This window comes from Sphingopyxis sp. 2PD, from assembly GCF_005503695.1.
Lineage (GTDB): Bacteria > Pseudomonadota > Alphaproteobacteria > Sphingomonadales > Sphingomonadaceae > Sphingopyxis.
Genome location: NZ_SCMU01000024.1, coordinates 1 through 47163 on the forward strand (window position 1 = coordinate 1; position 47163 = coordinate 47163).

The 47163-nt window shown below is 62.4% G+C and carries 45 protein-coding genes, 1 tRNA gene and 1 pseudogene; 17 read left to right on the forward strand and 30 right to left on the reverse strand.

What is annotated here, in order from left to right:
- Positions 1–235 (forward strand): ABC transporter C-terminal domain-containing protein (locus FFS18_RS13670; protein ID WP_249340407.1); only part of this gene is annotated, 235 nt, incomplete at its 5' end.
- Between the two features lie 62 nt (positions 236–297).
- Positions 298–795 (forward strand): DUF2569 family protein, encoded by a 498-nt coding sequence (locus tag FFS18_RS13675; protein WP_137871256.1) that lies wholly within the window; start codon positions 298–300, stop codon positions 793–795.
- Positions 796–798: 3 nt separating this feature from the next.
- On the opposite strand, the gene FFS18_RS13680 is transcribed toward FFS18_RS13675, so the two are convergent.
- Positions 799–1281 (reverse strand): DUF6456 domain-containing protein, encoded by a 483-nt coding sequence (locus tag FFS18_RS13680; RefSeq protein WP_502704177.1) that lies wholly within the window; start codon positions 1279–1281, stop codon positions 799–801.
- Between the two features lie 89 nt (positions 1282–1370).
- Here FFS18_RS13680 and FFS18_RS13685 point away from each other — a divergent pair, with 89 nt between their 5' ends.
- Together FFS18_RS13685 and FFS18_RS13690 are read left to right on the forward strand one after the other, a co-directional pair.
- Positions 1371–1931 (forward strand): helix-turn-helix domain-containing protein, encoded by a 561-nt coding sequence (locus tag FFS18_RS13685; RefSeq protein ID WP_137871257.1) that lies wholly within the window; start codon positions 1371–1373, stop codon positions 1929–1931.
- Positions 1932–2039: 108 nt separating this feature from the next.
- On the forward strand, positions 2040–3227 hold the full coding sequence (locus FFS18_RS13690; RefSeq protein WP_137871258.1) for a glycosyltransferase: 1188 nt from the start codon (positions 2040–2042) through the stop codon (positions 3225–3227).
- Between the two features lie 84 nt (positions 3228–3311).
- On the opposite strand, the gene secF is transcribed toward FFS18_RS13690, so the two are convergent.
- Genes secF through yajC form a run of 3 tightly spaced genes read right to left on the reverse strand, consistent with a single transcriptional unit; the run spans position 3312 to position 6302 of the window.
- Entirely contained in the window at positions 3312–4292 is a 981-nt protein-coding gene (gene secF, locus FFS18_RS13695) for a protein translocase subunit SecF (RefSeq protein WP_120215807.1), read from the reverse strand.
- A gap of 13 nt (positions 4293–4305) precedes the next feature.
- The gene (gene secD / locus FFS18_RS13700; protein WP_137871294.1) at positions 4306–5919 is read right to left on the reverse strand and encodes a protein translocase subunit SecD; all 1614 of its coding nucleotides are present in this window, start codon (positions 5917–5919) and stop codon (positions 4306–4308) included.
- Positions 5920–5972: 53 nt separating this feature from the next.
- Complete coding sequence (gene yajC / locus FFS18_RS13705; RefSeq protein WP_120215806.1) at positions 5973–6302, reverse strand: preprotein translocase subunit YajC; 330 nt, start codon at positions 6300–6302, stop codon at positions 5973–5975.
- A 275-nt stretch (positions 6303–6577) separates the two neighbouring features.
- Between yajC and FFS18_RS13710 the strand changes: the two genes are divergently transcribed.
- The 5 genes from FFS18_RS13710 (at position 6578) to FFS18_RS13730 (ending at position 11009) form a co-directional block, all read left to right on the forward strand.
- A tRNA-Pro gene (locus FFS18_RS13710) sits at positions 6578–6654 on the forward strand.
- Between the two features lie 337 nt (positions 6655–6991).
- Complete coding sequence (locus tag FFS18_RS13715; protein ID WP_137871259.1) at positions 6992–8020, forward strand: hypothetical protein; 1029 nt, start codon at positions 6992–6994, stop codon at positions 8018–8020.
- A gap of 95 nt (positions 8021–8115) precedes the next feature.
- Positions 8116–8679: a hypothetical protein gene (locus tag FFS18_RS13720; RefSeq protein ID WP_137871260.1), complete on the forward strand. Its 564-nt coding sequence runs from the start codon at positions 8116–8118 to the stop codon at positions 8677–8679.
- Between the two features lie 378 nt (positions 8680–9057).
- Positions 9058–10008: a hypothetical protein gene (locus tag FFS18_RS13725; protein WP_137871261.1), complete on the forward strand. Its 951-nt coding sequence runs from the start codon at positions 9058–9060 to the stop codon at positions 10006–10008.
- Positions 10005–11009, forward strand: a complete 1005-nt coding sequence (locus tag FFS18_RS13730; RefSeq protein ID WP_249340408.1) for a site-specific integrase — start codon at positions 10005–10007, stop codon at positions 11007–11009. Before FFS18_RS13725 ends, FFS18_RS13730 begins: the two co-directional genes overlap by 4 nt.
- Before the next feature lie 271 nt (positions 11010–11280).
- Here FFS18_RS13730 and FFS18_RS13735 read toward each other — a convergent pair whose 3' ends face one another.
- The 3 genes from FFS18_RS13735 to FFS18_RS13745 all read right to left on the reverse strand — a co-directional run bounded on the left by FFS18_RS13735 (position 11281) and on the right by FFS18_RS13745 (position 13487).
- Entirely contained in the window at positions 11281–12360 is a 1080-nt protein-coding gene (locus FFS18_RS13735; protein ID WP_137871262.1) for a Nal1-like putative serine protease, read from the reverse strand.
- A 113-nt stretch (positions 12361–12473) separates the two neighbouring features.
- The gene (locus FFS18_RS13740) at positions 12474–13076 is read right to left on the reverse strand and encodes a hypothetical protein (protein WP_137871263.1); all 603 of its coding nucleotides are present in this window, start codon (positions 13074–13076) and stop codon (positions 12474–12476) included.
- A gap of 75 nt (positions 13077–13151) precedes the next feature.
- A complete protein-coding gene (locus tag FFS18_RS13745) occupies positions 13152–13487 on the reverse strand; it encodes a helix-turn-helix domain-containing protein (protein ID WP_137871264.1) in 336 nt (111 codons plus the stop codon).
- Between the two features lie 157 nt (positions 13488–13644).
- Here FFS18_RS13745 and FFS18_RS13750 point away from each other — a divergent pair, with 157 nt between their 5' ends.
- Positions 13645–14064 (forward strand): hypothetical protein, encoded by a 420-nt coding sequence (locus tag FFS18_RS13750; protein ID WP_137871265.1) that lies wholly within the window; start codon positions 13645–13647, stop codon positions 14062–14064.
- A gap of 76 nt (positions 14065–14140) precedes the next feature.
- On the forward strand, positions 14141–14866 hold the full coding sequence (locus FFS18_RS13755; protein ID WP_137871266.1) for a hypothetical protein: 726 nt from the start codon (positions 14141–14143) through the stop codon (positions 14864–14866).
- Positions 14867–14979: 113 nt separating this feature from the next.
- Here FFS18_RS13755 and FFS18_RS13760 read toward each other — a convergent pair whose 3' ends face one another.
- From FFS18_RS13760 to FFS18_RS13775, 4 genes are all read right to left on the reverse strand, one after another.
- Positions 14980–17526 (reverse strand): DEAD/DEAH box helicase family protein, encoded by a 2547-nt coding sequence (locus FFS18_RS13760; protein ID WP_137871267.1) that lies wholly within the window; start codon positions 17524–17526, stop codon positions 14980–14982.
- Positions 17519–19126: an Eco57I restriction-modification methylase domain-containing protein gene (locus FFS18_RS13765; RefSeq protein WP_137871268.1), complete on the reverse strand. Its 1608-nt coding sequence runs from the start codon at positions 19124–19126 to the stop codon at positions 17519–17521. Before FFS18_RS13765 ends, FFS18_RS13760 begins: the two co-directional genes overlap by 8 nt.
- Positions 19123–19776 carry an N-6 DNA methylase gene (locus FFS18_RS13770; RefSeq protein WP_137871269.1) on the reverse strand — a complete coding sequence of 218 codons (654 nt, stop codon included), beginning with the start codon at positions 19774–19776 and terminating at the stop codon, positions 19123–19125. The genes FFS18_RS13765 and FFS18_RS13770 overlap by 4 nt, the downstream gene beginning before the upstream one ends.
- Before the next feature lie 85 nt (positions 19777–19861).
- A complete protein-coding gene (locus FFS18_RS13775) occupies positions 19862–20146 on the reverse strand; it encodes an Arc family DNA-binding protein (protein WP_137871270.1) in 285 nt (94 codons plus the stop codon).
- 94 nt (positions 20147–20240) lie between these two features.
- Here FFS18_RS13775 and FFS18_RS13780 point away from each other — a divergent pair, with 94 nt between their 5' ends.
- The 3 genes and pseudogenes from FFS18_RS13780 (at position 20241) to FFS18_RS13790 (ending at position 21729) form a co-directional block, all read left to right on the forward strand.
- Complete coding sequence (locus tag FFS18_RS13780; protein WP_137871271.1) at positions 20241–20387, forward strand: Arc family DNA-binding protein; 147 nt, start codon at positions 20241–20243, stop codon at positions 20385–20387.
- A 26-nt stretch (positions 20388–20413) separates the two neighbouring features.
- Positions 20414–20560: pseudogene (locus FFS18_RS17910) on the forward strand (helix-turn-helix domain-containing protein); the annotation flags it as partial.
- A 32-nt stretch (positions 20561–20592) separates the two neighbouring features.
- A complete protein-coding gene (locus tag FFS18_RS13790; protein WP_137871273.1) occupies positions 20593–21729 on the forward strand; it encodes a tyrosine-type recombinase/integrase in 1137 nt (378 codons plus the stop codon).
- A gap of 151 nt (positions 21730–21880) precedes the next feature.
- On the opposite strand, the gene FFS18_RS13795 is transcribed toward FFS18_RS13790, so the two are convergent.
- Together FFS18_RS13795 and FFS18_RS13800 are read right to left on the reverse strand one after the other, a co-directional pair.
- Positions 21881–22210 carry an EF-hand domain-containing protein gene (locus tag FFS18_RS13795; protein ID WP_137871274.1) on the reverse strand — a complete coding sequence of 110 codons (330 nt, stop codon included), beginning with the start codon at positions 22208–22210 and terminating at the stop codon, positions 21881–21883.
- A gap of 98 nt (positions 22211–22308) precedes the next feature.
- A complete protein-coding gene (locus FFS18_RS13800) occupies positions 22309–23286 on the reverse strand; it encodes an NADPH:quinone oxidoreductase family protein (RefSeq protein WP_137871275.1) in 978 nt (325 codons plus the stop codon).
- Positions 23287–23358: 72 nt separating this feature from the next.
- On the opposite strand from FFS18_RS13800, the gene FFS18_RS13805 reads away from it, so the two are divergent.
- Positions 23359–23928, forward strand: coding sequence for a glycoside hydrolase family 108 protein (locus tag FFS18_RS13805; RefSeq protein ID WP_137871276.1), 570 nt, complete (start codon positions 23359–23361; stop codon positions 23926–23928).
- 62 nt (positions 23929–23990) lie between these two features.
- The gene (locus FFS18_RS13810; RefSeq protein WP_137871277.1) at positions 23991–24404 is read left to right on the forward strand and encodes a holin family protein; all 414 of its coding nucleotides are present in this window, start codon (positions 23991–23993) and stop codon (positions 24402–24404) included.
- Between the two features lie 334 nt (positions 24405–24738).
- On the opposite strand, the gene FFS18_RS13815 is transcribed toward FFS18_RS13810, so the two are convergent.
- From FFS18_RS13815 to pepN, 7 genes are all read right to left on the reverse strand, one after another.
- Positions 24739–25215, reverse strand: a complete 477-nt coding sequence (locus tag FFS18_RS13815) for an SRPBCC family protein (protein WP_137871278.1) — start codon at positions 25213–25215, stop codon at positions 24739–24741.
- Complete coding sequence (gene alaS / locus FFS18_RS13820) at positions 25212–27857, reverse strand: alanine--tRNA ligase (RefSeq protein ID WP_137871279.1); 2646 nt, start codon at positions 27855–27857, stop codon at positions 25212–25214. Before alaS ends, FFS18_RS13815 begins: the two co-directional genes overlap by 4 nt.
- Before the next feature lie 75 nt (positions 27858–27932).
- Positions 27933–28673, reverse strand: coding sequence for a hypothetical protein (locus FFS18_RS13825; protein ID WP_137871280.1), 741 nt, complete (start codon positions 28671–28673; stop codon positions 27933–27935).
- A 124-nt stretch (positions 28674–28797) separates the two neighbouring features.
- Positions 28798–29385: a hypothetical protein gene (locus FFS18_RS13830; RefSeq protein WP_137871281.1), complete on the reverse strand. Its 588-nt coding sequence runs from the start codon at positions 29383–29385 to the stop codon at positions 28798–28800.
- Positions 29375–30001 carry a glutathione S-transferase family protein gene (locus FFS18_RS13835; RefSeq protein WP_137871282.1) on the reverse strand — a complete coding sequence of 209 codons (627 nt, stop codon included), beginning with the start codon at positions 29999–30001 and terminating at the stop codon, positions 29375–29377. The genes FFS18_RS13830 and FFS18_RS13835 overlap by 11 nt, the downstream gene beginning before the upstream one ends.
- A gap of 18 nt (positions 30002–30019) precedes the next feature.
- Positions 30020–30835 (reverse strand): agmatinase, encoded by an 816-nt coding sequence (speB, locus tag FFS18_RS13840; protein WP_137871283.1) that lies wholly within the window; start codon positions 30833–30835, stop codon positions 30020–30022.
- A gap of 561 nt (positions 30836–31396) precedes the next feature.
- The gene (gene pepN, locus FFS18_RS13845) at positions 31397–33994 is read right to left on the reverse strand and encodes an aminopeptidase N (protein ID WP_137871284.1); all 2598 of its coding nucleotides are present in this window, start codon (positions 33992–33994) and stop codon (positions 31397–31399) included.
- Between the two features lie 46 nt (positions 33995–34040).
- On the opposite strand from pepN, the gene FFS18_RS13850 reads away from it, so the two are divergent.
- Positions 34041–34832: a Rossmann-fold NAD(P)-binding domain-containing protein gene (locus FFS18_RS13850; RefSeq protein ID WP_137871285.1), complete on the forward strand. Its 792-nt coding sequence runs from the start codon at positions 34041–34043 to the stop codon at positions 34830–34832.
- A 93-nt stretch (positions 34833–34925) separates the two neighbouring features.
- Here FFS18_RS13850 and FFS18_RS13855 read toward each other — a convergent pair whose 3' ends face one another.
- From FFS18_RS13855 to FFS18_RS13900, 10 genes are all read right to left on the reverse strand, one after another.
- A complete protein-coding gene (locus FFS18_RS13855; RefSeq protein WP_249340409.1) occupies positions 34926–36125 on the reverse strand; it encodes a DUF445 domain-containing protein in 1200 nt (399 codons plus the stop codon).
- 156 nt (positions 36126–36281) lie between these two features.
- Positions 36282–39698 carry an efflux RND transporter permease subunit gene (locus FFS18_RS13860; RefSeq protein ID WP_137871286.1) on the reverse strand — a complete coding sequence of 1139 codons (3417 nt, stop codon included), beginning with the start codon at positions 39696–39698 and terminating at the stop codon, positions 36282–36284.
- Positions 39699–39742: 44 nt separating this feature from the next.
- The gene (locus FFS18_RS13865; RefSeq protein ID WP_137871297.1) at positions 39743–40927 is read right to left on the reverse strand and encodes an efflux RND transporter periplasmic adaptor subunit; all 1185 of its coding nucleotides are present in this window, start codon (positions 40925–40927) and stop codon (positions 39743–39745) included.
- 319 nt (positions 40928–41246) lie between these two features.
- A complete protein-coding gene (locus FFS18_RS13870; protein ID WP_120215572.1) occupies positions 41247–41516 on the reverse strand; it encodes a GlsB/YeaQ/YmgE family stress response membrane protein in 270 nt (89 codons plus the stop codon).
- A 121-nt stretch (positions 41517–41637) separates the two neighbouring features.
- Entirely contained in the window at positions 41638–41901 is a 264-nt protein-coding gene (locus FFS18_RS13875) for a GlsB/YeaQ/YmgE family stress response membrane protein (RefSeq protein ID WP_137871287.1), read from the reverse strand.
- Positions 41902–42848: 947 nt separating this feature from the next.
- Entirely contained in the window at positions 42849–43838 is a 990-nt protein-coding gene (gene nadA, locus FFS18_RS13880) for a quinolinate synthase NadA (protein WP_137871288.1), read from the reverse strand.
- A 70-nt stretch (positions 43839–43908) separates the two neighbouring features.
- Positions 43909–44622, reverse strand: a complete 714-nt coding sequence (locus tag FFS18_RS13885) for an adenylate cyclase (RefSeq protein ID WP_137871289.1) — start codon at positions 44620–44622, stop codon at positions 43909–43911.
- A 67-nt stretch (positions 44623–44689) separates the two neighbouring features.
- On the reverse strand, positions 44690–45337 hold the full coding sequence (locus tag FFS18_RS13890) for a DUF4230 domain-containing protein (protein ID WP_137871290.1): 648 nt from the start codon (positions 45335–45337) through the stop codon (positions 44690–44692).
- Positions 45334–46158: a hypothetical protein gene (locus FFS18_RS13895; protein ID WP_137871291.1), complete on the reverse strand. Its 825-nt coding sequence runs from the start codon at positions 46156–46158 to the stop codon at positions 45334–45336. Before FFS18_RS13895 ends, FFS18_RS13890 begins: the two co-directional genes overlap by 4 nt.
- Complete coding sequence (locus tag FFS18_RS13900; RefSeq protein ID WP_137871292.1) at positions 46136–47053, reverse strand: MBL fold metallo-hydrolase; 918 nt, start codon at positions 47051–47053, stop codon at positions 46136–46138. The genes FFS18_RS13895 and FFS18_RS13900 overlap by 23 nt, the downstream gene beginning before the upstream one ends.
- Positions 47054–47163 lie beyond the last annotated feature (110 nt).

The window sequence follows — 47163 nt, forward strand, 5'->3', positions numbered from 1 at the left end:
CAAGAAGCTGAGCTACAAGGATCAGCGCGACTATGACCTGCTGCCGGGCCGGATCGAGGCGATCGAGGCGGAGATGGCCGCAGCGGAAACCGAGCTGTCGGACGGCACACTGTTCACACGCGACTATGCAAAATTCACTGCGCTAACCGGGAAGCTGGAAAAGCTGCGCGAGGAAAAGGCGGCGGCCGAAGATCGCTGGCTTTCGCTGGCCGAAGAAATTGAGTCGCTCGGCTAAGCCTTGGATTGCCCTTGGCAGACATAGACAATTCGGACATGTCGTGACCAAGGGGGAACGACATGAGCGACGATAAGGGCCAATCCAAATTGCAGGGCGTCGGGGGATGGCTCGGCTTTCTGGTGTTCATCCTCGCCATTCTTTCTCCGGCACGAATGTTATTCCAGACGACCGCGAACATACGCGAAACCGCTATCATGGGTCAGGTGCTTGGACCCAACACGTCCACCTATATTCCATTCACTTGGGCGTTGGTCGCCGCATCCGTCATCGGGTCGATCTTCCTCGCCTATCGGCTGCTGGCGATTCATCGCTGGTCCTCGGTCCGGATCGTTGTCATTGGCCTCTGGTGCCTTGCCTCTATCCCGACGCTGATTGATGCTGTGGTTGGATCGATCCTTTTCCCCGAGTTTGGTGGGCCGATAGTTTCTGAAGCTCTATGGGCTGCCGCAAAATCGAGCATTTCGGCGACGATCTGGACAGCCTATCTTCTGAAATCCAAGCGCGTGGCGAATACCTATATCAAGGATCAAGACGAAACGCAGCGCATCTTTGGCTAACAATCATCCCACCCCATAAAAGCGCGCCAACCGATCCAGCGCCAGCCGCAGCACCAGCTTCCCCGATCGCGCCGGCCACCCCAGCTCCTTCTCCGCCCCGGCAATCCCTTCCCCCGCGCAAATCACCCGCCAGCAAATGTCGGCCAGCCCCGGTCCCGCCGCATCGAGCGCCGCATGAAAGCGCCGGTGCGCATCGATCCGCGCCAGCGACGCATCCGCCGCGCGCGCGCCGCCACGGCGCTTCGCGGGCGGCGCCGCGTCCCAGCGCATCGTCACCCGCGCCGCCAGCCCCGCGCGCTCGTAATCGGCGCGCAGCCGTTCGCCCGCATCGAGTTGCGCCGACGTCAGATGCCCGCGCGCCGCCAACCAGGCGATCGGACTCTCGGCGATATTCACCGTCACCTGCCGCATCGACTGCAGACCGCTTTTATCGGGATCGATGCGGTCGTCGGGATGCAGGCGGGTGACAAGCTGGTGGGCGGTCATGGCAATCTCCTTTGGCTAGAAGACAGGCCTTGACACTGGATTATTTTGTAGGAAAGAAGAAACCGATTTGGTTATTTGAAGGTTTTGCGATGATCAACAGCATCCGCGCCGTGCGCCGCGCCAAGGGACTGACGCTGGAGGAGGTCGGCGCGCGCTGCGATCCGCCGACCACCGCGCAGACAATCGGCCGCCTCGAAACCGGCACGCGCACTCTGTCGCTCGGCTGGATGAACCGCATCGCCGCCGCGCTGGGGGTCGATGCCGCCGAACTGGTGCAATTGCCGCAGGATACCCAGCTCACGATCACCGCGCACCTTGGCGCCGATGGCGCGCAGGCGCCGACGCGCGTCGAACAGGCGCTGACCGCGCGGCCGGGAGAGGATATGGTCGCGGTTCGCGTTACCTCGTCGATCGGCGACTATCGTGCCGGCGATGAAATCTGGTGCCGCCGGATCACCGGCGACTGGACGAGCGCACTCAACCGCGACCTGCTCGTCCCCCGCCCCGCCGGGCGCTTCTTCTTCGCGCGCCTGCTCAACGTCGATGGCGAAAAACTGCACCTGCTGCCGCTCGGCACTGGCGCCCGGCAACAGGTGGTCAGCAACCCGCCATGGGCCGCAGTTGCCGTCCGGCTGATCCGCACGCTCTAACCCATTTCCGTTCGCCCTGAGCTTGTCGAAGGGCCGTCCTTTCTTTCACCGACGTCAAGGAAAAGCGGTGCTTCGACAAGCTCAGCACAAACGGATGAGAGGGCAGGCATGACCTCCCCCCTCCGCGTCCTGTCGATCGCCACGCTGTTCCCCGATGCCGCCCGCCCAAACTTCGGGCTGTTCGTCGAAAAGAGCCTGCGCGCGCTCGCCGCACAGCCGGGGATCGAACTCACCGTCGTCGCGCCCGTCGGCTTGCCGCCCTTCCCGCTGTCGCTCCACCCACGCTATCGCAAGCTCCGCACCCTGCCGCAGACCGAGCGCTGGAACGGCCTCACCGTTCACCGCCCGCGCTTTCCGCTGATCCCGCGCATCGGCGCCCCCCTCAACCCGACCCTGGTCGCGCGCGCCGTGCTGTCGGTGGTGCGCGGCCAGACCTTCGACGTTGTCGACGCGCAATTTTTCTACCCTGACGGTCCCGCCTCGATGCGCGTCGCCGCCGCGCTCGGCCTGCCCTTTTCGGCCAAGGCGCGCGGCGCGGACATCAGCCATTTCGGCCATGACCCGGCAACCGCGCCGCAGTTGCTGGCCGCCGCCGACAAGGCCGCCGCCCTGCTCGCCGTGTCGGACGCCATGCGCCGCGACATGGCCGCCATCGGCATCGATCCGGCCAAGGTCACCGTCCATTACACCGGGATCGACACCGCGCGCTTCCATCCGGGCGACCGCGCCGCCGCGCGCGCCGCGCTCGGCATCGACGACGCCCCGATGATCCTGACCGTCGGCGCGCTGATCCCGCGCAAGGGTCAGGAATTGGTGATCGAGGCGCTCGCCGCGCTTCCCGGCGTCCACTATTATCTCGCGGGCGCCGGCGAAGCCGAAGGGCATTATCGCGCGCTCGCCCGGCGGCTTGGCGTCGCCGACCGCGTGCATTTCATGGGGCCGGTCGCCAACGCCGACCTGCCAATGCTCTATCGCGCCGCCGACGCGGTGGTGATGCCATCGGTCAGCGAAGGGCTGGCCAACGCCTGGGTCGAGGCGATCGCCTGCGGCACCCCGATCGTGATCAGCGACGCGGGCGGCGCCGCCGAACTGGTCACCTCGCCCGTCGCGGGCCGGATTGCGGCGCGGTCGCCCGAAGCCATTGTGCAGGCGGTACAGGCAATCCTCGCCAACCCGCCCGCGGCGTCGGACGTTGCCGCCACCTTGGCGGGCCGCTTCGACTGGAACCGCAACGGCCGCGAACTCGCCGCGCATCTGCGCCGCTGTATAAATCGGTCAGCCCAAAAGGAACCGTAGCCCCGAGCCTGTCGAAGGGCGCTCCTCGGAGAAGCGCCTTTCGACAGGCTCAGGGCTACAGCAATTTCTATAGTGTCGGCCCGGTCAGACGACCGCGCCGTCATCCTTGCGCTCGATCCGCTCGCCGCCGGCGATGCCCGCGCTCGTGCGCGGGATAAAGCTGTCGGGACCGACCTTCAGCCACACCAGCACCGGCGTCGACATCAGCACCGACGAATAGCCGCCGATAAACACGCCGAACAGCATCGCCGCGGTAAAGCCGAAGATCACGTCAGGGCCAAAGAGCAGCAACACGCCAAGCGCGAGCACCATCGCCACGGTGGTCATCACGGTACGCGACAGCGTTTCGTTGATGCTGAGGTTGAGCAGCGGGATGATGTCCATCTTGCGGTATTTTTTCAGATTTTCGCGGATGCGGTCATACACCACGATCGTGTCGTTCAGCGAATAGCCGACGATCGTCAGCAACGCCGCGACGCTGTTGAGGTCGAACTGCATCTGCGTCACCGCGAACAGGCCAAAGGTCAGCGACACTTCGTGGAACAGGCGCCCCAGCGCCCCGACCCCGAACTGCCATTCGAACCGGATCCAGATGTAGATCGAGATGCCGATGATCGCGAGGCCCAGGCTGATCGCGCCGGTGCGGATCAATTCGCCCGACACCTTGCCCGACACGGTCTCGACCGACCCCGCCTTTGCCGTCGGGAACGCTTTCTGGATGCCCGCGACCAGCTGCTGTCCGGCCCGCTCGGCCGCCGCCTTGTCGCCTTCGGGCAGCGCAGTGCGGATCGACACCGCCTTGTCGGACCCGAACTGCTGGATCGTCGCTTCGCCAAGGCCGATCTGGCCGACCTTTTCGCGAATTTCATCGATCGGCGGCATTTCCTGCGCGAATTCGACGCGCACCGACTGACCACCGACGAAATCGACGCCCAGGTTCAGCCCCTTGACCGCGACCAGCGCGATCGACACCGCGACCAGGAAAAAGCTCATAAACGACGCAAGTTTCCGCCACCGCAGAAAGTCGATGTTGGTGTCGTCGGGGACGAGTTTCAGCAAGCGCATGATATCGCCTTCCTCAAATATTGATCGACGTCGGACGCGCGGTGCGCAGCCAATGGGCGACGAACATGCGGGTGACGGTAACGGCGGTGAAAACGCTGGTGACGATGCCGATGGTCAGCACCACGGCAAAGCCCTTGATCGGGCCGGAGCCGAACCAGAACATCAGCACCGCGGCGATGACGTTGGTGACGTTGGCGTCGAAAATCGCGCGGCTGGCTTCCGAATAGCCAAGGTCGATCGCCTGAAACACCTTGCGCCCGCGTTTGAGCTCCTCGCGTATTCGTTCGTTGATCAGCACGTTGGCGTCGACCGCAGCGCCGATCGTCAGCACGAAGCCGGCGATCCCCGGCAGGGTCAGCGTCGCATTGAACGCCGCCATGATCGCGATGATCAGGAACACGTTAAAGAACAGCGCGATATTGGCGTAGATGCCGAACCGGCCATAGACGACCATCATCAACACCAGCACTGCGACGGTGGCGATGATGCCCGCGATCACGCCTTTGCGGATCGAATCGGCGCCGAGCTCTGGCGTGACGGTGCGTTCTTCGACGACCTCCATCTTCACCGGCAGCGCGCCCGAACGCAGCGAGATCGCCAGCGCGTTCGCGCTCGCGACCGAGAAGCTGCCCGAAATCTGCGCGCTACCGCCCAGGATCGGTTCGTTGATCGACGGCGCCGACAGCACCTTGCCGTCCAGCACCATCGCGAACCGCTTGCCGACATTCTGCGCGGTCACCTTGGCAAAGGTGCTCGACCCGCCCGAATCGAAGCTGATCGACACGACCGGCTCGTTCGATTGCGGGTCGAAACTCTGCTTGGCGTTGATCAGCTGTTCGCCGCTGATCATCACCTGGCGGCGCAGCACCTCGAACGACGCGCCATTGCCTTCGCCCTCGGCATAGGGGACGATTTCGCTGCCCACCGGCACGCGACCCGCGGCGGCCTCCGCAGGATCGGCGTTGGGGTCGACCATGCGGAATTCCAGCCGCGCGGTCTTGCCGATCAATTCCTTCAGTGCCGCCGGATCCTGAAGCCCCGGCACCTGCACGACGACGCGGTCATTGCCTTCGCGGATGATCGTCGGCTCGCGGGTCCCAAGGTCGTTGACGCGCTTGTCGATGATGTCGCGCGCCGAATCCATCGCGTCGGCCACCGCCTGTTGCTGGCCAGCGTTGGTCGGGGTCATCACGATGCGCGTGTTATCAATGATGTCGATGTTCCAGTCGCGCTGTCCGGTCAGCGCCGCGCCCTGCGTCTGGCTGAACAACCGGTCGCGCGCATCATCGAGCTGCGCCTGATCGCGGATCAGGAAACTGATCCTGCCGCCCTCGGTCGTCAGTTCGCCGATCGCGATGTCATCATCGGGACCGCGCTCGCCGCGCAGCACCGTGCGAACGGTCTTTTCCATATTGGCCAGCTGCGTCTTGCGCAGGTCGGCGATGTCGGCCTCCAGCAGCAAATGGCTGCCGCCGGCCAGGTCGAGCCCCAGATTGACCTTCGCCTGCATGAACGCCGGGAGGCTCTCGCGCGTCTTTTCGGGCAGGAAGCTGGGGATGGAAAAAAGGATGCCCAGCACCAGGATGATGCTGATGCTGATGGTTTTCCAGCGCGGGAAATCGAGCATGGTCTGATGGTCCGATAACATGCGCGGGGCGGCACGAAACCGCCCCTGCGGCGTCAGTCGTTGGCGGGTTTGGCGCCGGGCTGCATCACGTCGGCCAGGGTCGCCTTGACGACCTTGATCTTGACGCCCTGCGCGATTTCGACGTCGGCGAAATCATCGTCGACGCGCGTGACCTTGCCGACGATGCCGCCGCCGGTCACCACTTGGTCGCGCGGCTTCACCGCGGCGATCTTGGCGCGATGTTCCTTGGCGCGCACCTGCTGCGGGCGGATCAGGAAGAACCAGAACACGACAAAGATCAGCAGATAGGGGACCAGCATCAGGAAACCGGCGGCCCCGCCGCCCGATCCGGCCGCCTGGGTCAGAAGCAATTGCGTCGACATGGATGAAAAACTTTCCGTTTGAAAACGCAGCCCGTTCCGCAGGGAACCGGCGCGCATATATGGCGCGGCGCCTATCACGCAGGGGCGGCGCGCGCAACCGGTCGCTGCGCCCTCCCCCGCGGGCAAGCGTCGCCGAAATGGGGAGGATCGCGATCACGTCAAGGGCATGGTGGCCCGCGGCGCCCATGTTCACCGCATCGAACGACTTTGCGCAGGGAAGCCTTGCATCCCCTGCCGACCCGCGCTAGGGGCCACGCCTGCCCAACAGGGCCGGTCGGGACGTAGCGCAGCCTGGTAGCGCATCACACTGGGGGTGTGGGGGTCGGAGGTTCGAATCCTCTCGTCCCGACCAATTATATCTCTAAAAATCAATGGACTGATTGCGAGGCGCAGAGGCGCATCGCGGGAAGAAACGGGAACAAAATGGAGCGCAATTCCCGGAATTGGCTCCGACACTCCCGGAAAAACTCCCAGAATTCTGCGTGCGCACCCAAGAGCTTCAACGCGATCATGCCATAGCACCGAATTTCAGTCGGGCGCGCTCTGGCCGTGTGGGCCTTGATTATCTCTGACTTGAAACGAGAAAACCCCGCCGTTGCAGGGCGGGGCTTCCGGGAGCGCCAGAGACGCCGATCACAACCCAACTCTACACGTCGCGCTCCCTCACCGCAAGCTGAGGAGATTTCACCATGATGCCCAACGCCACCGAGCAATTCATGTCCGATTTGGGAGAAATTTTCTCTCATGCCGCGACAGCCAAAAACGATGAGAAAATCGTGAAGACCCCGGCATGTGCGCCGCTTCCCGATGCGGATGCCGAGGACGATGTCACGCTCATAAGCAATAATTCTCAACCGTGTCACACCGCTGAGAAATTCTATGACGCCGATTTTCTATCGGACCTTCAGCATTTGAAAGCTATGCAGCTTCGGAAGAAGTATCGCCGCGAGGAAACCAGCCACCGGAACATGCTGACTAGAAGCAAACGGCGAGGCGACAAGGTGCATCCTGAGTTCCGCGACTTTCGCAACTTCCTCCGGCTCGTCGGCCCGATGCCTGCATCACGTGCCACCCTCGACAGGATCGACAACAACGATCGTGAATACGCCCCCGGCAAAGTGCGCTGGGCTGACAAGCGGACCCAGAACAACAACAAGGGTGATACGCTGATATTCCACGACCTGACGACCGGCGAGACGTTCACCCCTTCCAGACTGGCGAAGTTGCAAGGGGTCTCCGTATCGACCATCCGCAAACGACTGGAACGGGGCTGGCACGATGCTGACATTATCGCCGGACGCAAATCAGAGCGGGCTCAGGCTAACTACCAATCGGCTCAGCAGACAGTTCAGCGGGCAGCCTGCTTTGGTCCACCACCATCCCCGCCTCGGGCGATGCGCCCAAAATCCGCCAAGGAGATCGCTTTCGAACGAGAGGCAAGCTCCTGCCGCGAGTATCGCGAAAGATTTGGCGAAGAACAGCTTCCCGCTCCGCATTACGTCTTGAACGAATTGATTGACGTGCCGGGCGTTCCCAAAATCACCTATCAGAATTGGTTACGGAAATTCGCCCGTGATTGGCTTGCACTCCGGCCTCATATTATCTTCGAGAATGCTGAGCCATACCATCAGCGGGCAATCGCGAAAATCGATCCCGATTATGTGAGGCGCGAACGGGCAAAGATTATCCAGCGGGAGGAAATGAAGACGAAACTTTGACTAGCTGATCCATTTAATGCAATTAATTGCACTCAACGATTTATTAGAACCGGAGCGATAATTGGGGTTGCGTTCATGCGATGCAGGAGCGCCCCATGGCCCCGGTTCAGGACCAGCCCGCAGTCGATCACCTCAAGCTGGAAGCACTCGCGTTGGCTGCGAAATCCACAAAGAGCTTCCACGCCTTTGCCCGCGCATTGTCGGCAGCACATAAAAGTGACCCCGCATTCCTGTACGAGGTGGAGGAGGCGGCGAAGATCAAGCGACGGGCGCTATTCTATCTTTCCGACGTTGGCGGCTTCCTCACCGATCACGGCATCACCGAAAAGCAGGCCGAGCGGATCGGGTGGACTAAAATCCAGATTGTCGCCCGCCATGTCCGCTGCAACAATGCGGTCAGCAAACGGTTGATCCATCGCTATCTCAAGATTGCCGAGCATACCACGGCGCACCGGCTGCCAGCCGCGCTGAACAATCAGGATGATGACCGCCCGGTGACAAGCCGCACAGTGTTGCTCCGCATACCCGCTGACGCCTATCCCGCGCTGGAGAACGCGCTGCTGGCCCATGGAGCAGAAAAGCAGGGCCGAGGGCTGGTGGGCAAAGAGCAGGCGATCATGGCTCTAATACAGTCCGCGACGCCCCCTGCCCGCTCATAATGCTGGGGACAATCCCAAGGACAAACGGGCCTGTTTTTCTATGTCGGGGACAGTTCTGGGGACATCGCTCCCCGACCCGGTTTCTTCCCACATTTCGCTGATATTGCATGGCATTGATTGAATCACCCAAGGCTCGTGCGAATACGGGGATAAGCCCGCTATTCTTTCCCGCGCCATTCTGCGGCTTTTCCTTGGCTCCGTCATCCATCCAGCTAACGCTCACGGCGGGTCCCACGATTTTCGGCCTCCCTGACAAGGAGGTTGAATATGACATTCCCCGAACAGATTGCGCCGCTCGACCCGTGGGCGGCGTCATCGCTGCTGCAAAAGGCGATCCGGCGCAGCGAGGTCGATTATGCAATCCACGCCGCCCGCACATTGCATCGGCAGCGCGGCACCGGCATCTGGCGCAGGTGCCTGCTGATCGCCTGCGAAGATGTCGGCATCGGCGATTTGGACCTCGTGCGCCATGCTACGCTGATGACGCTCGGTCGCGACATGCGACGGCCCTTCGGCGATGACAGTGAGGTGCTGACCGATCTCGTTCGGCGTCTGGCGGAAGCTCCCAAGGATCGCAGTCCCGATTATCTGATCTGCACCGCGATACAGCACCCCGGCTTCGAGCATGAGCGCGAAATGGTCGCTCAGCTATCGACCGACCAGCAGATCGCCGTTGCAGTCGATCCCGATCAGCCGGTCGTCGCGCGCGCAATCGCCATGTGGCATGCGAGCGGCGTCAACGGCGGCGGACCCAAGATCGTCGGCACCGGCGCGTTGCCGCAACTACTCGACGCATTCGATCAGCGCGGGTTTCCTGACCCGCTGGCAAGCATCATCGAAACCGCTGCCCGCAAATGCCGGGAACCGATCGTGGTGATGATCCCGCTGCTCTGGAAGCTGGTGCAGGAGCGCAGAGGGACCACAGCGGTCGAGGACAGCCCCGTTCCGACCGCACCGACATTTCACGGCGTCCCCGCCTGGACTTGGGACAAGCATACCCGGCTTGGCAAACGTGCCATGCGCCAGTTCCTCCGCGAGACGCCTACGCTCGACGCAACAATGTCGCGATATGTTTCTGACTTTCGCGCGCCGACAGTCGTGGAGATGGCCTGCTTTTTAGTGGATGCGATCCCCATCGCACGTCGATTGAACTGGTCCCGGTCGCGAGAACTGGAAGCTATGGGGCTGGAAACCGACATGATGAAGATCGGTTGCCCCCGCGATGGCGTGAAGCCAATCCTCGACATCGTCCGCGCCAACCTCGACCAGCTCAATTCCATTCGATGCCGCCTGCTCGCCGCCCAGATCGAGCGGGGGAGCGTAGCATGACCTCCAATCCCCAGAAGCATGTCCGATTATTTGCAATTAATTGCACAAGCATCAGCGAGAGCGATTTCACCAGTGGTTTGGTCATTGGTGAGAACCAGGCCCAAACCGGGCTGGCAGCGGCAATCCGGCCGTTCCTAACCCAATCCCTCTCCGACGCCAGCAAACGTGCCTACCGGGCTGATATGAGGCATTTCGAGGCAGCGGGCCGATCTATCCCATGTTCGCCTGAGAGCTTAGCAGCCTATCTGGCGGACATGGCCGCGACCCATGCTGTGGCGACGATCCAACGGCGGATCGCGGGGATCGCCAAAGCGCATCGGGCCGCAGGTTTTCCCGATCCTACGAAATCCGAGATCGCGAAGGCCACCTTCCGCGGTATAAGGCGCACGCTCGGCATGGCCCAGCGCGAGGCCGCTGCGCTACAACGCGACGATCTGTTTTCAGCGTTGGCATGTATGGGAAACCGGGCCATCGACGTTCGCGACAAGGCGCTTCTCCTCATCGGCTTTGCCGGTGCCTTTCGCCGGTCAGAGCTGGTCGGACTGAACTGCGCCGACATTGAGCATGTCCGGCAGGGCATCGTGATTCATCTTCGCCGCTCTAAAACCGATCAGATGGGGCAAGGCCGTAAGATCGCAATTCCGCATGGGCGTACCCGCTGGTGTCCGGTGCAGCATCTCAGTGACTGGCTCGCCGCCGCCGGGATCGACGACGGCCCGACATTCCGGCCGATCAATCGGCACGGGCACATCGCCCCCGAGCGCCTCTCCGGTGAGGCGGTATCGAACATCGTCAAACGGCGCATTGCGGCGGCGGGCTTTGATCCCGAAGCCTATTCCGGGCATAGTTTACGGGCGGGATTGGCGACCAGCGCCGCAATGGCCGGCGCGTCGATGTGGAAGATCAGACAGCAAACCGGCCATGCGTCCGACTCAATGCTGACCCGCTACATCCGCGATGGCGACATGTTTACCGATAATGCCGCTGGAGCCATATTTTGAGCGGCCTCTCCACAAAATAAAATCTCATTATGTCCACCCCTGCGGCGGGATGACTTGTTACGGCGGCGAGTTTTCAGCGCGAGGCCGAGTCTCAACGATCACCGAATAACCTTCGAATGACCTAATCGTTGGCACGGCACCATGCCAACGCTCATCAATCCACACGACAAGCTCATTTCGTGGTTTGTGTGCCCGCACGAGCACAGAAGCAGCCCATTTTGGCAGCTGCAATGACGTCAAAAGCGCCCTAGCGGCCCGTTCCACTTCCATTTCAAGCGTTGTGTCCGCCCAATAGAGTTACGTTAAATGCGTTCAAAATCCGTTGGATTGGGATAATAAACGTCAATGCCTTGTCAGCCGATACAGCATACACCAAACCTACCGCCCGCGTCACGCCGTCGTTCCCAGTGGTAACGACGAGAGAACCCGAGTCTCCTCTGTCCGCAAACGGTTGGCCGAGGTTGCCTTGGGCGACCAGAACCTCATGGAAATAAACCAGACCATTGAACTGTGGAACTTGCATAGCCACGGGTTCAAAACCGACCGACTGACCCAATATTGTCCCGGAGGTTAGGCCCGTCGTGCGACCGACCTTTCTAACACTTATCCCAGTTTGCGGTGGGGCGATCTCTGTAGGTGTATCATATGCGGCCCTCTGCATCGAACTGATCAATGCAGGGTTAGATACGCGAAAGATGGCTGCATCGATATTGCCCGTGGCATCGATGTTATCGGGAATTCCAGTCGTCCAAGGAGCCACCTGCGCATGATGGCCTAAGGTAAATGGATCATGCCCGCCTGGCCGAACATCGACCAACCCCGGAGCGACGATGGGGACATGAACCTCCGAATATCCACAACCTCCGGTTACGTGATTATTTGTCAGGCCGAATATCTCACCGGCGGCGTTTTGAACCAAGCAGCCAAGCGTTCCCGCTGACACCACGTTGCCGATCGATATCGAGGAGCCACAGGTGTAAAAGTTATTGTGAAGAGTGAAATTTCCAGCCGCCGGTCCCCCAGAAGCCGGAATGCGGATTTGGGGAGGGTGCGCTTTGACGTAACGAAACGTGGCCCCCTCCTCCGATGTCTCTGGAAGCGTTTCCAGCTCCTTTTTGGTCAGCTTTTGGTGAGTGCAAACGATGATTTCGTTGTTTTCGGGGCTGACAAGAACAAGATTGATCTTGCGAGCGTTAAAAATGCTCTCCGCCGCTGCGGCTTGATTGGTTTCCGCTAGATCATTCAGGTCATCGCCTTGGCCAACAAGATCATCTTCAGGCGGCTGATAAGTCAGTATTCCCTGCTCCGCAGCCCAAGATTTGAACCGCGCGGCTTCTTCAGCAATTGGCATGACACCCCCCCTTTTTCCTGTAAATAGTGTCCCAGCCAGCCTTCAATCAAGAATATTGTTGCAAGAGAAGGCAGCGGGTCTCCCGGATGCTACGCTCCACAGGACATAGGAAATCAGAATCTCAGCGAGGAGAGCGCCTGAACGACTTGTGGCCGCAGTTGCCATTCGAAGTGTCCGGTATTCATATTCCGCAATAAACTTTCGAGCATTGAGGTGTGGGGATGCTCGGGATCGAGATCGCGGGGACGTGCGATGGCGCATGTCCATATTTCCGTTCCATCAGATCGCGTCGGCGGTGAGAAGTCGATCTCCTCCGCGAGCCTTTTACCGAGCTTCCCGTAATGCAAATTTGCACCCTCGTAGCCCGCATAGCCCGCAGCGTCGGCAAGCTGGGTCGCGGTGATCAAATAATCTGGCGCTCGAAAATGCGCGCTCAGCATTCTACGATATCCGTCCGCCAAAGTCGGCAATACCGCTGCAAACGCCCGTTCATAGACCAGTGAGGAGGGTGCTCCCTCGACGTCCAGCTCGGACAGCCGATGATTTTCGAGTTCGTCCAGTTCTCGGCGCACATCGGCGAGAACGTGATCCCGTGTGTCTCCCCTCGTCTTGATAATGAAGTGCTTGCCACGATAGGCGTTGGCACCCCAACGGTCATCTGCTGGACCAATCTTAATAGTGTATTTTCCGTACTCGATGGTTTCGAACTGCGGCATCCGCGCCTCCCTTCGTGTCGCTGCGGCACGATGGCCGGTCCGAATTTACAATCGGTTTCGGCGAGCGGAAAGCAATCAATCTTTTCGACGCAGCGCGGCTTCAATCACGCCATTTATCCACCGCAGCTCGTCGTCCCCCAAGCTGCCCAGTCGGCTAGTTATGTCGGTCAATTGCCCTCGCTGTAGCTGGCCTGACGGGAGATTAGACGTAAACAACTCGGCGGGATCGACCTCCAGCGCTTCCGCAAGCAGGGAAATGACCCTGAAACGCGCGCCCGTGTTTCCGTGTTCAATTTTCGAAACCATGTCTGTGCTGATGTTCGCACGCTCGGCCAACGCCTCCTGCGTCAGCCCTTTCCGCAGGCGGTGCGCCTTTACCAGCCCGCCAAACCTTTTCCGCAAATCGACCATGGTTCCTCCTGGTCGATGGGTAACCGGGAGGTGCTTCTGCCATGAGGGATGGCAATTCGATATTCGGACGAACCTATAAGTAAATTCTAACTTTTTCGAATTAGCTTACGACCTTCAGATGGGGCGACGCTGGCGAGCCCAATGTCGGGGAACAGAAATGGTCGGGAAATTCATGGGCGGTGCGGGGCTCTTCATTTTGGCGGTATCGCTTCTCGCGAAGATTGTTGTCGGGGAGCCGTCGGATGGGGAACTGAAAGCAAGGGCGGCTGAATTGGGTGTCCGGTACGAAAGCGACTGGGGCAACAGCTTTAGCGTCACCGCGACGGACTTCGGGCCGAAGTGGCCTTTCACGGCGAGCAGCGCCGAGATATTCTGCAAGATGACCGACTATGATCGCCCGATGGTGACGGTTTCATTCGACGGTGGGACGACGATGTACGGCCTGAATGGCGTCGCTCTCGGGAAAGAAAAGATGATGCGTCCCGACGATCATCAAAAACGAAACGAATATGGGTATTTCGTCGGCGACACCGCAAGCCTCATCCAGCGGGCCATCGCTCAGTGCGGATCACGCTGATCGCCGCTCTTTACACCACGTTCAGCTATTCCGCGTAATTCAGCTTTGGATAATTGCGCCAAAATGCTTGAGGGGAATGGCTGTGCTGCGCCAAAATGACCGTGGGAAATGGATCGCCGGTTGCGGTGTTGTTGGGGGGCTGATGCTGCTCGCAACGCAAGATAACGCCCATGCCCAAATGACCTCGACGAACTGCATGGTGAGCGGAAACATGGTCAATTGCACGTCCATCGGCGGCTGCTCTGACTATCAGTACGACGACGGCGGGCAGGCTCTTGGGGAAGGGATCGGCAAGTTGATCGCGAGCATCGGCGAAAAGAACTTCCGAAAGAAGATAGGCAAAATGCTCGCCGATGGCGATTGCCAATCAGCATCGCGCTACGCCTATGAAAAAGGGCGGCTCGAATTGGGCTCGTCAATCGCGCAGGCTTGCCGCCCAGCACCTCCGCCCGCCGCATCTGCGGTCAGTAATAATACGGTCGTCATAAACCCCGCCGATTTGGAAGGCGCACTGCTCCGGGTCGCCCAAACCGCGAAAACCCCCATGGAGATCTTCGAACAAACCACCGTTTCGAAGGTTGACGCGGTTGGCAACCAGCTCATCCTGACGGCGCTGGTCGATCGCAAAGGGGCTTCGATCACCGAGGCCGGACGGCAGCGCATAATTCGTGATATTTGCCAATCCTCCGGCCCGCTACTGCAAGCCGGAGCCACCGTTCGGATTGATTTCTTTGAACGCTCCGCAGCGAAGGGGCGAGCGATCGACACAGTGGTCGCTACTAGGCGCGAATGCGGCGTCTGACGTTGAAGGCTTCCGATCCCAACCTCTGATAATCCCTTCTTATCAGGGGTAAAAAGCAGCTCGAAAGGAGGATTTCAGGAACGCGGCCATGTCCGCGCGGCGTAGCACTACGCCTATTCCTTGGCCACGACCGTATCGTACAAGCCGTAATGGGTCAGCCCTTCGTGGCTCTCGATGCCGGTATATCGCAGCGAGGCGTCCTCGTAGCGACGGAACGCAAAGACAGCTTCGTTCATGCGCTCGGTGTTGAACACCTTGAGCCGAACAAGGAGGTGAAAATCCGCAACGGTTAGGCCGGTGACCGCATGGAATAGGTCGGGTTCCAGCTTGGTGATAACGTCCTGTAGCGTGTTTTCGCGGAAGTCCGTCAGATACATGAAGGCCGGAATCCGGGTAGCGAACTTGATCAGCTTTTCCTGAACGAGCTTGCGCTTGGATTTATATTCCTTCTCCTCCTCGGTCAGTTCCTTCTTTTCCTTCGCGGATAATTCGCCACCTTGCTCCTTGGCCTTGTCTTTGAGGTCTTTGACCGCTTCGCTCTTGTTGATGATGGTTTCGATGATGTTGTCGCCAAGGGAGCGCCAGCCCTCGATGCGCTCCACCGCCGCCATCGCCTCGGGATTGTCGAGAACACGTCGCAAGGTGTCGTTATCGACATTGACCAACAGCGCGGATTCCCATTTGCGCGCCAGCAGCGTGGCCGACGTTCCGGCCATCGCAATGTCGAGGATGCCGCCCGCGTCGATCTGGGTCATGTTCGCGCCGTCATAGGCAAGGACGGGCAGGAACGAGACAAGCTCGCGCACGGCGTTTTCGGGGTTCGCCTCTCCGGGCGACAGGCCGATGCCGTATTCGGACAACTGCCGCAAAGCCCGCGTGGGCGCGAAGTCGAACACGAAGCAAACGGGTTTTAGGATTTCCTCCTCGTTCGGATTGTCGCCGTTGGGATTCTTTATCGACCACGGCGACTGCACACGGAACGCCGCCTGAAAATAGGTTTCAGGGGATTTCAGGTTCCGCAGCATCAAGATGGATGACCATTGCGCCACGGTGACGCCAGTGGTCAGCTTGCCGCATGAGAGCGTGATGGTCTTGGTATCGAAGCCGCTGCCGACCGCCTGCCGGACGGGCGGCAATGCGTCCAGCCCTATCCCCGCTGCCGCCCCGGCGGACACGATGACGGCGTAATCGTGCCAAAATACGTTGTGCTTTTCTGCCAGCAGGTTCGCCATCGCATGACAGGCAGAGACATTGGGCAGGAACCAGAATGAATGTTGCAGATATGGCAGCAACCGCACATCGGAATACGGGAATGGCGGGCGCGTGCCGGTTTTCAGGCTTTCGACCGCCTGCGGCGCATAACCGCCACGGATAATGTCGAGCCATTTCTGCACATCGGTCTTGTGCTTAAACTCCGCCGCATCACCTGTGCCGCTGGCGGCGAAGAAAGCATTTAGGTCAAACTCGTCGAACTCCCCTGCACTGGCGATCGCCAGCAACTCGTCGGGCATTTGATATGTGAGAAGCCGCATTTGCGGCAATGCGCCATAGGGATTGCGCTTGCCCGGATTCTTCGCGGCGAACGCTGCCTTGGCCCGCTGTTCGTCGGTATAAGTCCAGTTGAATATCTGTTCCTCGATGAACTCGCCCGTGGCGAGCGCCTTGAACGGAGTGCCGGACAGATAGAGATACGCCCGCGTGGTGATCGGCAGAAACTCGGCCTCGCTTTCCGACAGGACGCCCAAATCCTCGTTCACGTCCGCAAGGTCGGCAGCATATTCGATGCTGGCCTCCTTCTTGGCGACGGCGGCATCCTCGCCCTCGAAAAGCTCCTTGGCCGTCTCACGCCACGCTCCGAAATGATATTCGTCGAACACGACCAAATCCCAATTTGTCGTGTGGACCCATTCGTGGCGGGCCTTGATGTTTCCCGCCTTGTCGCGGCCAAGCAGGTCTTGGAACGACCCGAAAAAGACCACGGGCTTGTCGCGGTCGATCTGGCTGGGATCGCGCCCGGACTTGCGCGACAGATATTGCCAGCCGTCAAAATCGACGTGGGATTCAAGGTCTGTCTGCCATGCGTCCTCGACGGCCGGCTTGAAGGTCAGGACAAGGACGCGCTTGGCGTCCAGCTTCTTCGCAAGCTGGTAGCTGGTGAAGGTTTTGCCGAACCGCATTTTTGCATTCCAGAGAAAGCGCGGGACGGCGTTGGCGTCCTCTTGCCAGCGGGATTGATAGTAGGCGTAGGTCTGCTCCACCGCCCGTGCCTGCTCCTCGCGCGGCGAGAAGTCCTCGTGATGGGTGCCGGTGAACCGTTGGCCGGTGCGAAGCTCGGCCAGCACGGTTTTCACGTCCGCGACGGTGCATTGCATCCATTCAAGCTGGGGATTGGCGAAGCCCTTGCGCCGCAGCGCATCGCGGACGGCGTGATCGGTGATGATTCCCCCGTCATCTCGCTCGGCGATCTCGTCAAGCTCGATGGTGTAGTTCGCGATGGCGGCGGTTTTTAGCTGCTCCGCCACCCGATGCTTCACGTTGCGAGTGGTCTGCCCGACTTTGAGCAAGCCGTCGTGCGCCGCGTCGGCGATGGCATAGGCGTAGATGCGAGGACGCGCTTCCGGCTTTGGGGTGAGGATTTCCTCAATAGCGGGCTTATTCATCAGTGGTGTCGTCCGATGGCCCCTCGTCCACCCAAGCATCTGCGTGGGCTGCGACCTGAGACTCGATGAAAGCAATTTCTGCCTCACTCAGCCCATATCGCTGATAGAGCTTCTCATCGGTCCAAGGCTCTTCGAGCGGCAAGTCTGGCACGAAGGCATAAACATCGCGCGTGGCGTGTTGCGTTACTTTCCGCAGCGATACTAGAAAACGCACGAAACGAGTCCGCAGGTAGCCCGCGTAGCTCCTCGCCGCCGCTTCACTGTCAAAATGACCCGCGACAAGATAAGTTTCGGTGCAGGCAGTTCCCGGCTCCGCGATGATAGGCTTACTGAGGAATTTTGTTTCCACCGCCGCGCTTGTCCCCTGCACAGCGGTCATCAGCACTTTCCAATCGTCAACCCACTGTGGGTTGGTGGTTATGTCGGCGCGCTCTATCCAAGAAACCTTCTGTGAGCCGAACAGCTTTATCGCGTCGGAGAGTCCGTCCGCGCTCTGCTGGCCATGAAAGAAAGTGCGGAAACCAAATGGTTTACCGCTCGACACTCGGTTATCGAGGGTCGGCTCGCCTTCCGCTCTGACCTTTTCAAGAATTGGCACGGCTTCATTCCGCCGCACAAGAACATCATAAGCGTCAAGGTATCGCTCAACCATTGGCCCGGTTGGTTGTCCGTCCCAAATTGTCTGGAACTGGCACGGCCCTTGATAGCCACCGTCCCATACGAAGTATGATATGCCGCCACGGATTTTCACACCCGGAAACGCCTCATAGAGTTTTGGGTAATCGACGATGGCGCGTAGGTGCTTGTCTGTCAGCATTCGCTCGCGGAACTTGTCCAAGCCCTTGCCGCCAGTCATCCACCGGGATGGGGTCACGAACACAGCATATTTGGGTTCCAGCGCCAGCGCCTGTTCCACAAACATCTGATAGATCGGCGCGGCGCTTGTTCCGAAACCTCCATCGTCCAACTGATAGGGAGGGTTTCCGATAATTACGTCGAACTGCATCTGTCCTCCGAAAAGCTCGCCGAGGTGAGCCTTTATGTCGTTGGTGTGAATGAACGCATAGGCGTGGGTTTCCATTTCCTCGCCACGATCCAGAACTTCCCTGCTAGCGCCGCAGAAGGTGCAACGGCCATCTTTCCACGTGTGTTCGATTCGCCCGAACCAGATATTTCCACCATCGGTGACGAAACCCCTCGCTACCGAATGTTCGCCATTGGCGTGCTTGGAACAATATAGGCTCCGTCGCGCCAGCAGGCTGGTCAATGTCGTGATGCCGATACCGAACACCTGACGGGTAAGGATATGGTCCACCCGTGCTTGCAGGTCGGGGATTTCATCCGCCAGTCCGGCGATCAGCCGTGTAGTGATCTCCCGCAAGAACACGCCGGATTTGGTGAATGGGTCTAGGAACCTGACTGCGCTATCGGCCCAAATGCTTGCGCCACCGTTCCGCGCCGCCCATGCCTCCGTCAGTGCGTCCAACATCCGGTTGGCGAACTCCGGCGGCGTGAACACCTCGTCGTTGGAAAGGTTGGCGATGCAGGTCAAAACATCGGGATTGCGTCCCCGCAGCGTAAACCCCGCCTGTTCGCTCATACAGCCCCCTCCGTTTCGCCGCTCGCAAATCCTGCCAAATCGTGCACTGTCATCGGATCGTATGATCTGGTGGCTGTAAAAATATCGTGTGCCTTATGTCCGGCAAAGAGAGAGCCTTCCGCCGTGAGGCCAGCCATGCCGGTCAACACGTCCAGTCGGAAATCCCGGCGCTGGAACTTGCCTTTGCCTATATAGCCCCACTCCACGACGCTGATTGGATCACCCGCCATGTCGCGCATGGTCATCGCATCCCCATGCACGAGATTTAGGGACAGAACATAATAGGCGGCGCGGTATAGCTCGTCCGTCTCGGCCAGACCGAGATAGTCGGCAAAGACTTCAAGCATGTTCGCCCGACATTCCGCGATGTTGTCGTCCAGCAGTTCGATTCCATAGGCGCACATCACCGCCAACAGGGCATAATGCCGCTTCTCGAAATCCGACTTGCCGAATTTCAACTCCACGGCGGCGAGTTTGCGTTGCAGGATCGGCACGAGGAAATTGCCGCTGCCGCAGGCCGGTTCGAGAAAGCGCGCGTCGATCCGCTCCGTCTCGCCCTTTACGAGATCGAGCATTTTCTCCACGAGCCAAGTCGGCGTGAACACCTCGCCATGATCTGCAACGCGCTTCTTAGACTTAATAAGATTCATCGGGAGCGATTGCTGGCTGGAGTAGAACTAGACAAGTCATTTTCGGGTGGTCCGCCACTGACCTCCGTGTCGCTCTGCTGCTTGTTCATTGGCCACCTTTCGACCGAGCAGTGGTTAGCAATGCTTTTGAAGGGCTTTCTGTAAAGGCAGGCTCGACCAATCCCAAGGCTATTTCGATTTCAGACAGGCGGCTCTCGATGGCTCCCAATCGATCCGTTTCGGAAATCACGGGCGGACTTTGGAAGCTGCTCTCCAAACGGAAAACGATCTCCGAATTAAGGGTCCTGTTGTTCAGTTTCGCTGCGCCTTCGACCTTCCGCCGTAAATCAGCGGACAGGCGAACCTTCATGTCAGGAGGTGTTTTGTCCATGGGGCATCATTAACCCCATGAAGGGGTTGACGGCAACCCAGCTCACCATCATACCCATTATGGGTCTTATATTACCCCATAGGAGAACGAGCGAATGAAAACCTGCGACATGAAGCTTCGTATGCCTCCCAAACTGAAGGCTATGCTGAAAGACCGGGCGGACGCCAATCACCGCAAAATGAACGGCGAAATCATCGCGATTCTGGAGCGCGCGCTTCTCGCCCGGCAGGAAGCCGCGTGATGCCCATACTTCCGACAGGACCACTGATGACCCCGGAGGAAGCAGCAGCTTGCCTCCATATGAGCAAGAAAACACTGATGACCCATGTCCAGGCTGGACGGCTCCGCTTCATCAACATCGGCACCCAGATACGGAAGCGATACCGCTTCACAACCAAAAATCTGGAGACCTTCATTCAAAACCAGAAGGAAATGGCAGCCCCTAAATGTCCATCTACAAAAGCCCCAAAAGCCCATTCTACAGCTATGATTTCCAGCTCAACCGTCGCCGCTTTCACGGCACTACAAAAGCCAGAAACAAAAAGGATGCGGAGATCGTCGAGCGCCAGATAAAGGCGCAGGCGAAAGTCGACATGGAACAGGAGCGGTTGACCGGGAACGGGCCGCTGACGATTGACATTGCAACAGGCCGATATTGGACTGAGGTGGGCCAATACCATTCCGGGAGCGGCGACACATGGACTAACCTGCAGCGGCTGATTGACTTTTTCGGCTCTGCCAAGCGGCTGGACGAGATTAGCGATCGGGAAGTCGCTGCTTTGGTCGCATGGCGCAGAGCGCAATTCGTTATGGTGAACAAGAGAGATGAGGACGGCAAACTTACACAATGCCCGGTCCGTCCTCTTGCGCCTGCCACTGTCAACCGCTCGACCATCTTGCCTCTGCGGGCCCTATTTGGACGTGCAAGCCGCGTATGGCGCTATCAGCTTCCCATGGAACCTATGTGGCGCGATCATATGCTCGCCGAACCGGAAGAGCGCGTCCGCGAGCTACATGGCCATGAAGCCGCAGCTTTGGACCTTGCCATTCGCCCCGACTACAAGCCTTGGTTCCATTTTGCTTGTCTCACAGGTCTGCGGCTAGATGAAACTTTGATCCGGTGGAGCAACGTCAAATGGGAAGCCGGTTTAATCGTCACCACGGGCAAAGGTGGTAAAATCGTCAAAACGCACATTACCGATGAGGTCAAAGACCTGTTGGAGTCACTCAAAGGCGATCACGAGGAATATGTGTTCACCTACATCTGCCAACGACGCGGTAAGGGCCACGTCGTCGGCCAGCGTTATCCGATCGGGTACGAAAGCGCGAAAACGCAGTGGCGACGCACTCGCGAGCGGGCAAAACTCGTGGATTTCCGATTCCACGACATAAGGCATGATGTCGGGACCAAGCTGTTGCGCAAGACGGGAAATATGAAGTTGGTCCAAAAGGCACTTAATCATTCGGACCTGAAAACAACCGCTCGCTACGCACATGTCTATGACGAAGACATTGCTGCCGCGCTTAGTGTTTTGGCGAAATCACAGAAAAAATTACGGAATACAGATGGCGGGGCTGCATAATGCATTGTAATGCAGCTATAAATAGATCACCATCTCCCACACTGGGGGTGTGGGGGTCGGAGGTTCGAATCCTCTCGTCCCGACCAATTTCCAAACCAGCAAATCTTGGTAAGCGGCGGGCGGCGGCCACAGCCGCCACCCGCGCGCAGGCTTAGTTCGCAGCCGTCGGCGCTTCGGCCGGCGGTTCCGATGCGCGCGCATCGCGCATCGCCGCGATTTCGGCCTTGTCGATCACGCCATCCTGGTTGGCGTCGACATGCTTGATGAACGCATCGACCTTTTCGGGCGACGCCAGCGTCGGGTCGCCCTGACGCTGCGCGCGCATTTCGGCCATCCGGGTCACTTCGGCCTTGTCCAGCTTGCCGTCGCCGTTGGCGTCGATCATCGCAAAGATGCGGCCGTCGTCCGGCTTCGGCTGCGCGCTGGCGAGCGCCGGGAATGCCATCGCAAGCCCGGCGGCAGTCATCGTCAATGTCTTCATAGTCTATCCTTTGGTGATGGTCGGCAAAGTCGCCGGGATACCCCGCGCCGACATGACAGCTTCGACGTCGCAAAACTATGGCAGCCGGACTCGGTTCGTCACGGTTTCAGCACCACCTTGCCCACCACCTCGCGCCGTTCCAGCATCGCAAAGCCCTCGCGCCAGTCGGCAAGGTCCAGTGCGGCGTGGACGTGCGGGCGGATTTTGCCCGCCGCGGCCAGCGCATCGACCGCGGCGACATTCTCGGCCCCGCGCGCCGGGAAGCGGCGGCCATATTCGCCCGCGCGCACCCCGACGACCGAGAAGCCCATGATCAGTGGCATGTTGACCGACACCTCCGGAATACGCCCCGACGCAAAGCCGATCACCAGCAAGCGCCCGCCGAACGCGATGCAGCGCGTCGATTCGTCGAAGACATCGCCGCCAACCGGGTCGAAGATGACGTCGGCCCCCACCCCGCCGGTCAGTTCCTTCACCCGTTCGCGAAATCCCGGCGCGCCGTCGATCACCGCGTCGGTCGCATAAAGCCGCGCAATCGCGCCCCGCTTGTCGGCGCTGCTCGCCGCCGCGATCACCCGCGCGCCCAGCGCCCCGGCCAGATCGACGGCGGCCAGCCCGACGCCCCCCGCCGCGCCATGCACCAGCACCCACTCTCCCGCCTCGACCCGCGCACAGCGGACCAGCGCGACATAGGCGGTGAGATATGCGACCGGATAGGCCGCCGCTTCCTCCCATGTCAGCCCTTCGGGCTTCGTGCGCAGGGCCGCCGCGGGTACGGTACAATATTCGGCCATCGCGCCGAACCGGTTGCCGCCGACCACCGCATCGCCAATCCCCCAGCCAGCGACCCCGTCGCCCAGCGCATCGATTTCGCCAGCAAACTCCATTCCCGCCACGAACGGCAGCTCGGGCTTCAACTGATAATCGCCGCGCGTCATCAACAGGTCGGGGAAATTTACCGCCGCCGCGCGCACGCGTACGCGCACCTCGCCCGGGCCAGGCTGCGGAAGCGGCAGGTCGGCGAGCGCCGTCCCCGCGTGGTCGGGCAACAATTCTGTGACCTGCAAAGCGCGCATCAAGAAAAGCCTTTCCTACATTTTGCCAATATGGTTCGTTCTTTAATAGACAACAAACCACAGGAGCGAATCATGCCCAACCGCGAATGCCCGCCTGTCGACGCCGACGCGCTGATCGATGCCGTCATCGACCGCGAAGGCCGTTATGTAAACCACCCCGCCGATCGCGGCGGCCCGACCTGCTGGGGAATCACCGAAGCGGTGGCGCGCGCGCAGGGCTATAGCGGCGCGATGCGCGACCTGCCGCGCACCGAGGCCGCGGCGATCTACCGCCGCATCTATTGGCTGCGTCCCGGTTTCGATCGCGTGGCGTTGCGCGCGCCGAAAATCGCCGCCGAGCTGTTCGACACCGGCGTCAATATGGGCACCGCCGTCGCCGCGGGGTTCCTGCAACGCGCGCTCAACGCGCTGAACCGCGCCGCGCGCGACTATCCCGACATCGCGGTCGATCGCGAAATCGGCCCGCGCACGCTGTCGGCGCTCGACGCCTTTCTGCGCACCCGCGGCGCGGGCGGCGAAACCGTGCTGCTGCGCGCGATGGAGGCGCTGCAGGGCGAACGCTACATCGCGCTCGCCGAGCGCCGCCCGAGCCAGGAGGCGTTTCTCTACGGCTGGCTCGCCAACCGCATCGGGCCGCATTGAAAGCGTTTGGTGCGCCATTGGGCTGAACTTTCCTGAACTTTGAACCTGCAAGGAGTATCGCCATGAGCATCATCGAGGGCCTGATCGGCCCTATTGCCAAGCTGATCGACAAAATCATCCCCGATCCCGAAGCGCGCGACCGCGCCAAGCTGGAACTGCTCAAGCTGGAGGGCAGCCAGGAAATGGAAGCGATCCGCACCCGGATGACCGCGATCGTCGCCGAAGCGAACAGCGCCGACCCCTGGACGAGCCGCGCGCGGCCAAGCTTCCTCTATGTGATGTACGCGCTGTTGCTGTGGGCGATTCCGATGGGCCTGATCGCCGCGGCGCGGCCCGAGATGGCGGAGGGTATCGCGCGGGGGATGAACGTCTATCTCGCGGGGATTCCCGAGCCCCTCTACGCGCTCTTTGGCACGGGGTATCTGGGGTACACCGCGGCGCGGGCGTGGGGGAAAGCGAAGGGGGTGGAGAGCTGATGGTCGCCAATATCATCCGGGACGGCGGACGGTAGAATCTGCGCGCCGCGAAGCAACTAACCCACTCCGTTCGCCCTGAGCAGGGGCTGAGCTTGCCGAAGACCCGTCTCGAAGGGCCGCAACGTCGCGATCCTTCGAGACGCCATTTCGACAGGCTCAATGGCTCCTCAGGACAAACGGGTTGCTAAACACGCCGCGCCTGAAGGCGGCCAGGGTCGGTCCTGCTCAGGCTGAATCAAGTCACCGTAGCCCTGAGCTTGTCGAAGGGCGCTTATCGGCGAGAAGCGCCCTTCGAGAGGCTCAGGGCTACGGATCAGTTTGAACAGGACAGACTCTATCCCTCCACAACCCTCGCCAAATTCGCGAGCGACGAATTCAACCCCTCCAGGTGATCCTTCGCCGAAATCCCCGGCGGCACATGATGCGCATCGATCGTCACCAGCGTCCCCCCGCCTTGCCGCGACAGATACCAGTGCATCGCCATCGTTCCCGAAAAGCGTGGATCGTCGGACACGAACTCGACCTCCCACACGATCAGGCGGCCGTCATCGAGCGTCGGAATATAGACCTCGACGACATCGCTGTCGTCGTCGCTTTTGGTCTCGACGCCGGCATCGTCAAAGGTCAGCCGCATCAGAAAGCCGCCGCCGGGCCGCAGGTCGACATGCTCGAATTCGCCCGTCGCCCCCTCGGGCGGTAACCAGCGCGCGAGTTTCGCTTCGCTGGTGAAGGCTGAAAAGACGTCGACCAGCGGCGCCGCGATCAGCCGTTCGGCATGATCGGTGCGCCGCGTTTTCTTGGTCGGTTTCAAACGAGCGCGGCTTTGACCGCGGCCACCGCCGCATCCGCCGCGCCCCCATCAGGACCGCCGCCCTGTGCCATGTCGGGCCGACCGCCGCCGCCCTGTCCGCCGAGCGCCGCAACCGCGACCTTGACCAGATCGACCGCGTTATGCGCAACCCCGTCGGTCACCCCGACCGCCACCGACGCGCGCCCATCGTTGACCGCGACGAGCATCGCAACGCCGCTGCCGACCTGCTTTTTGAGGCCATCGACCGTACCGCGCAGCTCTTTCGGGTCGAGCCCGTCGACAACCTGCGCGATGAATGCGGTGTCGCCGACCTGTTCGACCGCCGGACCCGCAGCCGCGCCGCCGCCGCCCGAACCGCCGAGTGCCAGCGCCTTCTTCGCATCGGCAAGCTCGCGCTCGGCCTTTTTGAGCTGCTCGGCGAGCGCCGCGACGCGCGCCGGGACATCGTCGGGCGAGGTCTTGAGCGCCGCCGCCGCCGCCTTCAGCGCCTCGTCGCGACCGTTCAGCCAGACGCGCGCAGCGTCGCCGGTCAGCGCCTCGATGCGCCGCACGCCCGACGACACGGCGCTTTCGCCGATGATCTTGAGCAGCGCAATGTCGCCCAGCGCGCGGACATGCGTCCCGCCGCACAGTTCGACCGAATAATGATTGTCGGTCGCCTTGCCCATGCTGAGCACGCGTACCTCGTCGCCATATTTCTCGCCGAACAGCGCCAGCGCGCCCGCCGCGACGGCGTCGTCGGGGGTCATCAGCCGCGTCGTCACCACCTCGTTGCCGCGGATCTGCGCGTTCACGTCTGCCTCGATGTCGGCGATCTCTTGCGCGGTGAGCGCCTTGGGGTGCGAGAAGTCGAAGCGGAAGCGGTCCTCGGCGACCAGGCTGCCCTTTTGCGTCACATGCTCGCCCAGCCGGTTACGCAGCGCCGCGTGCAGCAGGTGCGTCGCGCTGTGGTTGGCGCGGATGCGGTCGCGACGCTCGGCATCGACGGTCAGCTGCACCGTATCGCCGACCTTCAGCGTCCCCGCTTCGAGCTTCGCCTGATGCGCGTGCAGCCGCCCGAGCGGCTTGCTGGTGTCGCTGACGGACGCCTTCGCGCCGCCGAGCGTCGCGATCGTGCCGCTGTCGCCCATCTGGCCGCCGCTCTCGCCGTAAAAGGGCGTCTGGTTGGTCAGCACGACCAACTCGTCGCCCGCCGTGGCCTCGCTGACCTGCACGCCGTCCTTGACCAGCGCGATCACCTGACCCTCGCCCACCGTTGCGCCATATCCCGTGAATTCGGTGCTGCCATTCGTTCCGGCGAGGTCGAACCAGATTTCCTCCGACGCCTTCTGCCCGCTGCCCTTCCACGCCGCGCGCGCCGCCGCCTTCTGCTGCGCCATCGCGGCGTCGAAACCCGCACGATCGACCGCGATGTCCTGCGTGCGCAGTGCGTCTTCGGTCAGGTCGTAAGGAAAGCCGTAGGTATCGTAGAGCTTGAACGCGACCTCGCCGGGCAGCGTCGCGCCCGCCGCCATCCCGACCGTCGCCTCGTCGAGCAGCTTCAGCCCCTTGTCGAGCGTCTGGCGGAACTTGGTCTCCTCGCGCTCGAGCGTCTCGGCGATCAGCGGCTGGGCGCGGATCAGCTCGGGATAAGCGGCACCCATTTCGGCGGTCAGCGAGGGCAGCAGCCGGTACATCAAGGGATCCTTGGCGCCCAGCAGATGCGCATGACGCATCGCACGGCGCATGATCCGGCGCAGCACATAACCGCGCCCTTCGTTCGACGGCAGCACCCCGTCGGCGACAAGGAAGCTCGACGCGCGAAGGTGATCGGCGATGACGCGGTGGCTCGCTTGGCTTCCGCCCTCGGCCGGCACCCCGGTCAGCTCGACCGACGCGGCGATCAGCGCCTTGAACGTGTCGGTGTCATAATTGTCGGTGACGCCCTGCAGCACCGCCGCGACACGCTCCAGCCCCATGCCGGTGTCGATGCTGGGGCGCGGCAGGTCGACGCGGTCGCCCGGCGCGCGCTGTTCATATTGCATGAACACCAGGTTCCAGATTTCGACAAAGCGGTCGCCGTCCTCATCAGGCGATCCCGGCGGCCCGCCCGCGATATGGTCGCCATGGTCGTAAAAGATTTCGCTGCACGGCCCGCACGGCCCGGTGTCGCCCATCGACCAGAAATTATCGTTGGTCGCGATGCGGATGATGCGCTCCTCGGGCAGCCCCGCGATCTTGCGCCACAGGTCATAGGCTTCGTCATCGGTGTGATAGACGGTCGCGGTGAGCTTTTCGGGCGCCAGCCCCCACGTCTTGGTGATCAGCGTCCACGCATGGTGGATCGCCTGTTCCTTGAAATAGTCGCCGAACGAGAAATTGCCGAGCATTTCGAAGAAGGTGTGGTGACGCGCGGTGAAGCCGACATTGTCGAGATCATTGTGCTTGCCGCCCGCGCGGACGCATTTCTGCGACGACGCCGCGGTGCTGTACGGGCGCTTTTCGAGGCCCGTGAAGACATTCTTGAACGGCACCATCCCGGCGTTGACGAACATCAACGTCGGGTCGTTGTACGGCACCAGCGGCGCCGACGGCTCGATATGGTGCCCGGTGCCCCCGAAATAGTCGAGGAACGAGCGGCGAATGTCGTTGGTCGATGTCATGCGCGCGATCTAGTGCGCCGCGGCGCGTTTCTCAAGCAAGATACGCGCCGCAGCCCCAGCCTCGCAACGGAAAAGCTACCGCTTGCACAGGCGGTTGAGTTCCTCGTCGCTGAACCCCTCTTCGTCGATCAGCCGCTGCGAGATATAGCGCACGTCATATTGCGAGATTTGATACTCGCCATCGCGCAGCCGATAGAGCAGGATCCCGCCGCACGTTCCGGCGATCCCGGGATGCGAACTCAGCACCGCAAAATAAGCGTAAGCCCCCGGATAAATGGCGTCGGGCGGATTGGTCATCCAGCCGTCGAGCCGCAGCGTGAATTCGCCCGGCCCCGTCTGGTACATCTTTGCTTCGTCGCTGAACCGCTTCATTTCGGTCGGGTTCGTCTCAAGCGCGGGGTCCATCATCTTGGCGAGCAGCACCGTGTTACCGGCGTCGAGATTGTCGACAAATCGCTGCGCAAAGCGTGTGGCGGCGGTGGTTTCGGCGGCGCTCGGCTTCCAGTCGGCGGGAACGGGTTTGTAGGGATCGGTCGCCGGATCGAAGCAACTGAACGCCTGACGGAAATCCTTGATAACCGTGACGCCGCGTTCGACATTGATGTGATTGTCAAAGAAATAGCGCCCGAACCGCACTTTCTTGGCGCCGCAGCGCTGCTCGGCCAAGATCTTGATGCGATCGACGACCGGGTCATATTGGTCGGCGTCGATCGTGGCGACCGTTGCCGCAAAACCCTTGCCCGGAACGGCCTCTATCTTGATCGGCGGCAATGGCTGGGCGGACGCCATCAGCGCCGCCAGAATAATGGCTGTCATGTCTCAAAACCCCCAACGATTCCTTCGAATCGCGACCCCGCACCGCAAAGGCCGAAGCTTCCTTCGCGGTACGGGCCCATCCTGCGGACAAGGCCTGCGCGTTGCAAGGGGGTTTGCGGCAATATCAGAAGTTTGTCGCGATACCCTTGCCCAAATAACAGGGCAGCTGGCGCAGCACGTCGGCCTTTGGCACGCCGTCCTCGATCAGGTCGGGCGGCACCTCCGACGTGTCGGTGCGCACGACGCTCCATTCGGCGCCCGTTTCGGTGCGGTGGACGACGACATAGCCGCAATCCATCGTCCGGTCGGACCGATCGCCGCGAAAATCGAACGCGGCGTACAGCCCCGGCGGCTGGCCCGCGGGGTCGGCGTACCAGCTGACACGCAGCACGCGAAGCGTGCCATCGGCCCACAGCACCGGCCGCTTGCGAAGGTTCATTTCCCATTCGAGCCGCGGGTTCGCCGCCTGGAACGACAGGCGCAGCATGGCATAGGCGCTGGCATAATCGCGCTTCGCCAGCGCCATGGTGTATGCGGCGAAGCGGCCCATCGCCGCGCTTTCGTCGGCCGCCGCCACAGCAAACGCCGCGCCGTCGGCCGTCGTCGCGACCCGCTCGACCTCGGGCCCGAGCGGCGGCACCTGCGCCGCCGCTGCGCTGCCGAGCAGCGCCAGCGCGGCGAGCGGCAGGCAGCGGCGCCGGTCAATAACCATAATAGGCGCCGCCCTTTTCGCGCGCGCGCTGCCAGGCGGGACGCGCGTGACAGGCGTTCACGAACGCCGCGAGCTTGGGATAGCGCGGCGCCATGCCCTGCATGATCGCGATTTCCGCGGGAAAGCTCAGCATGATGTCGGCGGCGGACAAGCTGTCGCCGATGAAGTGGCCGCTGTCGCCGACGCGGCTTTCCATATGGGAAAAATGCGCGTCGAGCTGCTGGTTGATCCGCGGTTCGAGTGGCGCCGCCGCCTCGCCGAGCCGCGCGGTATAGATGCGCAGCAGGATCGGGGTCATCGCCGACCCTTCGGCAAAATGCAGCCATTCAAGGTGGCTGACATGGTCGTCGGTGCCGCGTTCGGGGACCAGATGGCCGCCGCCGTGGCGCTCGCACAAATATTCGGTGATCGCGCCCGATTCAATAACGACGCGGTCGCCATCGGAGATCACCGGCGACTTGCCGAGCGGATGCACTGCGACCAGCTCGGGCGGCGCCAGATTGGTGGTCGCGTCGCGGTCATAATATTTGATTTCGTACGGCGCGCCGATTTCCTCGAGCAGCCACAATATGCGCTGCGAGCGGCTGTTGTTCAGATGGTGGACGATCAGGGTCATATTTCTCTCCTCAAAGGGTCAAATTTTGTAGCTTCCATTGCGGTCGATCAGCGCCGCGAGCTCGCGAACCAGCTTGGCGCCGAGGATCGCGGTCACATTGCCGACGTCTCGGCCCGGATGATGCTCGACGACGTCGGCGCCGACGATCGGCGCGGTCTGCTTGTGCAGCACCGCCAGCACTTCGCGCACCGTCAACCCGCCGGGCTCGGGATGCGCAACCCCGGGCGCCGCCGACGGGTCGATGCCGTCGAGGTCGATCGAGATATAGAGCGGGCCGTCGAGGACCGGAACGCGGTCGGGCGAAAAGTCCGCCATCGGAATGATCTCGACCCCGAAGCGCGCCGCCTGTTCGCGGCAATGGGTGTTGAGGGTGCGGATGCCGACCTGCACCAGCCGCGCCGCATGCCCCGCTTCGCAGATGCGCGCGAAGGGCGAGGCATGGCTGCGCGGATTACCCGCGAAATCATCGTAGAGATCGGGGTGCGCGTCGAAATGCAGGATGGTAACTGGTCCAAAACAGGTCGCCGCCGCTTCGACGAGCGGAAAGGTTACCGCATGGTCGCCGCCGAGCGCCAGCGGCACCTCGCCATCCTCGTGCAGCATCACGACATGGCGGCGGATCGCGGCATCGTCCTGCGCGGTGTTCTCGGTCAGCGGCAGGTCGCCGTCGTCGGTGAAGGCGATGTCGGTACCGATCTCCGGTCCGAGTTCGCTGGCCATATTGCCGCGATCACTGAACAGCGCCGCCCGGATCGCCGCGGGACCGGCAGCGGCGCCGCGCTCGAAGCTGCTGTTGATATCGGTGGGCAGGCCAAAGAGGCGGATCGCAGGCATGGCTCGCTTGTAACTGCTGGTCGAGCGCGCGCAAGGCGCGGCAGCGAGGATTGCGCTGGAGAGACAGGAGGCGCGGCGTCGAGGAGAATCGCGCCCGGTGGGCAGCCGCCCGTCCTACCTCCATTTGCATCGAGCGAAATCGTGAGACCCGGCAGAACCCAGCATGTCCGATGGGTGTCTCGACTTCGCTCGACACGAACGGAAATGGAAGTGTCAGCCAACGACCGGAGGCAGGCCTCATTACATCCTCATCCCGGACTTGATCCGGGATCCATCTCAGCGTTGAAGTTATGGATCCCGGATCAAGTCCGGGATGACGAAAACAGCAGATGGCAGCTAACGACCGGAAGTGGACGTACATCATTTTCTCTGTCCCCTTGTGGGAGAGATACGAAGGCTTGGCAGCTTTGCTGCCTAGCCGCAGTTGAGAGAGGGGTTTGCGCGTGCTGGCGTCCGCCCCCTCACCAAGCTTCGCTAGCTCCTGACGGAGCAAGCTGCGCTATCCTCTCCCACAAGGGGAGAGGAGCTTGTGGCAGCTCGCCACTCCGAAGCATCCCTCGCCTACCCCAGCAAACTCTTGCTCGCCTGCTCGGTCACGTCGCGCGACAGGCCCGGCTGCGCCAGGATTCTTTCCAGCTCGCTCCGCATCACCGCCGCGCGCGCTTCGTCGAAGCGTTTCCAGCGGCCGAGCGGCGGGATCATCCGCGCCGCGGTTTGCGGGTTCTTGGGATCGAGCGCGATGACGAGGTCGGCGATCAGACGATAGCCCGCGCCGTCGGCCTGATGGAACGCCGCCTGATTGCCCGACAGCGCGCCATAGAGCGAGCGCACGCGGTTGGGGTTGGCGAGCGTGAAGTCGGGATGCTGCGCCAGTTCCTTCACCGCATCGACCGTATCGGGGCGCAGCGACCACGCCTGCACCTGGAACCATTTGTCGAGCACCAGCGGATTGTCGCGGTAGCGTTGATAGAAAATATCCAGCGCCGCCACGCGTTCGTCGCTGTCGCCATGCGCCAGCGTTGCGAGTGCCGCCTGCCGTTCAGTCATCCCGTCGGCGGCGGAGAAAATCCGGAACGCCAGCTCAGGCACATCGTCCAGCCCGGTGGCCGCGAGATAGACGAGCGCGACGCCGCGCAAGCGGCGACCGCCCTTCGCGGCGCGCGACAGGTCGGTCGCGAGCGGCGCGGCCCCGCTCAGGATCGCGCGCCATTCGCTCTCCAGCGCTACGCCGATCGCCGCTTGCAGCGCCAGCCGTTCGCGGCGGATCGCGTCGGGATCGACAGTCACCATCTGGTCGCCGATAAAGGCTTCGCTGGGCAGCAGAACCGCTTCGGCGACGAAGGCGGGATCGGCCTGACGCCCGGCCAGCGTCCCGGCCACCGCATCGATCACCGCGTCATGATCGAGCGCCCCGCCCGACACCGCGGCAACCAACGTGTCGAGCATCAGCTGCTGCAACGCCTCGTACCGCGCGAATGGATCATCATCATTCGCGGCGAGCCACGCGAGTTCGCCATCTGCGCGCGCGAAATCGACGATCACCGGCGCCGAAAAACCGCGATTGAGCGACAGCATAGGGCGGCTGTCCCCAGCGCCCAGCGGAACTGCCAAGTCGGCGCGGTCGAGCAGCACCAGCTGCTCGGCCGCCGCGTCTCCGCCGTGGCGGTCAAACGCCTTGATCCGTAGCGGGATGACCATCGGCTGCTTGTCGGACTGGCCCGGCGTCGCCGGCACAGTCTGCGCGAGGTGCAGAATCTGCTCCCCCGTCGCCGCATCAGTGTCGATCCGCGCAGTGACCCGCGGCGTCCCCGCCTGGCTGTACCACAGGCGGAACTGGGTCAGGTCAATCCCGGCGCCGTCCTCGGTCGCGCGGACAAAATCTTCGCAGGTTGCCGCCTCGCCGTCGTGGCGATCGAAATAGAGGTCGGTGCCTTTGCGAAACCGCTCCGCGCCGACCATCGTCGCCATCATGCGGATGATTTCGGCGCCTTTGTTATAGACGGTCGCGGTGTAGAAGTTGCTGATTTCCTGAAAGCTGTCGGGGCGGATCGGATGCGCCAGCGGCCCGGCGTCCTCCGGGAATTGCGCGGCGCGGAGCAGACGGACATCCTCAATCCGCTTGACCGCGGGCGACCCCATGTCGGCCGAGAAACATTGGTCGCGATAGACGGTGAAGCCCTCTTTCAGCGACAGCTGGAACCAGTCGCGGCAGGTGACGCGATTGCCCGACCAATTGTGGAAATATTCATGCGCGACGACGCCCTCGACCCCGTCATAATCGACGTCGGTCGCGGTGTCGGGGTCGGCGAGGATGTAGCGGGTGTTGAAGACGTTGAGTCCCTTGTTCTCCATCGCCCCCATGTTGAAATCGCTGACCGCAACGATGTTGAACAGGTCGAGGTCATATTCGCGGCCATAGACGCGCTCGTCCCACGCCATGCTGTCCTTGAGCGCCTGCATCGCGTGGCCGGTGCGATCGAGGTCGCCGTCGCGGACCCAGATGCCGAGCTCAACCTTGCGCCCCGACATCGTCGTGAAGCTGTCGCGGTTGACCACCAGGTCGCCCGCGACGAGCGCAAACAGATAGCTCGGCTTCGGCCACGGATCTTCCCACAGCGCCCAATGATTGCCGCCCGCGCCGTCGCCCTTGGCGATGCAATTGCCGTTCGACAGCAGGATCGGGAACGCGGCCTTGTCGCCCTCCATCCGCACCTTGTACCGGCTGAGCACATCGGGACGGTCGGGGTGAAAGGTGATGCGGCGGAACCCCTCGGCCTCGCACTGGGTGCAGAGCATCCCGTTCGACGCATAGAGCCCCATCAGCTGGGTGTTCGCCGCGGGGTGGATGAGCGTATCGATCTCGACCGTCGCCGTGGTCCGCTCACCCAGGTCGACGATCAGGTCGCTGCCGTCCATCCGCCAGTCGTTCCAGCCCTCGCCATCGACGCGCACCGCCGCCGGCGTCAGCCCGTCGCCGCGCAGCACGAGCGGCACCGGCGCATCGGCCTGGCGCACCACCGACAGCGCCGCCGCGACGCGCGTCGCCTCGACAGCCAGCGCGAAATCGAGCGCGACGTCGGGCACCTGCCATTCGGGCGGGCGATAATCGCCGCGGTGGATGGTGACGGGAAGGACGGGAGTGGAAGAGGCGTCGGTCATGTTTCGGGTCTAGGCGCGGGGCGCGGGCCGCGCAATAAGGCGGGCGATGGGACAGATGCTGATTTTCGGGTTGGGCTATGCCGCCAGCCACCTTGCCGACCGCCTGCGCGCGCGCGGGTGGGACGTGGCAGGGACGACGCAGGACGGACGCGGCGACAGCATTGCGTTCGGCGATGAGGCACGCGTGCTGGCGGCGTTGCGGTCGGCGACGCATATCCTGTCGTCGGTTCCGCCTGTCGAGGGCGCCGATCCGGTGCTGGCACGCTATGGTGACGCCATCGCGCTCGCCCCGGCGGCATGGGTCGGCTATCTGTCCTCGACCGGAGTCTATGGCGACGCGGGTGGCGCGTGGGTGGACGAGAGCGCGCCGATCAGGGGACGCCGCGCAGACCGCAACGCCGCCGATGCAGCGTGGCAGCGACTGCGCGGTGACGTATCGGTCTTTCGCCTGCCCGGCATCTATGGCCCCGGTCGCTCGATCCTCGATCGCATCCGCGAAGGCCGCGCGCACCGGATCGCCTTGCCCGAGCAGGTGTTCAGCCGGGTGCATGTCGACGACATCGCGGGCGGCGTGATTGCGTCGTTTCGTGGACCGGCGGGGGCCTATAATCTCGCCGATGACGAGCCGTGCCACCAGAACCGGCTGGTCGAATGGGGCTGCGCGATCCTGGGAATGCCGTTGCCGCCGCTGCAAACGCTGGACGAGGCGGGCCTGTCGCCGGCTGCGCGGGCCTTTTACGCCGAGAACCGGCGCGTTGCGAATGGCAAGGCGAAGCGGCTCTTGGGGTGGACGCCGCGTTATCCCAGCTTTCGCGAAGGGGTGGTGAGCTGCTCATAAGAGTCGCCCCCGCGAAGGCGGGGGCCGCTGGCAGCGCATTCCGGCATCGCTGTGTAAACCGAATGCGGCCCCCGCATTCGCGGGGGCGACGGATCAAATCAACACATCCACCGTGTGGATCAACACCCCGACCAGCCCGCCGACCAGCGTGCCGTTGATGCGGATATATTGCAGGTCATCTCCGACCGCATTTTCCAGCCGGTCGGTGATCGTCTTCGCGTCCCAGCCGCGGATCGTGTCGGACACGAGCTTCAGCGCGGTTTCGCCATAGCTATCGACCATGCCGACGACGGCGCGGCGCGCGTAGCGGTTGAGCGTGCACTTGATATGGGCATCCTCGCCCAGCATCGCCCCGAATTGCGTCACCAGTTCGCCGATCCGCCCCGCGAGCATCGTGTCGGGATTGCGCGCCGCCTTGAGCAGTGCGCTGCGTCCCTGTTCCCACAGGCCGTCGAGCCAACGCTTGACCGCCTTATTCTCGAGCAATTCGTCGCGGACCTTGGCGACCTTTGCCTTCACCTCAGGATCGTGCTGCAGGTCGAGCGCCATCTTGGCGAGGCCCTCTTCGACACGAATGCGCAGCGGGTGCGTTTCATCCTCCGCCATCTCGCTCAGCAGCTTTGACAGCCCGGCAACGATGCGATTGGAAATGCTCTCGTCGAGCCCGGTGAAGCGCACGATCGCGTTCGAATTGTCGTGGACCATCTGATGGATCAGATGCTCGTTGAGTTCGAGCGTTTTCGACCCCCATTTGACCATCGCGTCGAGCAGCGGCTGATGCCGCCCCTCGGCCAGCGCCGCCTGCATCGCCTGCCCCAGCAGCGGCGCGACATCGAGTTCGCGCAAGCGATCGGCAATCGCCGATTTGACCATGCCGCCCAGCCGCTGCTGGTCGAGCGCCCCGAGCCCGTCGGCGATGATCCGCGACGCTCCGAGCCGCAGCCGCCCGCCGCCCTCGCCCGGCTGCGACAGGAATTTGCCCACTGCGCCCGCAACGTCGACCGTCTGCATCTTGCGCGCGATCAGGCGCGGCAGCAGGAAGTTGGTGAGCAGGAAGCGGGCGAGCGTGTCGCCGATGCGGTTCTTGTTGCGCGGCACGATCGCCGTGTGAGGAATCGGCAGCCCCATCGGGTGCCGGAACAGCGCGGTCACCGCGAACCAGTCGGCTAGCCCGCCGACCATCGCCGCCTCGGCAAAGGCGCGGACAAACCCGATCGCGGGGTGGACATCCTGATAAAATTTGGCGGTGACAAAGATGATCGCCATCACCACCAACATGCCCGTCGCGACCATCCGGACGTTCAGCCCGCCGGTCGGAACGGCAACGCCCACCCCGGCGGGGTGGGCGCGTCCGGCGGTCGCCGGGGTCGAAGCTTTATCGATCATCCGCTTAAAATGGCGACGCGACGCAAAAGTTGCAACCAAGGCCGCACATTTGCGCGCGTCACGCTATTCGGCAGGCTGCGGTGCCGGTTCCCCATGCGGTTTCGTGTCGTCACCCTTTCGATAGGTGAGCAGATTGCGCGAGAAGAAGCGACCGAGGCGTTTTTCGATACTGTCGGCCAGGCTGAAGCCCGCCGGAACGATCAGCAACGTCAGCACCGTCGACAGGATCAGCCCGCCGATCACCACGACGCCCATCGGCGCGCGCCACGCCCCGTCGCCAGAAAGCGAGATCGCCGTCGGCACCATGCCGGCAACCATCGCGATCGTCGTCATAACGATCGGCTGCGCGCGCTTGCGCCCAGCGTCGAGCAGCGCCGGCACCTTGGCAATGCCGTGGTCCATTTCCTCGATCGCGAAATCGACGAGCAGGATCGAGTTTTTCGCCACGATCCCGAGCAGCATAAGGATGCCGATATAGACCGGCATAGAGATTTCCATGCCTGTGATCCATAGACCGAGCAGTCCCCCCAGCGGCGCAAGCAACAACGACGACATGTTGACGAAGGGCGACAGGAAGCGGCGATAGAGCAGCACCAGCGTCGAGAAAACCAGCGCCAACCCGGCAAGCACGGCGATCACGAAGTTGGTGATCAGCTCCTCCATGAACTTCTGCTGGCCCTGGACGATCTTGCGGATGCCCTGCGGCATATTCTTGACCGACGGCAGCGCGTCGATCTTCGTCTGCGCGTTGCTGTTCACCAGCCCCTTCGCCAAATCCGCACCGATCACGATCCGGCGGGTCTGGTTGTAACGACGGAGTTCGGTCGGCCCGGCGCCGAAGCTGATCTCGGCGACGGCTTTCAGCGGCACGGTGGTTCCGCGCGTCGTCGGCACCGGCAGGTTTTCGAGAGTCGCGAGGCTGCGCCGCGAATCTTCGGACAACAGGACACGGATCGGAATCTGCCGATCGGACAGCGAGAATTTGGCTGCGTTCTGGTCGATGTCACCTAAGGTCGCGATGCGGATCGTCTGGCTGAGCGCGGCTGTCGTAACGCCCAGATCGGCGGCCAGGTCCATGCGCGGATTGACGATGATTTCAGGACGCGGAATGTCGCCCTCGATCCGCGGCGCGCGCAGTTCCTTAAGCCCGCTCATCTCCTTCACGATCTTCAGCGCATGTTTTTCGAGGGCGACCGGATCGTCGCCGCCGATGATGAAGCTGATGTCGCGGCCCGAAAAACCGCCCGACTGGCTCTGGAACGATACGCGCGCGTCGGGAATCGCCGCCATCTTGGGCTGCAGACTCCGCTCCCAGTCGACACTGCTCGTCTCGCGATCCTTTTTCAGTGTGATATAGACACTCCCGCCGCCGACATTGACGTCGTAGAATGCATTTTCAACATTGCGGTCGGCCATCAGTATCCGGTTGACCTGGTTCGAGATATGCTCGCTCTGCCCAAGCGTCGAGCCCGGGGGCAGTTCATAGCTGATCTGGCTGTAATCGCTGTTGATCGTCGGCTGGAATTGGCTGGGCAAGATCATGAACATTACTGCGGTCAAACCGAGGGCCGCCACGCCAATCCCCACGATCCACACGCGGTGATCGAACAGGCGGGCAAAGGCGCGCTGCGCCATGAACTTGGCCCAGCGAGTAAAGGCCCAACCGCGCATACCGACCACATAAGCCAATGCGCCGAGCAGGATCTGCAGCAGACTGCTGATCAGGAACACCGCGACCGCCGTGAACGGTGTTTTCAGAAGGAAGTGTAGCGCAGCATTCGGTTCATCCTGTCCAACCGGCACCGGCGCAAAATATTGCAAGGTCATCATGACCAGCGTCCCGAACGCCAACAGGAGCGGCAAGAGCAGGAATATCAGCCGCGTCGCGGTCGGCTCGAAGCGTGCACGCACCGTCTTATGCTTGCTGTCGTCGAGCGTCCAGCGCAGGAGATTCTCATAGCGATCGACCCACGGTCCCGACGCATGATCCTGTTCACCCTGCGCCGATAGGAAATAGGCCGCGATCATCGGCGTGATCATGCGCGCGACCGCGAGGCTGACGAGTACCGCAAAGACGATCGTCATGCCGAACTGGATGAAGAATTGTCCCGACACGCCGGGCATCAGCGCGACCGGCAGGAACACCGCAACGATCGACATGGTGGTTGCCACGACCGCGAGGCCGATTTCATCTGCGGCGTCGATCGACGCCTGATAGGCGGTCTTGCCCATTCGCATATGCCTGACGATATTTTCGATCTCGACGATCGCGTCGTCGACGAGCACACCGGCGACCAGGCTGAGCGCGAGCAGCGACAGGCCGTTGAGCGAAAAGCCCATCATGTCCATGAACCAAAAGGTCGGGATCGCCGACAACGGGATCGCCAGCGCGCTAATCAGCGTAGCGCGCCAGTCGCGGAGGAACAGGAAAACGACGACGACCGCAAGGATCGCGCCCTCGATCATCGCGAGCATCGAGCTGCGATATTGCTCCTTGGTATATTCGGTGCGGGTGAAGAGGATCTTGAAGTTGACCTTCGGGTTGTTCTTCTTGATCTCGGCAAGCTTCTTAATCGCCTCGTCATGGACGGTGACGTCGGACGAACCCTTGGCCTTTTCGATCGAGAAGGACAGCACCTGTCGTCCCGCGATCTTGGCAATATTGCGCTGTTCCGCATAGCCGTCGCTGACCGTCGCGACATCGCTGAGCCGGATGGTACGACCATTGCCCAGCGACAGCTGATAATTGCCCAACTGATTGGCGGTTCCGGCATTGCCGAGGACGCGCACTGCCTGTTCGGACCCGGCGATCTCTGTACGCCCGCCCGCAGCATTGACGTTGACCTGGCGTAGCTGCTGGTTGATCTGGCTGGCCGTCACACCATAGCTTTGCATGCGCGCGGGATCGAGGATGACGCGGATTTCGCGATCGACGCCGCCGGAACGACTTACGCGCGACATGCCGGGGATCGACAGCAGATCCTTGGCCACCGTGTTATCGACGAACCACGACAGCTGTTCCAGCGTCATGTCGGTCGCTTCCACTGCGAAATAGGTGATCGGCCCACCCGCAAAATCGACGCGCATGACCTGCGGTTCCAGGATCCCATCAGGCAGGTCGCTGCGGATCTGCTGGACCGCCTGATTGACGTCGTTATACGCGCGGTCGATCGGGGTACCGATGGCGAACTGCACCATCGTGCGGCTGCTGCCTTCGCCGACATAGGACGACATGTCTTCGACGCCGCTCACCGCGCGAACTGCAGCTTCGACGCGCTGCGTCACCTGCGTCTCAAGTTCCGTGGGCGCCGCGCCCGGCTGGGCGACGATGATCTGCACCGCCGGGAATTCGACGTCCGGATTGTCGTTGACGTCCATACGGTTGAAGCTGACGACGCCCGCCAGCAGCAGCAGCACAAACATGACGATGGGCGGCACCGGATTGCGGATGCACCAGGCGGAGATGTTACGGAAGCTCATGATTCAAACGCCCTTGTGCGCATGCCCAGCGATGGACAGGCCGATCAGTTCGACGATTTCTGGAGAACCGGCTTCACCTTGTCTCCGACGTTCAGGAACGCGCCAGCCAGCACGATCACGCGCTCGTTGCCGGTCAGCCCCGATGCGATGGCGACGCCAGCATCGGACACCGACCCGACCTTGACCGCGCGGCGTTCGACCTTGTTGTCCTTGCCGACGACCAGCACAAAGCTGCCCTCGGCACTGCTCTGCACGGCGCTTTCGGGCAGCAGCGGCGCTTCGCCCGAGCCGGCAATAAGTTGGGCATCGGCAAAGCCGCCGGGACGCAGTTCGGCGCTGTAGGGGATCGCGATCCGCACCATGCCCTGGCGGGTCTGCGGATCGATGACCGGCGATTTCTGCCACACCTGTCCGGCGATGCCCTGCACGGCGCCCACCGGCGTCACGGTGGCGCGCGTCCCGACGGGAATCCGCGCCAGATCGGCCTCGGCAAGCTGTGCCATCATTTCCATCTCGCCGCCGCGCGCCATGCGGAACAGGACACCGCTGCCCGAACTGACGATCTGGCCGGGTTCGACCTGCCGCGTCAGCACCAGACCGGCGGCGGGCGCAACGATGTTGAGGCGGCCGTTGCGCGCCTGCGATTCCGCATATTGCGCCTGCGCGACGCGGACGCGCGCATTGGCGGCGTCACGGGTGGCGCGCTTGCGATCAATATCCGCCTTGGAAATAAAGCCGCGCGACACCAGCGCGTCGGCGCGGGTCAATTCGGCCTGCGCCAGGTCGGCGTCGGCCTGCGCGACGCGGATCGACGCCGCCAAGCTGGCGGCCTGCTGCGCCTGAACCGACCGGTCGATGATCGCGAGCGGTTGCCCGGCGCCGACCCACTGGCCGGGTTCGACCAGCACGCGCACGACCTGACCGCCTTCGCCGGCGACGCCGACCGGCATTTCGCGGCGCGCCGCGATCGTGCCGTTGGCCGAGATCATGGCCTGTACGGACTGACGGCCGGGGATCACCACGGTGACGTTAGGAATACTGGCCTCGCCCGGGGTGCCAGGAGCGGCACCGCCAGCGCCCGCGGCGCCTTCCTTGCTGGAGCTGAATGCGTACCATGCGGCGGCCAGCGCGAGTGCGATCAGCACCACTGCGATGATCAGCCGCGTCCGCTTGCGGCGGCTTTCCGCCTTGTCATAATAGCTCTGGGTCGAACCCGCGAGGCTGTCCATCACATCCACTTTCCGCTCGTAGTTCACGCCATATTCCTCCCTGCCTGTGGCGGCATCCGATGCGGCAAGCGCGACTGCGCTTCGCCCCCTCAGGCCCGCACGACAGGACCGAAATCCCGCACGAGGTGTATTACCTAATTAAATCACCGCTTGCAAGAGGCCAAAACTCGTCCCCCCGCCCGCGCGCCGGGGCGCGGTCCATAAGCCGATATTGTTGCGATTTCCAGTGGTTGCAGACATGAAAAAGGGCGGCGCGCCTGACGGCGGGCCACCCTTTGATCCGGTCGGTCGCGAACGACCGATGCCGGTTATAGTCGATTCAGCGAACGCGACCGCGGCGCACCAGATTGACGACGGCGAGCAGCACGACGGCACCGATAAATGCGGTCAGCAGCGTCATTGGATCAAACGCATTGCCGCGCAGGTGCCCGCCACCCAGGAACTGGCCGAACAGGAACCGCCCGAGGATCGAGCCGACGCAGCCGACGATGATGTTGAGGAAGATACCCTGCTGCGCATCGGTGCGCATCACAATGCTGGCCAGCCAGCCGATAACACCGCCCATGATGATTGCGATAATGAAATCCATGATATTGACCCCCTACGATCATTGGTGTCGCCCGCCTTGGCAGGCATGGCATTGTTAACCCAGTTATTTGAAAGCGCCTAGCGGAATAGCGGCGGCGCCAAGTGCACCGCCGCGACCCCGGTTAACGGACGCTGCCGCGGCGGACCAGATTGATGATGCCGAGCAAAACGACGGCGCCGATAAACGCCCACAGCAGCCCGACCGGGCTGAAGGTATCGAGGCTGGCGCCCATGCCGAAAAAGCTGCCGAGGAAATTGCCGAGGAACGCGCCGACAATGCCGACGACGACGTTCAGGATAATGCCCTGCTGCGCGTCGGTGCGCATGACGATGCTCGCCAGCCAGCCGATGATTCCGCCGACGATCAAAGTGATGATCAAGCCCATGATTTTTCCCTTCCTGAACCGCCGGGCAAACGCAGATACCCGGCCCATTTATGAACGTCCGGTCGCGCCCAGACATCGTTTCAACGATGCCGACACAATGCGGAAAGGAAGCGAAAGGTTCCCGGCCGGTCCCGAAGGACGCAGCCGGGAAAGTGGGATCAGTTCCAGATCAAGAACTGCTCCGGGTCGCAACGACGGCTCTAAGCAGCCGCGTTTGACGACGATGTGACGAAGGTCACACGGACAAAAATAAATATGATGGCGTGCCAGAGAACGGCAAAGACGGCGCACGCGCCGCGCGCCGCGCACAAACGAAATGGGGGCCGACATCGCTGCCAACCCCCACTATCCGGTCCTGCTCCGCGTCTCGCCACCCCGCCTTCATCCCGGTCCGCTTCTCTTGCGATCAGCAGCCCGCAAAACGATGCGTTGCGGCGCACGCCGGAACAATCCGGCGACGGTTTGGTCGGCCCCCTTTCGGGGGCCGGCCGCACCTGGAAAGCCCTTCATCATCTTTTCCTGCGTCCGCCGAAGCGATCGCTGTCCAAGCGATGGACTGCATTTCCTGTACCTGGTCGGGTTCGCATCAACTCGTGGGAATCGCTACGTTCCGTGACCAAGCTATCGGTCGATTTCCTCGTAAGTCCGGTCCGTTCTCTTCTGGCTAGTCTTGCAACTACCCTTGATGTCCCGGCGGTCTTTCGTCTCCGTCATCCGATGATTTGAAGCTGACATGAAGCGTTCGGGGCGCCAACAGAAAAACGCGCAAATACCCCCTATGCGCATCGCCCGCTGTGGATAAGTCCGGCATTAGCAACAAGCGGATTCGGTGCAGCATTTTTGTAACAAGGGTGCAGCATTTTCGGATGCGGTTTTGCGACTTGTCAAGAAGGAATCCGCCGCGCGACTCACGATCGGCGAGTCGAAAATCCGACTCGCTACGTCAATCACGCCCGGCCCAGATCGCCCTTGCCCACCGTCCCCGACGCCATCTCCAGCATCCGGTCGAGACTCTTGCGCGCGGCGAGGCGGAGGCCTTCCTCCATCTCGATCTGCGGTTTCAGGTCGCGCAGCGCGAGGTAGAGTTTCTCCATCGTGTTGAGCGCCATATACGGACAGATGTTACAGTTGCAGTTGCCGTCGGCGCCCGGCGCGCCGATGAAATTCTTCTCGGGCAGCGCGAGTTCCATCTGGTGGATGATGTGCGGCTCGGTCGCGACGATCAGCGTATCGCCGGGGAAGCTCTTGGCGAATTGCAGGATGCCGCTGGTCGATCCAACATAGTCGGCATGATCGACGATATGCGGCGGGCATTCGGGATGCGCCGCGACCGGGGCGCCGGGGTGCTGCGCCTTAAGTTTCAGCAGTTCGGTCTCGCTGAACGCTTCATGGACGATGCACACGCCCGGCCACAGCAGCATCTCGCGCCCAAACTTGCGGTTGAGATAGCCGCCGAGGTGGCGGTCGGGGCCAAAGATGATCGGCTGGCTTTCGGGAATCTGGCTGATGATCGTCTCGGCGCTCGACGAGGTGACGATGATGTCGGAGAGCGCTTTCACCGCCGCCGAACAGTTGATGTACGTCAGCGCGATATGGTCGGGATGCTTCTCGCGGAAGCGTTTAAACTGTTCGGGCGGGCAGCTGTCCTCGAGCGAACAACCCGCGTCCATGTCGGGCAGGATCACGATCTTTTCAGGGCTCAGAATTTTCGCGGTCTCGGCCATGAATTTGACGCCGCAGAAGGCGATCACATCGGCGTCGGTGTCGGCGGCCTTGCGCGACAGCTCCAGCGAATCGCCGACGAAATCGGCAAGGTCCTGAATCTCGGGCTTCTGGTAATAATGCGCCAAAATCACGGCGTTGCGTTCTTTGCGCAGCCGCTCGATTTCAGCGCGCAGGTCGAGGCCCGAGAGATTCTCGCGGATGGGAGCAGTCATCGCTTTTCCTTATCTGGCTTTTGCCTTGGCCACCCCCCTACACCGCGACCCCGGACAGGGCAACGCGGCGTCAGCCGCCAACCAGTCGGTCCGCGAGCGCGATGACGGGGGGCGTCAACGCCAGCAGATAGATGGCGACGCGCACCGCGATGACAATTGCCGCAATCGCTTTTGTTGCGGGATGGACGGCGCCGAGCGTGCGGCGGTCGTATAGCGCGATAATGCCGACGACGCCGAGCTGGAACAGGCCGATCGGGATGTCGGACCAGCCGATCATCAGGGGCATCGGCAACAACCGGCCCAGCGCGGGTTCGAGGATGACGATCGTCGCGCCGATCATCAGCCGGCGATGCCAGTCGGTCCGGTTCCGCCTTCGCACCGCCGCCCACACCATCAAACCGAACACCAGCGATTCGATGGCCGTCAGGGTGAGGAAATAGGGCGGCGAGAAAAAGGGTGGGAAGCGGCCAAGCACCAGCGACGCCATCCCGGTAAAGACCCCCAGCGCGGTGATCGCAATCGCCAGCGCCGCACCGGCCCACCCGAGCCGCCGGTGGAGTGCCAGATTCTGCCGCACGACCAGGGTCGGCTGGACAACGAGAAGCGCGAGCCAGCCAAGCATCAGCACGCCGTGCACATGAACCCAGAAGGGCGCCGCGACCGGATCGACAAACCCGCGCAGCGCGAACTGCGCAAAGCAAAGGATGATGAACGCCGCGAGGCCGATCGCCATGCGTTGCCAGAAGCGCTCGGGCCGCGCCGTGCCCGCTGCTGTCGTCGCCATGCCATACCCCCCAGTCGGCCGAAATCTTTGGACAGACTAACGCATGACGAAGGCGCGCGAAAGCCGCCTAGCCAGCAGGGGTATTGGCGAAGCGCGCGGTGACCTTGGCATCAATCCCCGCGGCCTTCAGCGGCATCGCGAAACTCTGCTCGATCGCGGCCCGCGCCGCGCCCTCAGCCAGCCGCATCGGGGTCGGCCCCTTGGCCTGCTTGATCAGCTCATCCTGAGCCGCCTTGCGATTGGCGGCGTCGAGCGCCGCCTCGGCGTCGGTCAGCGTCAAAAGGATCGTCCCGTCACGAAACTCGCTGATCGCGTCGATGTCGATTTCGGGACCGGCGAGGCGCAGCGGCGGCAGCGTCACCGTAAGCGCATTGCTCGCCGCATCCCAGTCGAGATCCGATTGCTTGAGCTTGCCCAGATCGACCTCGTACCGCACCGTGCCGGGCATGATCAGCGTCTTTTTGGCGCTGAGCCCCATCCGGCTTTGCGTTGACGTCACGACCGCGACATAGCGCGCGGTAAACGGGACAAGGACATTCTGTTCCTGCAAGCCTTGCAGGCTCGCGGCGACGACCGTTTCGGGATCATAGCCCTTTTCCCAATCGCGCCAAGCCGACACCGCCCACCAGACGGCGAGCAGCAGCATGGCCGCGGCGACGAGCAGGATCAAGCGCCCGGTCAAGCGCGGCGGCGGTGCGGATGGAGTCGTGGTCATGGCTCCGTATAGACCGAACAATCGGGCGCGGGGCGATCCATTTCATAACGGCCCGTCGCATTGTTGAACCGCAGCACGCGTTCGTAACTGCACTCGGGGTCCTTCCACTCGGCCAGATCGCTGGGTTTCAGCTTTTGCCCGCTATTGTCCTCGCTCCGCCGCGACGTCTGCGGATAGGCGGTCGCAAAGCTGCGATAGGTCAGGCTTGGCAGTTCGCCGCCATCGTTGGGTCCGGGCTTCAGTACCGCCTTATATTCATATTCGTCGTGGCAGGCATCGAGCCGATCCTTGGCGTCCTGTTCGGAAAAGCAGGCGCGGATCATCAGCGAACTGTCCCATGCGACATCGAGAACCTCGCCGCCGAGCCCGATCGCATGCGGCGCCATACCGAAACGCAGCAGGTGAAGCCGACTGCCCGACCCGCCGCCGCCCGAATACATCGCGCGCTGTTCACCGATCACCCCGACCAGCATTTCCAGCCCCGCACCGCTGCCCGCTTCGTCGCCGCCGCGTACCCACACCGCGTGCGGCCACAGGCGCAGCGCCTGCGGCTCCCCAGCAATGGCAGGCAGCGGCAGGATGGTGTTTTCATCATCGCCCGACCCCGGAAACGAGACGACCAGAACAGCGGGCAGTGCGTCCGCATCCGTCGCATCCGGCAGCGCAAAACATATCTGGCCGTCGGGCAGGCAATGGGTGCCATCGTCTTTCGCGAGCAGTTCGATCAACCGCGAGTTCGGCACAGGCGCCGCGTCGGTCATCGGCTGCGCGACGGCAAGCAGCATCGTCAACAGCATGTCAGGCCAGTTCCCATTCGTCATCGTGTTCGCGCACAACCCCGCGCGCGCGCAGGTCGAAAAGATGCGCCAGCACCGATCGTCCAGCGGCGCCGGTCAGCCGCGGGTCTAGCCCCTTGTACATATGCGCGACCATGGCCGGGATGACCCGGGTGCCCTTTTCCAGCTCGCGCAAAATCTGCCGCTCGCGCTGCTTGCGATGCCCCAGCATGCCGCGGACCAGCTGCCGCGGCTTGGTCACCGCGGGGCCGTGCGCGGGATAATAGATGCGGTCATCGCGGTCATAGAGCTTTGAGAGGCTGGCCATATAGGCCGCCATGTCGCCGTCGGGCGGACTGACGACGCTGGTCGACCACGCCATGACATGATCGCCGGTGAACAACGCGCCGCTTTCAACCAGTGCAAAACACAGGTGGTTCGACGTGTGCCCGGGGGTCGCGACCGCCTCGATCGTCCAGCCGTCGCCAGAAATCCGCTCGCCGTCGGTGAGCACGCGGTCGGGGGCATAATCGGGATCGAAGGCGGAATCGGCGCGCGGGCCGTTGTCCTTGAGCGCCAGCGGCGCGCAGCCAATGATCGGGGCGCCGGTCGCGGCTTTTAGCGGCGCCGCGGCGGGGCTGTGATCGCGGTGGGTGTGGGTGCACAGGATCGCGGCGACGCGCTGCCCGTCCACGGCGCGCAGGATCGCATCGACATGACCGACGCCGTTGATGTCGGCGGGATCGCCGATGCTCATCCCTGATCCGGTCGGGCCGGGATCGATCAGCGCGACATCGCTGCCCGAGCCGACGATCCACGTCTGGGTGCCGGTAAAGGTGTAGGGCGACGGGTTGGGCGCCAGCACGCGGCGCACCAGCGGCTCATGCTGCTCGCAATCGCCGGCGCGGATGCTGTCGGGCCAGGTCTTGTCTTCGCTCATGGGTGTCATGTGGCACTGCCGGGGGCAGAACAAAAGGGGTGGTGGGGATCAATTCAGATAATGGCGGGTGGCGACCGGCGCGGAAATCTCTTCTCCCCTCCCTTCTAGGG

Coding starts and splice junctions, on each gene's coding strand:
- FFS18_RS13895 (WP_137871291.1), bottom strand. CDS start 46,158: ATGACGAATGGGAACTGGCCTGACATGCTGTTGACGATGCTGCTTGCC.
- FFS18_RS13745 (WP_137871264.1), bottom strand. CDS start 13,487: ATGGTCGATTTGCGGAAAAGGTTTGGCGGGCTGGTAAAGGCGCACCGC.
- FFS18_RS13780 (WP_137871271.1), top strand. CDS start 20,241: ATGAAAACCTGCGACATGAAGCTTCGTATGCCTCCCAAACTGAAGGCT.
- FFS18_RS13810 (WP_137871277.1), top strand. CDS start 23,991: ATGAGCATCATCGAGGGCCTGATCGGCCCTATTGCCAAGCTGATCGAC.
- FFS18_RS13790 (WP_137871273.1), top strand. CDS start 20,593: ATGTCCATCTACAAAAGCCCCAAAAGCCCATTCTACAGCTATGATTTC.
- FFS18_RS13740 (WP_137871263.1), bottom strand. CDS start 13,076: ATGCCGCAGTTCGAAACCATCGAGTACGGAAAATACACTATTAAGATT.
- yajC (WP_120215806.1), bottom strand. CDS start 6,302: ATGTCGACGCAATTGCTTCTGACCCAGGCGGCCGGATCGGGCGGCGGG.
- FFS18_RS13755 (WP_137871266.1), top strand. CDS start 14,141: ATGGCTGTGCTGCGCCAAAATGACCGTGGGAAATGGATCGCCGGTTGC.
- FFS18_RS13860 (WP_137871286.1), bottom strand. CDS start 39,698: ATGAGCTTCCGTAACATCTCCGCCTGGTGCATCCGCAATCCGGTGCCG.
- FFS18_RS13805 (WP_137871276.1), top strand. CDS start 23,359: ATGCCCAACCGCGAATGCCCGCCTGTCGACGCCGACGCGCTGATCGAT.
- FFS18_RS13690 (WP_137871258.1), top strand. CDS start 2,040: ATGACCTCCCCCCTCCGCGTCCTGTCGATCGCCACGCTGTTCCCCGAT.
- FFS18_RS13715 (WP_137871259.1), top strand. CDS start 6,992: ATGATGCCCAACGCCACCGAGCAATTCATGTCCGATTTGGGAGAAATT.
- FFS18_RS13870 (WP_120215572.1), bottom strand. CDS start 41,516: ATGGATTTCATTATCGCAATCATCATGGGCGGTGTTATCGGCTGGCTG.
- secF (WP_120215807.1), bottom strand. CDS start 4,292: ATGCGCTTGCTGAAACTCGTCCCCGACGACACCAACATCGACTTTCTG.
- pepN (WP_137871284.1), bottom strand. CDS start 33,994: ATGACCGACGCCTCTTCCACTCCCGTCCTTCCCGTCACCATCCACCGC.
- FFS18_RS13800 (WP_137871275.1), bottom strand. CDS start 23,286: ATGCGCGCTTTGCAGGTCACAGAATTGTTGCCCGACCACGCGGGGACG.
- FFS18_RS13900 (WP_137871292.1), bottom strand. CDS start 47,053: ATGAGCGAAGACAAGACCTGGCCCGACAGCATCCGCGCCGGCGATTGC.
- nadA (WP_137871288.1), bottom strand. CDS start 43,838: ATGACTGCTCCCATCCGCGAGAATCTCTCGGGCCTCGACCTGCGCGCT.
- speB (WP_137871283.1), bottom strand. CDS start 30,835: ATGCCTGCGATCCGCCTCTTTGGCCTGCCCACCGATATCAACAGCAGC.
- FFS18_RS13890 (WP_137871290.1), bottom strand. CDS start 45,337: ATGACCACGACTCCATCCGCACCGCCGCCGCGCTTGACCGGGCGCTTG.
- FFS18_RS13835 (WP_137871282.1), bottom strand. CDS start 30,001: ATGACCCTGATCGTCCACCATCTGAACAACAGCCGCTCGCAGCGCATA.
- FFS18_RS13675 (WP_137871256.1), top strand. CDS start 298: ATGAGCGACGATAAGGGCCAATCCAAATTGCAGGGCGTCGGGGGATGG.
- secD (WP_137871294.1), bottom strand. CDS start 5,919: ATGCTCGATTTCCCGCGCTGGAAAACCATCAGCATCAGCATCATCCTG.
- FFS18_RS13795 (WP_137871274.1), bottom strand. CDS start 22,210: ATGAAGACATTGACGATGACTGCCGCCGGGCTTGCGATGGCATTCCCG.
- FFS18_RS13730 (WP_249340408.1), top strand. CDS start 10,005: ATGACCTCCAATCCCCAGAAGCATGTCCGATTATTTGCAATTAATTGC.
- FFS18_RS13775 (WP_137871270.1), bottom strand. CDS start 20,146: ATGGACAAAACACCTCCTGACATGAAGGTTCGCCTGTCCGCTGATTTA.
- FFS18_RS13830 (WP_137871281.1), bottom strand. CDS start 29,385: ATGGTTATTGACCGGCGCCGCTGCCTGCCGCTCGCCGCGCTGGCGCTG.
- FFS18_RS13875 (WP_137871287.1), bottom strand. CDS start 41,901: ATGGGCTTGATCATCACTTTGATCGTCGGCGGAATCATCGGCTGGCTG.
- FFS18_RS13855 (WP_249340409.1), bottom strand. CDS start 36,125: ATGGTCGCGACGGGCATGTTGGTGGTGATGGCGATCATCTTTGTCACC.
- FFS18_RS13680 (WP_502704177.1), bottom strand. CDS start 1,281: ATGACCGCCCACCAGCTTGTCACCCGCCTGCATCCCGACGACCGCATC.
- FFS18_RS13865 (WP_137871297.1), bottom strand. CDS start 40,927: ATGGACAGCCTCGCGGGTTCGACCCAGAGCTATTATGACAAGGCGGAA.
- FFS18_RS13850 (WP_137871285.1), top strand. CDS start 34,041: ATGGGACAGATGCTGATTTTCGGGTTGGGCTATGCCGCCAGCCACCTT.
- FFS18_RS13765 (WP_137871268.1), bottom strand. CDS start 19,126: ATGAGCGAACAGGCGGGGTTTACGCTGCGGGGACGCAATCCCGATGTT.
- FFS18_RS13750 (WP_137871265.1), top strand. CDS start 13,645: ATGGTCGGGAAATTCATGGGCGGTGCGGGGCTCTTCATTTTGGCGGTA.
- FFS18_RS13685 (WP_137871257.1), top strand. CDS start 1,371: ATGATCAACAGCATCCGCGCCGTGCGCCGCGCCAAGGGACTGACGCTG.
- FFS18_RS13770 (WP_137871269.1), bottom strand. CDS start 19,776: ATGAATCTTATTAAGTCTAAGAAGCGCGTTGCAGATCATGGCGAGGTG.
- FFS18_RS13885 (WP_137871289.1), bottom strand. CDS start 44,622: ATGGCGACGACAGCAGCGGGCACGGCGCGGCCCGAGCGCTTCTGGCAA.
- FFS18_RS13760 (WP_137871267.1), bottom strand. CDS start 17,526: ATGAATAAGCCCGCTATTGAGGAAATCCTCACCCCAAAGCCGGAAGCG.
- FFS18_RS13720 (WP_137871260.1), top strand. CDS start 8,116: ATGGCCCCGGTTCAGGACCAGCCCGCAGTCGATCACCTCAAGCTGGAA.
- FFS18_RS13825 (WP_137871280.1), bottom strand. CDS start 28,673: ATGACAGCCATTATTCTGGCGGCGCTGATGGCGTCCGCCCAGCCATTG.
- FFS18_RS13735 (WP_137871262.1), bottom strand. CDS start 12,360: ATGCCAATTGCTGAAGAAGCCGCGCGGTTCAAATCTTGGGCTGCGGAG.
- alaS (WP_137871279.1), bottom strand. CDS start 27,857: ATGACATCGACCAACGACATTCGCCGCTCGTTCCTCGACTATTTCGGG.